Genomic DNA, 57,671 nt, shown 5'->3' on the forward strand with positions numbered 1-57,671 from the left:
GGTTTAGCCCCATTTCTTCTTCAATTTGCATATCTAATACGCCTTCTTGAAATTTCTTTTTATTTGCCCGAATTTCTTCCACGTTTTCCCCATTCTCCCTTTGTGAATCTATGTAATGCCTAGCGTGCTCTATGGTGGTTTTATAACCTTGTGTTGCCAACATATTTACCATTGTGGTTTTACCAGTACACGGCCCACCTGTTAGCACATACCAATTTGTTTGAATTTTGCACTTACTTCGTTCCATTTTTACGTAAATTATTTTGCTTCACCTAAAGTGTTTTCATTTCATTTCTTAATTTGCCCATTATACAATGCTGCGATACAAGCACCTATCAACCAACTCAAGATAAACGTTTGAACAATTCCAATACCAGCTTCCCAAAATGGGATTTCCATTCTTATTATGGTTGAAACATCCAGTCCGTGTAATAAACTGTTGAAAAATTTTACCGAGCCTTCTTGACCGACCGTAAACATTACCACCATACAGCCTAAATAAAGCAATGCTTCGGTAAGGCGTGCATACCGCCAAAATGTCCATCATAAAAATGCATACTATCTTATTTTTTGCAGGAACGTGCTGTCACATTCCTGCTTGTTTATACTATTTTTCTTTTTTAACATACCACAAAATCGCCAATAGGACAATTACCAGTGGAATAATCCATAAATACATCATGATTTCTTGGTTTTAATGTTTAAGTTAATTACTATTATTATGCATATCGCCCATACCCATTCCATTGTCACTCATCATCTTCATACTGGACCTCATACAATCTTCGCTCATCATTCCTTCCTTATGCATCATTTGCATCATTATACCCATCATTTTTCCATCTTTCATCATAGAATGCATCATATTCTTTGTCATCACACTGTCTTTCATCATCTGCATATCTTCATCCTCCATCATCATATTCATCATTTTTTGATTGCCTTGCATATGCTCCATAAATTCATTCATAAAATTATGATTATTGACAATCGATTGAATAATTTCACTTCTTGTTTCTGCATTTTCAAGCAATGCTTGAACGTCTGGTTTTTGCTTACAACTATTTAACGTCATAAAACCTACTACCGAAAAAATAATTACTAATGTTCTCATAATATTTAATTTTTAGATTACTATTTATTTATTCTGTTTTCGTTGTTTTGATCCCGTTTATGATGTTTGTGATGTGGCATCAATAGATGGCATCCGAACATCAGAATTATAAAAATGAATAAGGAGACGTTTTCACCCAATCCTAAACTTGGAGCCAGGAATATTAACAATAGTGGAAGAACACAACCAAATATCATCCAAAATATATGTGATTTCATCATATTATGTATTAAAAGTTAGCAGTGTTACCGCCATAAATATCATTATGGCATTTTCGATAAATGTGACTTCAATCATTGGTCACTTTAAAGCTGTTTATTATTCCTTAATTTAAGAATTATTTATCATATTATGAAAATTAGTTTCTACAACCCATCTACATTTGTACAGTTTTGGATAATTCTTATACAATTTGGTCCAACGTTTTTCTATCCCAGTTTTGCAATGATCTGTATGAACTCATAGACATCCCTGTTACGGTTTTAAATTGACTGGATAAATGACTGCTGTTATTATAATTGAGAGCATAAGCTATTTCTGAAAAGTTTAATTGCCCTAATTGAATAAGCTCCTTAACACGTTCTATTTTAAGATTGATCAAGTATTTCTCAATGGTTATTCCTTCTTTTTTACTGAATAGCTTACTTAAGGCAGAATACGATTTGTTAAAATGTTTGCTCAGAAAAGTTGATAAATTATTGATTTCGTTTGATTCTATTTTTTTGATGAGTGACATTTTTAGATGCTCTATCAACACATCGGTTTCATCTTTTATAATTTCAAAGCCATGGTGTTTCAAAATGGATTCCACAATCGAATCATCATGAGATGAATTGGTATTTAATATAACCTGGCCCAATTCAATGGAGTCAATATCAAAACCTGCTTTTTTCAGTTCGGTATAGATGGTGGATGTACAACGGTTACAAACCATGTTTTTTATGAGAATCTTTTTTTTCATTTTTATATACTATTCATTAACTTTTGAAACCAATCCACAATCAATTTTTTGTCACTTACAGAAAAAATTGCATCACGATGAATTAAAGTATAGGAAGACAGCGGCATTTCGTCATTCTTAATTTGACTGATTATGGATTTAAGCTTGCTTTTCTTCCTTCGGTCTGAGACATTTTCCCAGTCACTAAAGTTTAATTCTTTTTTGCCTTCCTTTATATGGTCTTCCATAAACCAAGCAATAGGTTGTATTTTATTGTACCAAGGGTAATTTGTGTGGTTGCTATGGCAATCATAACAGGACTCCTTAATTTTTGATTCTATTGGCTTCGGTACCGTATTCACCATCATAAAATCGCTAGTTGATAAAAGATGACTTTCGTTGCGTTTTGTGGGTATAAATTGAATACCCACAAACACAACACATAAAATCATGATAACGATTTTAACAATTTTCATTTAATTAATTTGCGATTTCACACTACCGCATTTCAACATTTTAGATCCAAAATATGGGTTTTTAATGTCTTTGACTTCACTTAACCAATAGGCTCCTTTATTGTTGTTTGCCATCGGGCAAAAATCTTTGTAAAGTGTTTTTTCTGTCCCAAGCAAAGCTATCATATCACTAATGTCTGTACTTAAAGCTTCAAAATGTTCTCTTTGGTGGTCAATAGAACTTTTTACTATATGTTCAGCATGCTCTTTGGCACTTTCCAATATTTCCATATATGCTTTGTGTTTATCTTCGGTCAATTTTGTCATATCAAATGCCGAAAAAGCTTTTAACAATACCTCTGCTCCGTTTGCGGCTTTCTCTTTACTATCTGCAACCAGACCATTTTTAATTTGAATATAAGCTTCTATAATTGGCGTTGTTGCTGGATTTTTTTGATAGTCCGATTCATGGTTCATAGATTCATCATCATTATGATTTGTTTCCATAATATGCATATTTTCTTCTGTGTCTGTCTTTTTTGTTTCGTTTTTACACGATAGTGTTGTAAAAGCTATAAAAGCCATTGCTAAAATTCCCATGGTCGTTTTTAAATTTTTCATTTTTTATTGTTTTAAAATTATTAATTATTGTTCTATTTATTGATTGTAAAGTTGCAAAGGCTCTTGATTCTTGGCTCTTGGTATTGGTTCTATTCTCTATTTTTTATTTTCTATTACTCTATTCCATACCCCCTAATAATCATTTCCTTGGGTGTACAAAGTCATGGTCGTTTCATGTCGTCGTCACCCATATTCATGCCTTCATGTCCTGTTACTGCTTTTCCACCCTCTGGGTTCATCATGCTTGGTTTACCTGCCAATTGTGAAGCCGCATCAACAGTAAATGTGCCATTAACTACAATTTCTTCTCCTATTGAAAGTCCTTCTTTTATAACATAAGCATCTCCAAGGGAAGCTCCCAATATGACTTCTCTCAGTTTGAAGTTTACCTTATTGGAAACGATACTTTTGATGTAAACAACCGAACGTTCACCAGTCCACATCACTGCCGATTTTGGAATCACAATGTCTTTAGACGTTGAAGTACTGACATTATTATTTACAACACCTGATGCAAACATTTCAGGTTTTAGTTTATTTTCAGGATTTTTTACCTCAACTCGTGCCGATGCGACCCGCGTTTGTGGGTTTATCAAAGGATCTATAAAGGTAACGACTCCTTCAAAGGATTCTCCCGGCAACGATTGGATGGTATAATTTATTTTGTTGCCAACTTTTACCCAAGGCATATCGCTTTCATACACATCAAAAAGCACCCAAAGAGATGATAAATCTGCTATTTCATAGATGGGCATGCCTTGACTTACATAATCGCCTAAATCGACTTTTTTAGCAGTGATAATACCTGAAACATCTGCAGTAATCGGAAATTGTTGGATGGGCTTATTGCTACTTATTATTTTATTTATTGTGCTCTCTCCTATTTTCCAATTATTTAGTTTTTGCTTAGCAGCTTCAAATAATTCTGGTTGCGTCTCTTTGATACGATAAGCTTGTAGCAATTCTTCTTGGGCGGTCACCAATTCAGGAGAATAGACCATCGCCAATGTTTGCCCACGATTTACCTTTTCCCCTGTAAAATTGATATATAACTTTTCAATTCTACCCGGAATATGAGATGATTGCGTGTATAGTTTACGCTCATCAATCTGCACTTTACCATTCAGAGCCAACTTTTTGTTGGTTTCCTTACTTCCTCCTACGACCATCGTTTGAACATTGGCCAATTTCATAGCATCCTCGGTCATCTGAAGCGCATTGGGGTCTATTGCAGAATCATTCGACTCCAATGGAATTAAATCCATACCGCATAATGGACATTGACCAGGTTCTTTCATCTGTATTTGTGGATGCATGGAACAGGTCCAAATGGTTTCCATGCCTTCTACATGACTATGTTCATCCTCAGATTTTGGAGCATCACTTCCTCCAAAAACCAACCATCCAAGTAGAACCCCAACAAATAGGATACCTACCATTTTTAATATATTTTTATTTTTTGTGTTCATCTTATTCCTGTTTAGAAATTAAATAATCTCGTGTCGATTGTGCAATAAATTGATTTTTATTTGCTGAAACCGTTGCAGTTTGAAGCATTAATAAATCTTGGTTCATCCTTAAAATTTCCTCAAAATCAGTTCCTGAATTACTATAAGCCGCTATTAATAACGACATGGCTTGTTTTGTACTTTCAGTTTGCTTTTTATACAATTCTTTTAAAGTTTTAGCTTTCGAAATATTATAATTGGCCATACTATACGACGTTTGCAAATTGTTTTTTACAGCTTGTTTTTCATAATGAATGGCTTGTAACATAAAGTCGATTTCTTTTTGCTTAGCATGGTATTTTTTTCTAAAAATGGGCAGTGTCACCGAAAGCATAGGCATAATGGCATCTTGTCCGTTCATTTCCAAATCGGGAACATCTCGTTTTGAAATGATGGAATAATCCAAACCAATTCCTACCATGGGATACCCTTCTTTTTTGACCACCTTTTTTTGTGCTTCAAAAGATTCAATCTTTTTGTCTAATCCCATTAGTTTTGGGTTGAAAACAAATAAACTATCTCTTTCTAAGGGTACATCATTTTCAACCAGTGGCAAGGAATTCGGAATAGTAACCATTTCGTCTAAATCCCTATTCAACAAACTATTAAACTCGATTTGTAGCGGTAGGTTTTGATCTTTCAATAATTGGATTTTGGTTTCACTGTCGTTTCTTTTTATATCGATTCTCACAACGTCTACCATGGCACCTTTACCACTTTTAAACTTACTCAAAGCTAGTTCTCTATAGTTATCCAATATTTGAAGATTTTCCTCTTCTAGCTGGATTATTGTATTGATTTCATAAAGTTCTGCATAGGTTTTTTTAATCTTTAAAAAAACGTCATTTTTTGAATCCAAATACTTTTGAAAAGTAGCCTCAGCCATTAAATTGGCGGCATGTTCTTTAGCTTCAAGCGTGCCAAACCAAGGAAACATTTGCATCAGACTAAATCGGGCTTCTTGGGCTCCTACCCTAGTTTCTATCATACGGCCAAAAGCACTCATGGTCAAACTTGGATCTGGTAATGAACTTACTTGTGGTGCTTTTTGCAAAGCAGCTTCAAATTCATTATAAGCAGATTGTATCTCAGGATTATTTTGAGACGCTGTGCTTAAATAATCCTGTAATGTTTGACCAATACTGCTTATTGAACAAAGAACCACAATAAAAGTTAAACATCTTAACTTCAATATTTTATATTCACCTATTGTCTTCATTATTAATTGCGTTTAATTACGGATTCTCTCCAAAAAGCTTGTAAAACGGGTACCACAAACATGGTCATAAGCTGAATAATCATCCCCCCAAATACAGGAATCGCCATTGGTATCATAATATCGGCGCCTTTACCTGTTGAGGTTAGCACAGGAAGCAAAGCGATGATGGCAACAGCGGCGGTCATCATTGCGGGTCTTACCCGTTTTTTACCAGCAACTAAAACAGCTTCTCTCACGCCTACTATTGTTTCAGGTTGTTTCTCTTCAAAAACTTGGTGGATGTAGGTGCCCATAATAACACCATCATCCGTTGCTATTCCGAATAGGGCGATAAACCCAACCCAAACGGCAACGCTTAAATTGATTGGATGAATCTGAAATAAATGCCGCATGTTGACGTCGGCTATGGAGAAATTCAAAAACCAATCCTGTCCGTAGAGCCATAACATAATAAAGCCACCCGCAAAAGCAACAAATACGCCAGAAAAATGGATGGATGATGCAATGACCGTTTTAAATTGAAAGTACAAGAGCAGAAATATTATAACCAAACTTATTGGGATAACAATAGACAGTTTTTTGACTGCTCGAATTTGGTTTTCATAACTACCGGAAAACTTATAACTCACACCTTTTGGAACTAACAATTCTCCTGCATCAATCTTGTCTTCTATCAACTTTTGGGCATCATTAACCACATCAACTTCGGCGAATGTTTCTTTTTTGTCGAATAATACATACCCTACCAAAAAGGTTTCTTCGCTTTTTATAATTTGGGGACCACGAACAAATTCCAAACTAACCAGTTCACCTAACGGCACTTGTACACCCGTTGGTGTTGGAACCAATATTTTTTTGATTTTCTCAGGGTCATCACGCAATTCCCTTGGATATCTCACCCTAACAGGATAACGTTCCCTGCCTTCAACCGTTGATGTGATTTTCATACCTCCAACAGCTGTTTCTATGACTTGCTGAACCTTTTCCACACTTAAACCATAACGGGCAATGGCAGAACGGTTAATATTCATTTGTAAATAAGGTTTCCCTACAATTCTATCGGCAAAAACGGCTTCCGTTTTAACAGAAGGTACTTGTTTTAATATACCTTCCAACTCAAAACCAAAATCTTGAATAGTCTTTAAATCGGGTCCATATACCTTAATTCCCATTGGAGCACGCATACCGGTCTGTAACATGACCAAACGCGTTTCTATAGGCTGTAATTTTGGTGCTGATGTTACTCCTGGCAGATTTGAAACCTTGACTATTTCTTTCCAAATATCATCTGAGCTTTTAATTTGTGACCTCCAGTTTCTAAAAAACTCACCAGTATCATCAGGAACTAAATCTTTTTCAGTGATACTCTGATGTAAGGCTTCATCGTTTGTTAGTTCCTTTCCATTTTTAAGAATAAACTTATCATCTTTACTAACTTTAAATCGAATAGGTTTTCCATTATAGGTTTCTATAAATTCCGGTTTATAATTGATAATGTTTTCAAACATGGAAATAGGCGCAGGATCAATGGCACTTTCCACTCTTCCCAACTTACCAACAGCAATGTCAACCTCTGGAATATTGGCCAACAGCATATCCAATTTCTGGACGGTGTTTTTGCTTTCTTCCAATCCGGTATGTGGCATGGCTGAAGGCATTAACAGAAATGATCCCTCGTTCAGGGTTGGCATAAACTCGGATCCAATACCTGGAAATGTTTTGGAAATTGAAGACCAGGCTTTTGTTTCCTTGATGTTCCATCCCATTTTTTCAAATCCTTTGGAAGCAAATCCGAAAACACTATCAAATCCCAACCAAATGAAAACACCAAACAACAGGGTGAAAAGCGGAATCAACATAAACTTACCTTTATTGTTCAAACACCATTTTAAAACAGGTTCGTAAAAATGGACAATGGTTAACAGCATTCCTAAAATGGCTCCAATTAGTACCAGTACAAATACATAATTTACAATAAGGTGATTTTGTGGTCCTAGTGGCATCCATTCTTCAGCCAAGAAAAATGTGGCAATAAATAAGGTCAACCCTATATTGATATAGTTGGAATATTTGTTGAATTTAATTGGCAGTTTATGTTCAAACAGTGAATTGAAACCTAAAACACACAATACTAATGGGAGCCAAATGTGCATATAAATTGTCAATAGCAATCCGCCAACAATTAATATAATACCCCAGGTTCTTTTAACCTTCTTTTTATCGTAATTGATACCAAAAACGAAATGTGCTAAAGCTGGCAACACAACAATGCCTAAGACGAAAGCTCCCAATAGGGCAAATGTTTTTGTAAACGCAAGTGGTCTGAATAATTTTCCCTCGGCTCCTACCATGGCGAAAACAGGAATAAAACTTACTACTGTTGTTGCCAAAGCCGTTGTGATGGCCGATGCTACTTCCTTGGTCGCAACATAAATAACATGCATCAATTCTTTACCCTTTACGCCGTGGTTTTCGGGCATTTCTAAATGTCGAATGATATTTTCAACAAATACAATCCCTATATCGACCATAACACCAATGGCTATGGCAATACCAGACAATGCCACCACATTGGCATCTACGCCCGTATAACGCATAATAATGAATGTCATGAGTACGCCAACAGGCAATAAACTGGAAATAATAAAAGAAGCCCTTAAATTCATCATAAGAACAAGAACAACGATAATACTAATGAGAATCTCGTGCGACAATGCCGTTTCCAAAGTGCTAATGGTTTCCTCAATGAGTTTGGTACGGTCATAAAAAGGAACAATGGTGAGTTGACTTGTTGTTCCATCAGCCAACGTTTTTTTAGGTAACCCTGTTGAAAACTCTTTTATTTTAGCTTTTACGCTATTGATGACTTCTAAAGGATTTGAACCATACCGAGCCACAACAACCCCTCCAACAACTTCGGCGCCACCTTTATCCAAAACCCCTCTTCGGGTTGCTGGTCCCAAACCCACATGGGCTACATCCTTAATAAGAATGGGTTTGTTGTTGGTAACACTAACGACTGTATTCTCTAAATCTTGAGTAGATTTTATATACCCAAGTCCGCGAATAAAATATTCCGCTTTATTGATTTCAATGGTTTTAGCCCCTATATCGCGATTGGAATTTTTAACAGCCTTCATGACCATATCAATGCCAATATTATAAGCTTTTAAGGCGTCTGGATTGACATCAATTTGATATTCTTTTATATAACCACCAACAGAGGCCACTTCTGAAACCCCAGAAACACCATTTAAGGCGTATTTTACGTAGTAGTCTTGAACAGAGCGCAATTCATCCAAATCCCAACCACCAGTAACATTTCCTTTATCATCTCGACCTTCTATGGTGTACCAATATACTTGCCCCAATGCCGTAGCATCTGGTCCTAGAGCTGGCTTCACATCTTCGGGTAATAAATTGTTTGGCAATGAATTTAACTTTTCCAAAACTCTAGATCGAGACCAATAGAAATCGACCTTTTCTTCGAAAATGATATATATGCTAGAAAAACCAAACATGGAAGAGCTTCTAATGGATTTTACATTTGGTATTCCTAGAAGGGAGGTTGTGAGTGGATAGGTAATCTGATCTTCAATATCCTGTGGTGATCTCCCTATCCATTCAGTAAAAACTATTTGTTGGTTTTCACCTAAATCTGGAATGGCATCAACAGGAACCGAATCTTTTGGCAAAAACCCAGTATTCCAATTGAATGGCGATGTGGATACACCCCATACAATAAAAGTGATTAAGATAAGAACGGTAATTAATTTGTTCTCTAGAAAATATTTTATGATTTTATTTAACATGTAATTTGATTATTAAACCGTTAGACATGGGTGTAATGAGAACACCAAAAACAACAAATTATCCAAGAAGCAATCGCAACTGGAAACATGGTCTAATGTTTAAAAATCAAATTAAATAAGTCTCGTCGAGCTTATAGATGTTCTTGACTATGAGCGGAGGGGGATATTCTGAAATTGTATATGCCTTTTCCTCAATGTATTCAAAAAGGTTTACATAAGAATAAACAAATGAAGCTACAAAAATTTGTTGGTCAAATGACAGTTTTTCAAACGCTATTTTTAACTCGTCTTGACCTTTTACAACAATTTGTTCTTCTTTACAGCAACCTTTTTTTACTATAGAACATGAACTGGCCGCCGTTTTTTGAATTTCCATGCCACAGGTTTTGGCTTTATGGAAAATTGCTGTATCCATCAACGTATCACCACAATAGTGCATGTCAATAGTAAATGACATCGTAGAAAACAATACTACGAATGACATAAAAATGGACATTATTTTATGGAATACCTGTTGCATATTACTGTAAAAGTACAAAATTTTAACAATTACTGCATTTGTTTAACAGAAGTTTAAAAAATCTGAATGAAAAAATTTATTGAAATGAGTAATCCTCAGCAGAGCCATGAGGCTATTTTGTTCATTTCATTTTGTCCTAAAAAGACACAAAAACTGACATTTATTCATGACCGGCACACAAAACTACCTAACAGTTTTGGCCTCTCCTCGAGGAGAGGTCAATGTGGGAACCCTGGGGCTAGCCCTGAGGAATTCTTTAGACTAATCATCTTTTTAAAATTGTTTTAGTCTTCACGGATATTAATCTCCCTTATTGTTTTGCCGCCAAATTATCTTTACTTTTTCTTTAAACCTTTATTTTTTTTTAATCTATATATTCTAAAACCGGTAATAAGTAAAACCAGAGGTACCATCCCAGAAATAAAAACCAAAATTCTACCACAAATACCTGCGATTTCCCCGATATGAATGGGATAGAATTGTGCTACTATACGATTGCTGTTGGAATCAAACCTAAAATCTGATAAAGTTGTTATGTCTCCTTTTTCATTAATTTCTACCTCTTTTGTTTTTCGATAACCCGCTTTTATAAAACGGTCCTTTATGTATCTGATTCGATACATGCCTGATTTGTCTTTAGGGAAATAAATAGCTCGTAAAGCATATTTTTCATTGGAGTTTAATAAGGTTTCATTTAGGGTTGAAAAGTTTTTGTTTTTTTGTTGGTTAATTAAGTGTGTATTTGGGTTATCAAAGACTTTTAAAGCTGATTTATAAACGGCATTATAGGTAAAATAAGAACCCGTAAAAGCAATGATAATAAGTGGAATGAAAAAATAGATTCCTAATGCTTTGTGTAAATCGAAGTTAAACTTCTTTTTCTTTGCCTTCCATTTTACTTTAAATCCTTTTTTCAAGTTGTTGGCATAGGCTTTCCACCAAATATAAACGCCAGAAGTTATTAGGATTATAAAAAATATGATGGCACTGGTGCCTATAATGTACTTGCCTATTTGGGGAATTCCCAAAGTACGGTGCAGATTTAGTAAGTTTTCAAAAAATGATATAGATGCCGATTTTTCACCTAAAAATTCACTGGTTACTGGATGGTAGTAATTTGTTTTGCCATTTTTAAACTGAATGGCTATGGTTTGCTGCTCCCGATAGGGAAGAAAAATTTTATTTAAACTATCCTTGTGGGTTTCAATTAAAGATACAACAGATTTTAAAATGGTTACCTCTTTAATATTTTCTACGTTTTCAACTTTTAATAATTCGGGATTAAGGGCTGCTGTTATTTCTGGCTGCCAAACATATAGAGAACCTGTAAGCCCTGAGAAGGATGCAATAAGTCCGCAAGTAAGCCCTAGCCAAAGATGGATTTTCCGTATTGTTGTATTAAAGGATAGCATTGTTATAGGATGGAATCTATAAAAAACCAATGCTAGCATATTTTACTAGCATTGGTTTGGTTAATATTAAAAATTATAATGTATACTTAGTTTGGCATTGGTGCCTTCTCCTGCACCTGTAAATGATCTTAAAGGCGCTGCCCATTGCGATCTAGCTGGAAGGTAATATGCATTCAATAAGTTATTGACTCCTAAAGCAACAGACATATTGGACTGTAATTGATAAGCTATAGAAAAATTAAGCAAGGTATAGCCTGTAACAGGAAATTGCGTGTGTCTGTATGTATAATCGTCGTTGGCATTCAAATACGGATCAAATCGTTTTCTATCCCCCAAATTGGTCATTCGCAAAGACGTATTGATTTTTTCAGTAGGTTTCCAAGTAACATAAGCAGTCCATTTTGGTGCGGCAATAACATCACCTCCCAAATAGGTCAACGTATTTTTATTTGCAGCACTATGTGTTACACCTTCCACGTATGAATAAGATGTACCTATCTGTAATGCATTGCTGTTTGAAATATAATCAATGGCTACTTCGCCACCATAAATGTTCTGTGGTTGTTTGGAAGGCACAAAAGCGTTGGTGTTTTCATCAAAAACAACACCTGTTCCTAAGTTGGAGGTACTGTAATAGCCTACTGCCTCTAATTTAAAATTATTGAATTTCGATAAAAATCCAAATTCATAGTTTTTGGTTACTGCAGGCTCTAACTGAATGTCATTTATATTATCGGCAGTCGCAGAACGTAAAACAGAACCTAAATCGGCAATAGAAAATCCTTGTGAGTAGCTTACATAAGGAATAAATTCTTGGTGTTCTACAAAACGCAATCCTACATTAAATGCTAGGTTGTCAAATCCAATTTTACCGCCTTCAACGGCAACCGAAGGATTGTAATTTCCATCCCCTAGAGGAGAATAAGGCAGCGTGTTGTAATCTGCAATATCTATATTCATATCATCATATCTTAGACCTGCTTTAACCACCCATTTATTGTCAAATTTCAAAGTAGATTGTAGATAAGGCGCCCAACTCAACATTTCGGTATTTGGTACCCATAATCTACCATCTAAAAGGCCTTGATTGGTTCTATCTTTAAGTAAATCGACACCATAGGTTAAAGAAACATCCACGGAACTATTGGTATTAATGCTTGTATTGAAATTAGGTCTAAGCCCATACTTTTCAGCATTGATAACAGATTGCCCGCCATTTTCGAATTTATCGGAATAAAAGAAAATGTTTTCTGTATTTTGATAATAGAGATCCGTCGTAAAATCTGTAGTACCGGAAAAAATTTGGTTTAGGTTATATTTCAATTGACCATTTATAAGTGTTGTCCCTGTTGGTTCTTGTCCTTCAACAGAACCTTCAACACCATAACCGGCTGTTAGCGAATAATCACCTTCCTCGTTAAAAACCTCAAATTCCGCAGGAACAGGAATAAAAGGGGTGTCTTGAGCAGATTTGTATAAATTTCCGGCTAAGGTGATTTTTTGATTATCAGCAATTTGATATTCTAATTTTGCTAGCGTACTGTAAATATGTGTGTTGTCAAGTCCGTAAGTCGGAAGAATGACGACACCATCAGCATCATATTTATTACCTGTTTTTTCATAACTCCCACTTATATAGTAATTAAACCTATCCAAATTACCATTTAAGGATTGATACACTCCAAAACCTAAGGCATCGTTTGTTTTTGCTAAGTTTGATGTGCCCCAAACATTCGTTGTGCCCTCTATTTTTTTAGTAGCATTGGGCTTTTTGGTTATGTAATTAATAAAACCGCCATTACCTCCATTACCAAATATGGATGTGGCGCCTTTAATAACCTCGACCCTACTGATATCATTTGGGCTTATTGATTTTATTCCCAATTGCCCATTTCTTAACGGTGTAGATTGTGGAATACCATCGACCATTACCAAAAGCGAACGTCCACGTAACGTTTGTCCCCAGTTGGAAAACGTACCCGTAGAAACAGCCAATCCAGGCACTGTAAACTCCAATATGTCACTAATGTTTGTTGTGGAATTTGATAATTCCTGGAGTTTAACTTCATTAACAACTGTTACCGAGGCTGGGATTTCCGAAAGGTATTCTGAACGTCTACTTGCCGAGACAACAACTTCGTCCAAATTATTTAAATCTTCCTTTAATATCGCTGTATGTGAAATTGTGCCATTCCGTATGAACGAGAAACTTTCTGTTTGGGTTTGGTATCCCAACATTCTAAAGGTTACTTTCCAAGTGCCTTCTTTAACATGGGATAGTTCATAATTTCCATCATAATCTGTTGTTGTGCCTTGCTGCAGTTCTGCAATATAAACGGTAGCTCCAAAGAGAGGTTGGTTATGTTCGTCGGTAACCTTCCCTTTTATCCCTTGGGAACCGGCATAGAATGATAATAATAAAGCGGTAGTTAGTGTAATAATTTTCATTTATATTTATTTAGACTGATTTAAAATAAGGTGCAAATATATTTTCTATTTCTAATAAACCAAAGATTATTCTGAATTATTTTTGAATTATATTTTAACAGCTTCAACTAACAAGAAAGCCATTCCAGATAGTTTTATCTTGATATAAAATGTGGGGTCAGGTTTATGATAGATTCATTCAAACAACGAAGAGGTTGTCTGAAAAGTCCAGTTCTATGTTCATATTGAGATAGTTAAAATATTTTGACTTGCTGGTAATCAATATCGGTTTCGACAAGCAAAACCTGATAAATTAAATTTAAAGGACTTTTTAGAAGACTGGCCTCCTACACTATTACATTAAAGACGCAAAAAAACATAGAAAAAGTGCTTTTTAATGCACTAATGTTTTTGTAAATAATCATGGGAGGTACTGTAACCCTTTGAATGTGGAAAGGAGGAGTACTGGAGAAATTGTACTCATTTACTAAAAAAGTAGACTCATTATAACGAGCGGCAACCATTCCAAATATCACTTCTCTTGGACCAATTAAAATGACAGCCTTGGCAGAGTTTATCTTTTCATTTAAAGTTTTATGTATAGCTCTATTAAGCATAACTTTTGGCGATTATAATCACCTAAAGTTATGCTTTTTGGACAAAAAACTAACCGAAAATCATTTTAAATAAATTCAATGTATTGGCTTCGATTGGATTTTCTTATTTTCTATTAATTTGAGTTAAAATAGTTGTATCCGTAATTTTATCGTCATCGGCTAGTAAAAACGCCTTACTTAAAACTAACGAAAGACCTCTATCGCCTTCAAAAGGCAAAAATATATTATCGGTATTAGTATCCTTACCTCTAGCCGGAACAATACATAGATACTGATCATTAGGTTCCATTAGTATATTTGTACTCCCAATATGAATTTTATACACTCTTTTCTTTCCTTTGATTTTCAAGAACTTCCCTTCAAAAGACGCCACTTTTGCTATTTTCAATCTAGGTACTAATTTTTCAAGGATTTCTTTTCTTGTTTTTGCTACTTCTGTTAATTCTCCAAACGAGTAACTTGTCCAATAATCTCGGTATTGTGGCAAACCACCATTATCCCGCCATTCTGGGTCATTACCCACACTAGCCACACCAACAAACAAATCAACATCCCGCATTACTTCTGAAAGCACAATCTTTGGTATATCAATTAAATCTACAACTTCATTTTCATTATTTACAAAACGTACTTGATCGGTTGCGACATAATTCCAAATCCCAGCATCATTAAAAGCATCATCTGCATTCACCTCATTAATCCAAAACTGGGCTTCCAAATCATGTTCTTTAAGCGAAATAGAAGCTATATCTGCATCCCTACCATCATCATAAGCTCCCATCAATGAATATCTCCACCCCCTAATGCCTGTGAGAGCATTAAATTGATGTTGCTTTAATAAATGTGCTGCCATTCTATTACTATAGGATTTTGTATTGAGCTCTGCATCTGTCAAAATATACACTTCTCGATATGCTTGCTTCAATCCCTGTTGTATTTGCAATACTTCTAGTCTATTTCTCCATGCCAAAACATCATCTATGCTCGCATAAATGGGATGCCATAATCTTACTTCTGTATGGCTATCAATACTTGTTAATTCGTTACCATGAACATCATTCCATTTATCTTCAATCCATAATCCTGTTTCTTCTATTCCATCCTTTTTAAAACTCCAAATCAAGTTTTTTGCAATAAAACTAACCAGTCCATGATTCAAATAAAACTTCTCGAATTTCTCATATGCCCATACTCTTTCATACAAATACAACCTATCTATTCTATCTCTTTGGGCTGTTAAATATTTTTTTATTTGTACGATTGTTTCTTTTGCTTGTTTTAAGGTTTGTTTATGTTTTGCCGAGGATTTTATAAATGTTGGCTCTGTTTTCTGTGTAGTTCCATCTGGCTTTTTCCATGTAAGCAAAACTTTTCCCAAAGCCTTTATTTCTATTCCTAATGTATAGTCATCAAACAAATAGGTTTTGCAACCATCTACCAAACCAAAATCTGGTATGGATAATTCTTCTATTTCCGAGGTTGAAACTCCTAGTTTAACAGAAGAAGACTCTATGTACTTCTCAATGATTCCTTTTGTATTATTCTGTTTAATCCTAAGCTTTAATCTTGATAAATGACTGATTCCTTCTAATCCTTTCGTATTGCCTAAGGTATAAATACAGGCATTTCCAACGCCTGCCGCTGTTGGTCCCACACCAGGGATTTTTTCAAAACAACGTTCAGCTAATTTAGCAATGACATTAAGGGTATGCGAATCGTGAAATTTGGACATACTCCAAACCAACCCTTTTAAAAAAATTAGATTCTTCTCATTTAAAAATTCATGACTTATGTAATTATAAACTTGTCCTCCAGAATATACATGTTGTTTGGGTGTTTCAATGGTTTTTAAGGATGCTGACAATTCTATCCATTCTTGGGCAACACTTTTATATTTGGGAAGCCCAATGTCATTAATTAGATCACTGGTTTCTTTTAAAAATTTTTGGTTGGGCTTTGCACCCGTCGCTTTCATAAACAAATGAAACAAAGAAAACCATGAATCCTGTGACTCCTTTTTTAATGCGGCTATTTGCGGATTTACAATTTGTGATAATCTATCATCAGGAAGTGTATATGGAGCCACGCTTCCTGATTCATTAGTGTTTTCAAAAAGTATTTTTTCAATTTTAACACGCACTTTTTCTAAATCAGTGCCATAATAGTATTTAGTTTGCTTTAATTGTTTCCAGCTAAGCAAATCATTTAAAAAAATCTTTAGACCATCAGCAAGACCTTCTTTTTTAACAATTCTCTCTATTTGCTGAATAGAAAAACCTATAGGCCAATCAACAAATTTTTTATTCTGGGCTTCATCAGAAATCTTAAACTCTTTAATTAGTTGAATTATTTCATCATTAGAAAAATCTAGATTACTACGCATCAACAGATTAAACAGCTCGTTATAAATATGTTTTTTCTTAAAAATATGCTCGCGTCCTTGATATCCTCCTGATTTTCTCGTAATCAGTTCAAAACTTTTTATTGGCTCTATAAGATAAAACAGTATGTCTTTCTTGGTTGTAGCATCCAACGATTTAATTTGGGCATAAGCTTTTAACTTTCCCATTGGGGCATTATAAAAATAACTATTGAATTGGGCATCTTTATAGGATTCTTCAACTAATTCATCAAGTATTTTATCAAATTCTTTATTAGATTTATAATTTTGGTTTTCACGCTTACCAAATAAATTACTTAGACTTTCTTTAATTCCCATAATTTAGCCTCCTACTAATTGTGTTAATTTAACGAAGTTAATTTCAGTACTTTTATTTACTAGAACCTCTTGTTCTAAATCATCTGCTTGCTGGTCGTCTATAAGTATGAAATAACCATTTTTTTGAAAAGCGTCATAAGCAATTAAAACTTGCTTTTCTATATCTATTTTTTGCTTTCTATCTCGAAGCTTAAAACCATTTAACGTTTTTTCAGCATTCGTGGGTTGTATCAAACCATTAAAATACTCAGGCAGTTTATTATTGTAAGCTTCAACTTCTGCTTCCACCCTAGCCGCGATTAAATCTTTTACAGTTGTTCTTTCATTGGCAACGGCGATTTTAATTTGATTAAGAATATCACCCGTAAATGTGATGTCTTTTAATATTAGTTCCATAACACACTATTTTATTTTCATTTTTACACTTTAGTCAAAAATATTTTTATACGCTTCGTCCTAATTCCGTTGATTTAGTTCTTCTTCATCCATTCCCGGTAACTCCAAGGCTTTTACTGATTGAATGGCATTTCCTGCGATTCCTTTAATAGAAGCGTGCATATCAATAGTGTTTGCAGTTACCTTTTCGATTTGTTTTTCACGTTCTTTCCAAATACGCTGCATTGCTCTTTTCTCACTATCCAAAGCCGTTTTCATTGAAGTAAATCCCTCAACAATGGCCTCAATTTGCATTCTGAACTGATTACTGGTTAAGTAATCATAAAGCATATGCATTTTATCACCTTTATTTTCTTGTGAGCTTATTGCTAAGTTTACTTGGACTATTGATTCACGCAGCACATTACAAAGCCCTTTAAACTCATCATAGTTGCAAATCCAAATACCATCCTTCAAACCCATTCTGTCCATATCGGAAGGCATTACTTCAGTTACTAAAACACCAATATTTGCTCCTTTATCACGAATGTCATTTTTGAATTTTTCTAGCCAACTAGGTTGGAAATCTTTAGTACGCTTACTTTCATAATAAATTTTACCACAATTTTGTTCCGTTCTGGTGTTCACAATCTGAATACAATCACCCCCACGTGCTCCTTTTTTAACTTCTTCAATCGTGTCTAATGGAAACTGAATCGCCAACCATTCTTCAATTGCCAGTTCTTGAACCTCACCCTGTAATTGCATGGATCCCTGTTCTTGCTTACGCTTCATTTCTTCAGTAAGCTTTTTTTGGTCTTCCAATTGTTTTTGCATTTCCTTAAAACGCAACTCATTTTTATCTTCTTCAGCTTTCCGTATTTTCTCTTTTTCTAGAAGAATAATTTCGTTTAAACGTTTTTGTGATTCTGCTTCCACCGATTCTTTTAACTCAGCTTTCTCTCGTTTTAGTTTTTCAATTTCAGCTTTAGTTCTATTGAGTTCCTTAATTTTCTCAGATTTTTCATTAAGTTCTTTTTGTAACTCACTAAATTGCTCCGATTGTTCTTCCAGAAGTTTTGCTTTTAACTTGCCTTCAATAATACTTCTTTCCTCTTTTATCTTTTTATCAAAACGCTCTTGAAACAATTCATTTTCCTGCTTTTTCTTTTGTTCAAAATCAAGCTTTTCTTGTTTCAATTTTTCTTGTTCAGCTTCATACTTCTTCTTTTCCTCCGCTAATTGGGACTGATACTTTTGCTTGATTTCTTCTTCTAATTGATGTGCAAGAATATCTTGGACATCAATGGAAGTACCACAGTTGGGGCATTTTATTTGGGTTTCATTGTTCATATTAATCATTTTTAGGAAAATGCATGCAGATTAAAAATTAAAATCTATTTATATTGCTCACATTGATAACCCTCAGTTTTAACTAACACATGCAAAGTAGAACCATATGATGGTCTCCCTTTACTTTTACTTATACATTCTTTATTTAAAATCCGTTGAAGAATTTCAAATGGCACATTATAATATTTATAACCACTTCCGTTTGGTTTAAATTCAACAAACAAATCTTGCCCTGAATGAGCAATTCTAATTATGTTATCGGAATCATGTCCAATTTCAATCCAATCTAAATTTTCCATATTTTTATTTTTTTATCCATCTTTCGATAGTGTTAGTATAACTAGGTTTTTCTATTCTTGCTTTTTGCCAGATACTTATTTTCTTATCAAATTCAATATATTTAACAGAATCAAGCAATGGAATTTTTACTTTCATTGGAATTTTCATTGATTCTCCTATTACAAAAGCATCCCCATTTCCGAGTGAGGGTAATGATTTTAGAAATGTTGAGAAATTATTAGGAGCAAACTTAGTAACTTGTGATTGATCATCACTATTAGTTAATCTAAGTGCAATAAATGTACTAACTTGAGAAATAACAGTATTAGGAATTTCAACTGGTCTTTGTGAAATTATCATAGCTCCAATGCCAAATTTCCTACCTTCTTTCATTATTCTTTCAACTGATTTTTGAGTAAAACTGTTTTGTGTATTTGAGTTAAGATATTTATGTGCTTCTTCAAAACAAATTAAAAGGGGTCTGCCTTCAAAAGGCTTCTTTATCTTCAATGAATAATAAATAACATCGAATAGAAGATTTGAAATAATTCCAATTACAACATCAAGAATGTTATAAGGTATTCCACTTAAATTCAAAATCGAAATTTGCCTATCATTTTCAATCCAACTTAAAATCAATTCCTCAATTGTCTTTTTACCATTTATAAATTCATTATCACCGAACATAAAACTAAAATCGTCATTACTCATAATATTTAATATAGAATCTGCAATCCCACAAAAATTAGTTTCGTTTGATTTGAAAGGCCCACCAGGCTTATATATTTTAAACAAAGGTTTTTCAAGTTTTTCGGCATTTCCTATTAAATTTTTACCTTCATCATCAGTCTCATAGGCGTAGTTTTTAGGCTCTCTTTCCCCAGAAATAGTAAAAGTACCGTAGCCACGACTATAAAATTCCAACCAAATTTCTTTTATAGAAAAAGGGATAGGTGAATTTATATTAATATCATTAACCCTAATTTTATCAGTTAAGTAATTTTCAGAGACATAATCTTTTTTCATTTGTAAAATTCGGTCTCGAAATAAATCTGTAGCATTAGATATTGAGTTAACTGGAAACCCAAATAATTTACATAAAGTATCAAAATCAAGCATCCAGTACGGAATAATAAATTTATTGGTCGTACTGTATACTGAAAATTCTGTCGCATTTTTGTTAAGATAATTCATGTATTCACCATGAATATCAATAATTACTGCCCTTGAACTGGGATATTCTGTTACAATATTATTGAGAAGATAGGCAACAGTATTTGATTTACCACTACCTGTACTTCCCACAACAAGTGAATGTTTAAGTATAAATTCATTTAAATTTATATAAACAGGTAAACTGCTGGAAAAATAATTGTCACCTATTTTAATTGGAAATTTAACATCTGATTTAAAAATGATATTAACATCATCTTCATCAATAATGTATGCCGAGTCATCAATGCTTGGCGTAATTTTAGCTCCACTTTCAAATTCTCCTACAACAGTTTTAAAACCTAAGAGAGTAACATTAATTACCTTTTTATTTATAATATTATCTCCCGACTGCATAAATGTTGAAAAGGATTCTACAACACAATAAAGACAGGATAATCCATTAATTATTTTAACAAAACTTCCAACTTGCCCTATTCTATATAAATTACCTTTATGAATAACATTGTAATTATTTAATTCATTACTGACTTCAATAATCACTCTCTCCGAATTTACTTCGATTACCTTACCTATTTTACCGTTAATAAATTCCTTTTCCATTATTTAGTTATCTCATTAATTATTTCTGGTTTCTTTTGATTGACCAATGAATTTATAACAGTAATGAAATTATTAAAATCGCCAATGTTGTCTTTGTTTTTAAATTCACTTTTTGTCTTGTTGACAAATTTCAATTTATCTGAATAAGCTGAAATATTGGGATATTTACCTAACACTTCAATACATTTATTTAGTGTTTTTTCATCATAACAAAATGCAAAAACAGAAAGTCTTGAATTATTGTTTAACCCATTTATAATAATATCATTCACATGGTCATCGCAAAATGAATACCCCAAAATAAGCAGCACCTTTTCATTTATTAATAGATACTTTCTAAATCTATCCATATAAGCAATAAATGGAGCTTTTCTTGATGAAAGATATTTATCCATTGAAGGATAAATTAATAAATTTTCATATTCAGATTCTATATTGTTTTCAATAAATATTTGTCCAGTTGAAGATTTTTTAAAATTAAGAGAACCATGTAATTTCCATAATTTTGTCCAAGTTTGCTTAACATGAAGTCCAGTAAAATCGTCTACTGAATCTGAAACAAAAAAAGGCTTCACATTTCCTATAAATCCAGAGAAGTATGGTAAACTGTTGCCTTCAAGGGCTTTTTCTAAAAGTAAATCATAATTTAACGAGAATATTTCTTTTTGAACTTCACCATTTATGAAATTTAACCAAACGACTAAATCAGATAATTTATCAATTGGTTGATCTACGGACAACTTTTCAAAAATTGTTTTTTTTATCTCCTTTTCAATATCTTGAACTGTTGCTAATGTTAAATCATTTAGTTTTTTTTCTCCAGTAATTAATGACTTTAATTGTTGAACCTTGTTTAGTATTGTTTCTACATTATCCGTTTCCTCTAATAATTCATTGAATTTTTTATTGGTAATTTTTTTTCTAACATCTTTAGTTAAGTCTTCAACATTCGGTAATCCACAAGCCTTTGAAACACCTGCTCCAATCAATAGCCCTACTTGTTTAGGAGTGGCTAATATTTCTAATAAATTTTCCATATAATTCTTTTGGGCTAGCCCTTATTGTATTTTAATGTAACTTTTTAAATTAATTACAACAAATAAAGCGGCTATTATGAGACGCTATTATTAATCATTTTTAGGGAGACTCTAAAGTTAAAAAAGAAATTGAGGATTTTAATATTTTACTGAAATTTCTTTCGGTAAATGTTTTTTATTTCACAAATGTATAAGAGACTAACACTACAGTAACTATCATACTAACAAAAAATACCACCACCCAAAGGTTTGAAAACGCTTAAAAAATAAACTATTATTTGAGCCAGTAAAATATAAGATTTACTATCTTGGTGCATCGTATGGATGTACAATAATTGTCTATATCCAATTGTAGTAAGTAATTTAGACCCCAAGTTTGTGAATAGAATTTTATACAATAATCTGACAACTAAAAAGGTCGATTCTTTTGAATCAAATAACTTTTCAATTAAATTTAGACCGAACTGGAGACAAATAAGAAAGATTGGAAATAAAACCATTTCGGATTTTATTAACTTGAAAAATTATATCGGAATTTTACAGATAAGCTCATTTCAGCATTCTGACAAAAATTATGTCTTTGACTTAAACGAATCGATATCGGAAATAGAACAAAGCGGACACAAAGCCGAAATTAAAAACATTTCTGAATATCAATCTGTAGTCTATGCTCTGAATTATAAGGATGAAAACTTATATCAATTTCGTTTCGAATTTGGCTATAAAAACAAACGGTTATTTATCACTCTGACATTCGACAGTATCAATGAAAATGTAATTGAAAACAATTATAATGAGATCGTTAAAATACTAAACTCAATAAAGTTTAAAGAATAAAAAACTACGTAATAATAAAGAAAACAAGATTTTAAAAGTTATCGACAATCATTTGATTTAACATCTAATGCAAAAAAAAATGACTGTCTATTTCCCTGCTCCTTCAAGTTTATAACTTCGACTATATCACTTTTTGGGTAATTTATAGTCTTTGCACACTTCCTTAAATAATTCACCTGGGTCTTCGTCAATAGCAAGAGATATCAAGTATAACTCTTTCACTTTCAATTGGGTGGTTGTATTATTTGCAAGTTCACTTAATCGTGTTTTGCTAATGCCGGTTTTGCGAGACACGTCCGATCTGTTTATTGATTTTTTAGCGAAGTAGAGTCCTAATTTTGTCATGTATTTGTCCTGTTTTCAGTATATAAAGTTAACATTTAAGATAAAGTTTTCCGATTTTCTAAACTTACATTTGTTATTTTGTCTTATTATATGTATATTAGTTCTGATTATAAGAAATAAATATCCGAATATATAAACTTAATTTTTCAGGTTATGGGTCAAGAAACGAATTCAAATAGAGAACAGGTCATAAATAAACTTACCACTTTTCTTGAGGTAAAATATATTTACAAGTTAGACATTGTGTTTGAAGATTACGGCAAATCGCTGTTAATTATCGTTTTAAAAGAAACCAGTCCTTCCTTAACCCAAGGATTATCTTCTATGGTTGCTAAAATATTTCAAGAAGAAACAGATGTCTTATACCGCATATTTTCGTTTGAACATGCCCAACAGCAACTTAGGGAGGAAAATCTATTTTTTATCCATGGGTGTCATCCCTCCAAACTAATCTACAAAAGCGACAACACTGATATAGGACTGAAAGTACCTGTAATACATAAAGACACCAAAGAAGCCATGGCATTGGGTTTTGAAAACGAACTTAGCCGCGTAGGCGCTTTTATGGAAGGCGCCACATTTTACATGGAAAACAAGAATTTTCCCCAGGCTGCCTTTATGCTGCACCAATATATGGAAATATGGTTCCGTAATGCAGAGCTTCTTGTCATGGGCAAAGAAATAAAAAGTCACAGTATCAAGGAGCATCAAACCCATATCAAGGCTTTTGCCCCGGAACTTGGACGTATCTTTAATATGGACAGGGAAGAAGACCGGGATCTGTTAAAACTATTGGATGAAGCCTACATCACTGCCCGTTACTTTAAAAACTATGACATTACCAAGTTTCAGTTAGAAATCCTGTCTGAAAAAGCATGGCATTTAAACTTTGTGGTTGCCCTTTTGTACGGGGAAAAACTGGAAGGCCTGAATGTAGAAAACGAGTGAAACAGAATATGGTCTAGGTTTTCAAAAATCAAAAAAATGACCGTCTATTTCCCAATACAATAATAACTTTCCTTATTTTACAATGGTTTCAAAGATTTGAGATACAAATGGGAGACAAAAACCAATCCTTACAACGACTTAAATTTGCAAATAAAATTCAAATAGAATGAAAGGGTTTAATCCTATCTTTTTAAAATTTTCCTTCAATTCCTCCAATCCCATATCATTCAATATGTCAGGTTTAAAAAAACACCTTAAATTTTAAAACTTATATTTCACGATCATTAATAAGTCTTCCAATAAGAGGTTGTTTGCGTTCGCTATGGTAATCGTAAATGATGTATTCAAATCAATGGCCGAACTGATTCCTTTGCATAATCCTAACTCATCTACCCAAGCAAGATTTAAAGTATTTCCATCAATTTTAAAAGAAAATGGGGTCGGATTGTTCTTGACTTTTGCTATAAACGTAACATGTTCTATTTCAACATTAAATGACTGAGCCATGTAGGGCAGTCTTGATTTATCAATTGTTAAACCTATTGTATTATTTTTTTTCAGCAACTGCCACTCATTGGGTAAATCATGTTTTAGATTAAGAGCGACATGCAAACCCGACTGATTTAAATCCTGACCAATGGCCTGAAGTTGTTCCTTAAGTACTGTATTGGATAAGTTTTTTAAACCTGACCCTCCTTCTCTAGCCATGTATTTTACATGGATGATTACATCCGAAATGGTATTGTAATCAAACTGGTGGACTTCCGTTGGAAGTTCTAGTCTCCAACTACTTATGGCACCGGTGTTTTCAAACGGCAGATAGCGTTCATCCCTGAAATTGAGTTCAAAAATACCGCTGTCGTTCTGGGAATTACTTGTTGCAATAGATTGTATAGCCCCCACATTGTAAACAAAACGTTCATCATTACCCGGATCTTCAGTATAGCCTGTTCCCGCTACATTATCAGGATTTATATTTTTCCTGTACCTATTATTTACCAATGACAGTTTTGCACTGACCGAGGTATAGGATCCAGCTATACATGGGAGACTAACACTAACTGATTTTATTCTTCTAAAATATTGTCCCGGATGATCCATATCATAAAGCACTTCTGGAATTTCAAAATCACAAATTCCTGTCGCACGAAGCCTTATCAATGCCAAGGGATCCAGTTGCGCTAATGAAACATGCTTGGTGATTTCATATTCACGTTTGTTTTTATCCAGATAGCCGGTTTCCATGCGTTTGATATCATGAATTAAAGCATCAGCACTTTGCAAACCTTTTTTCAAACTGTCCCAATAACCATAGGAAATAAAACTGTCGTCATTGCCCAGTTCAAATTGATAGCAACGTTCCGATTTTTTTGCAAAATCATGTGCCAATTGATAGGACTTAAAATAGACAGAACTTATCTGCCCAATCATCCAATCATACAATTCCTTATTGGTAAACTTAGAATGCAAGAAATCATCAGTTTTCTTTGCATTCTCAATTTGGAGTTCATGGTTATTTAAATCGGTTTCTGCAATTTCTTTACGGATTTCTGCAGCGGCAATCTGTTTTTCTATAGAAGCCAGTTCTTTATTAGCCAAACGCTCTTGAAGTTTCCAGTCGTCATATCTTCGTTGATAATTTGCAACTGTAGAAATGCCGCCAGCAATTCTATCAAGTACTTGCGAACCAAGTAAAATTGCTTTTGCAAATGAGCTTACAGAATTTGAAATTTTGTCTCCATCAACAATTGTTGAAGTTGCTACTGGTGAACCTCCGAAACCAGAACCACCAGCGGTAACTGTTGGGATTAAGGCTGTTGCTCCTGCTGTCATTTCCATGATTGAACCAATTGTAAAAGCTACCGCTGAAATACCATTCATAGTCAGTGATGTAATTTCAAGGGCATTCATGAATTCTATCTCTCTGTAATATTTTTGACGCTCCTCCGTAACTTTTTTGGTTCTCTTCAAAACTTCAATCTGTTCTTTTGACTCATCGATTTGAAGTTCTTTAATATCTTTAACGGCATTGAGTACTTTCAATTCCAATTCACTTCTGAGAAGTGACATCGCTTCGGCATCCTTTTTCTCTAATGCTTGTAATAACGAGTTTCCTAAGCCCCTTACTTCCTGGGCAAGTTCGGTTGCTTTTTGCGATAAAACATTGAAACGGTAATAAGGTGTGGGTGCATTTAATCCTGCAATGACTGAGGATAAATCCAAACCGGAAGCAGTAGCACGAACCAACATGCCGGGATCAATAGGAGGCGCAAACAATGCTAAACTTCTTTCCACACCATCAATATTCTGGCAATGTCTGATTTTGAATAAGCGATCAGCAACCCGATCCCAATATTCAAACATTTTGTTATTTGATGGAATGCAGAAATAAAGCGTAGAGAGTGTTACAGGAGTTGGAGGTAATTCATCTCCTCCTTCTGGTAATACAGAAAGATCGGGCAGAATATTTTCCAATTCGATTAGGGCATTACCAAAACTATCTAATTTGGCTTCTATTTGGTTATAGGTTTCATAGGGTTGCTTGACAGCAGCAGGAACAATTCTTGGTTTAGGTCCTAGTAATTTATCTGCGAGGATATACATCTGTGTGGCCTGTGCAATGGATTCCATGGTGTCTTGTCTGAACAAATAATCTCCCCATTCAGTAAGGTTATCAATATATTTCATCAATAAAGCTTTCTGATAAGCAACAGGCCGGAACCGCATTATCACATCCGGGCGGAACGGTTTATTTCTCCATTCTGATATGGCAAATTCCAAATCCCTTATGGCCGGATCTGAAGATGCCCCGGTTGGAACATTTGGATGCGAAGGATCGGAAACGGCATACATTAGTGTATCAATTCTTTGGATGATGTAATCTGTTTCCTGGTTTAAATAAAACGGCTTGGTAACCCAATATTTTTGAACACCGTTTCCAGATAGAGCACCTGTTGGATTGAACATATAATGAAACCAAGTCAAGGCCTCTTCAAAACGCTGATTTTTGGTAAGGTTTCCAGCGATATGGAGCGGAACACGGAAGAACAAATCCCAGTTGTAGGTACTATAACTTCCATCACTTTCAAAGTCAATATCTTCTACTGGATAACTTAATGTTTTTGTTCCATCTGGATTTTTTATAAAGGTTTGAGGGACAATTTGCGAATTTGGATTGAAATGGGATTTAAAATTAAAATTTGTTTTCTGCAACTGTGTTTCCCGCTTCATCAATGCCGGAATACCATCTTTATACAATATACTCCTCAATGCACATACCAATGGATGGTACATGTTTTTGAATTGCTCTCCATATTTCAATGGCTCCTCTTCAATCAGTGCTTTTAAAAACTCATCAACTTTTGGGTCCCCACTTAACCCAACTAAAAGATTAAGAAAGACATCCAAGTCTGCATACTTACTAAGTTCTTTCAATATGTTTTGAAAACCCGTATCAATCAAGATAACCCTAATGGCAGTTTGAACATCTACAGGAGGATTTGCTTTAAATTCAAAAGAAATTTTCTTAAACCAATTGGTAATATCATCCAAAAACTGAAAAGCATTGGATGCAGTCCTTTTCTCGGAGTCGTTTAACGTAAATGTTTCTACAAATTCACCACTATCCATAACTTTTTTATAGAAGCCGGGAATAATTACATAGGCATGGTAACTGTCTTCTTTAAAATATGGTAGCAATGTCCCAAAAGGAATTTTGAACCGATTGCGTCTATCTTTAGTTTTACCGGCATTAATAATCAATTGAAAGAATTGAAAAATCAATGCAATCAAATCAATGCCAGTAAATTGATGAGGATATGAAATCCTGAACTTCCCAGGGGTTTTATCTAATATCTCATAGTAATAAAATGGAGATATTCCATTTCGAACTGATAAATCATCAGGTTGTAAATAATTAATTTCATTATACCGCTGTGATTTAAGTTCTGCTTGCTTGAAATCTGGTAAAAAGTCAGTGAAAGGTTCAAATCCTTCAAACACCAATTCCGGATAACCCTTACATCCAGTGATATCAAACACACCTCTTTTATAATGATAATCATTATCCTTAAAGCCACTACTAAATAGCCAAATCTGATCCGTGTATTTTAAATAGCGAAGGTTAAATTGCTCTCTTCTTAACGAATAGTAGGGATATTGCTCATAATAGTCCTTTGGTGTTGAAACACTTTCACTTGATACTTTTTTAGGTTGCCATTTCTTATTGGTATACTCACTGATAGCCAACTGAATTTTAAGTTTCTTTTCTGGTTGTTCTGTATTTGCGTGACCGTCTTCTTGTTCTTGTTTTGATGGTATTTTGGATTGTTGATCAGGCTTAGCTTCTTCTGAGAAAATTGGCCATGCTAGGTGTAATCTGTTGTTTCGCACAAATGCCAACAGATGGTTTCCGGTGATATCCAATTCCACTTTTTCCCATGGGCTCCAATAGCGTTCACTTTCAAAACGTCTGTAATAATATATGGCAGGATCCCCACCTTTGGTACGGGCAAATACATGCATTTTCCTTGCAGGCACATCATACCATGTCGCCATGACTTCCAAAAATGCTATATTATCGAGCTTCTCTAAATATTTTTTTAGTGCCTCCTCAGCGGTATCGTTGGTTAATTCGTTTTGTTGAATTTCATTGATGAATTCCGTGAGCAAAAAAGTTTTATCATCCGTCAGGGTCACATCATACCAATTCTCCGGATACAGGAATACTTTACGGTTGGCTTCCCAAACCCTGTAGTTTTTCATCCATTTCCATTGGTTCCAATTGGGGTCTTTTTCAACATCTGCTATGGCATTTGGTTCCAATCCCATCAAACAACGTTGCACAAAAAGCTGGATGCTATTATGGGCCAAAACGATCCTGGATGAAGGCATACAGGATTCCATTTCGACGTCAACTAAAAAATATTCATACAAATCATTTTCGTCTTTTATATCAGGATTTGTTGCCAACAAATAGGCCACCAAAGCATTCCTTTTTTGGGGACGAATGGCATCCATAATTTCCTTTTGGGTACTTAACCAGGTATCTTCATCATATCGGGATTTTAAGGTTGCCCGTAAATCATCCACCTCTGTTTTAGTAAGTATAGGATTGATATATTTTGTAATTTGTGATAGTGTTGCACCCAGTTTTCTTGCAAATTCGGCACAGTCAAATAGCCGCTTCCAATTTTTGGGCATCTTATAGTTGGCAATATCAAAGGCAGCAAATAAATAGGCATCAATAGCATCCAGACCCTCTTTTTCATAACCTGTCAACAGAGCCAGTTTAAGCAGGAATTCTGCTCTGTTTGCACCGGCACCCTGCAAGATAAGTTCAGCAATGGTGAAGAAACCAATGGGTTGCTCTGCATCTAAAGGGTTTGAAACAGCTGTTAATTGTTTTGAATAAGCAACCATCGAACAAAACGCCACATACTTAGCAAAGTCTATTGCCGTTTGTCCCGTTTCGTATGGAATACTATCAAATTCAAACCAGCTCAAGGCAGGATCTGCATTATTTTTAAAGTACCATTCTGCATCTGTATTGCTTAATTTGAATGTATTTTGCAGTACAAATATTTTATGCAGCAACTTAATGGCAGCATATTGTTTTGCATAATTTCCCGGGGTAATTAGGTTATCAAAATTGTCTGAAAGCAAATCGCAAATTAAATCTGTACCAGGAGCTGGTTGTTTAAGTTTGGCATACTTTACCACAATTCCAGCTAAAGCTAAATCTACCTTGAATGAAGTTGAAAGTGTTTGATTTAAAAGGGTTTGTTTACTCGTTGTTATTTGGTTATCGGCAATAGCGTCTAAAAAAGCCTTGATTAAAGCCTTTTGTTCATTGCTAGAATCTGCATTTGAAGCTACTGCCTCCAAAGCATCAATAGCAGCATTTATATTGGTTCTGCTTATTCCTTTATCAAACTTATCATCAATAAAGGTTTTGGCTCCAGCTACATCGATTACATCCGTCCAGTCTTTTGCCAGGAATTTTATGATAGTCTTTACATCTCCTTCAGTAATCAGATTTATACTTCCATCATCTTTTATCTTGCCCTGTAATCCTGATATCACACCAATTAAAGTTTCCTTTTGTTCGTCTGTTGAAAGCTTATCATTAAATTTCGAACGCTGCTCTTCATTTATTTTTTTGTATCCTTCTTTGAGTTGTTTTAGAATGTCCTCAATTTTCTCAACTTTTACTTCCCTGTCTGATAGGTTGCTTGCTTCATGATTTAGGATGAATTTCACATCGGTAGCCTTTAACGGAGAGTTCTTAAATTCTTCAACAACTTCAATAAATTCCAATGTTTTATCAGGGCTTGCCGAAATATCAATGCCACTAAACTTTTGAATGATGGCAAAGTCCTCTGCCTTTAATTTCAGGTTTTTGATAAGCCTTGAAGAGGCTAAAAGAAAACTCAAGTTTGAAAAAGTCAGATTACCATCTGGAAGTAATGGGGTTATAAATTCCAGATCCTTTTGTTTTAATTGCAGGCAGGTGGCGATGTAACCGGTAAAGGCATTCAACAATTGAGAACCATCAACTTTTTCCGGGAGTAACCCTTCATTAATGACTCCATTTTTTGCCTTATTCAAGAATATCTGATGATACAAGGGTTTAGGTTCGTCATGCTCATCTTCGTATATAATTGCATGAGGAATTTCTCCAAAAAAACCTATCAATTCATCAACCTTAATCTTGAGTTTTTCTGATATTTCCTTAATTTGTCCAGCCCTTACAATACAAGAGTCGTCCAGAGTACCATTTCCGAGATTTCCTTGGGAGATTATGGCATCCAAAACCTGATACCTCCACCCAGTTTTCATTTGCAAACGAAGAAATCGATTGATCCTATCCAAGTCCCCAAGATCCAACCCTGCTATTTCCTTTTCAGCCGTATCACAGGTTAGATTATGATGCTTAATGAATAGGTTATCATTTTTATCAATGAATTTCAACTTTAATAATAAATCCAATTCTTTATATTTAAGACTTGTTCTATCAAGGAAATGATCCACTGTTTTCAAATAATCCACAACATCACCGGGCATGGGAACATTCCAAAAGGATTGCTGCGCCGCATTATCGTTGGGAACCGGAGTGGCTACTACAATATCTTTTTCTGCTTCTGTTAGCCCCAGTCTTTCTTTAGCTATGCTTACACTTAACGGAGTCCCCGGACTTTTTTGAAAGGTTTTCATCAAATCGGCACGCGTTACATCAAAACGATTGAGATAGGCTTTTGCCTCTGTATGATGCAAATCGAACGGAAGTTTAAAAGCATACTTTTTAATTTTCAATTCCTGATAAGCCTTCTCATTGACGTATTCGGGGGCTGCATCTAATTCTGCAGCAGTGCCAAATGTTTGCCTCAGGTGATAAATTTTATAGTTGCTACCTCCCGTATTTTCAATTTTACAAACCAAGTTTTTGTCCCGTAAATAGCGTGGTTTTGTTATTGATGATTCCGTTTCATAGATTGTAGCCTTGGGTGTAGGTTTAAGATTGGCAGCAGTTAAGGCTGTATGAAGCGCATTTGAGATTTTACCTTTCAAGGGATCTGCTCCATCGGAAAGCACGCCCGAATAGTCTATACCGAAATTGGGAGCTATCGCTTCTTCCAAAATTTCGCAAACCAGATCAATATATTTAACTGGCGTATTGGCATTAGCACATCCAAGGTCAATTTCGCCCAGTTCAGGTCTTCTTGAAAACAATACACCTTTAGGAGTGCCAATTGCATTTGCAATACTACGCTTATCCAAAAACTGCAGTAACTCCACCAAATAAGCAGCCGGACTATAAACCGAACGGCAATGTTCACACTCGCAGGTGTCGACCAGTTTAAAGAGTGATTTTAGATTAGGAAAATCTTTACTGACAGCCTCTAATTTTTTCGTCAATGAAGTCGTTTCAAAAGACGCAATGTCCTTTACACTCATGCTATCCTGTAAATCACCCACCACAAGCATAGCAGCCGTGTGTTTGGTTTCTGCCTTGCGGTAAATTTTTTTGGCTTCTTTCTCCTCTATGCCAGCTTTAGGCGCTACCTCTTTTACAAATCGATATTCACCCATAGCAACTATACTTTGTGAAGAGTGGATTTTTTCCTCACGTAATGCCATGGTTTTACTATATTTAGGTACCAGTTTAAATACACGCTGAATTGATTTCAATTCCTCGGTGATCGCTTCTTTATCCTTTTTAGATACTCTCTTTTCTTTTAAAAATAGATTTACGTTGTGTTTTAAGAAATCAAAATCTTCATGTTTGTTAAAGAATGCTACCATTTTATCCTTATTCTTAATCACATTATCTTCGCTCCGCTCTAGTTGGGCAGCAAACGCAAGGGTCGGAAATTCCTTTTCCATTTTTCTTACTATGGCAGATGCATAGGTACCAATCAATTGCTTGTCTTTAATATCTGGTCTTGCCTTAGTAATTTCCTTTATCCATTCTGCCTTGTTTAACTTCGCTAGCTTTCTTACATCTTCTGGTTTTTTGATGCCTTTCGCCTTCATAATATTAGGTATGACTTCGCTACCAAAACCAAAGAGTTTTCCCAATACAATAGTTGTTTTTGCCTCTTTTTCTTTTCCCTTGGAATCATAAAAGTCAGGATCACTTACTTTATCAAAAAAGCTATTTAGGTTATTTTTATTTTCTACAAATAATTTTTGGATTTCCTTGAGCTTGCCTTCTTTGAAGAAATTGGTAAGCAGGTTAAAAGCTTTTTCCCGATGTTCATTTTTATAGTATTCCTCAGCCTTTTTTCGGTATTTAGACAGAATTTCCAGATTGCGTTTCGCGTTTTTTATTGTTGCTGTAGAAACAATCTTTTCTTCAACTGCCGTTTTTATATCTACCAGTATTTTTTTGTGGTCAGCAAGGGCAGCATCATACAACAGTGTTTCATCTTCCACCCCAATACCTATAGAAAGTCGGGCATTCAGGTTTTTGGCAAAATTATTATGCAATAACGTATTCTTACGGAGTATGGCATAAAAGAAAGTCGTATCAACCTTTGAAAGATCATGCAAACGGTAAGCAACAATCAAATGTTCAATCTTTTCGGCAGGTACTTCTAATTCTTTGGAGAGAAAGGTAATATCATGGTGTTCATCATTCTCCTGTAAATCGACAATGGCAACTTTGCCGGCTAAGAAAGAAACTTCTTTTGACAGGTAATCAAATTCTACAATCTCTTTTGGCAAAGCCTGACGGATGGTAATATTGATTTCTTCCCTGTCGGAGGCATTGAAACGTATCCCATCCATGGAAGATTTATAAAGTTCCGTTCCTTTGACCTTTGTAAAGACTTTTACTCCAATATCGGCTGTTTTCCTTTCTTTGCCTTTGGATTGATCGTGTGTCCAGCGGAGTTCATACTTCCCTTCTTTGTTTGTTAATGTATCAGCCAGAGGCTGCCATTCCCGCATATCCACATCGTATATTACGACTTTGAGGTTAGACAAAGGACGACCGTTAGCATCGGTTACTTTTCCGAGAACGGTTTTGGGGTTTTGTAGTTTGATTGCTGTTGCCATGATGTTTTATTTTAATGCTTAAATAATTGTTTCTTTAGTAAAAATGGAAGGTCATCATCCAACAATTTTCATTTCGATGTTGCGAATCACTTCATTACACTGCGCACAAGCAAGACCTTTTCGTTGGGCGAACCATCTGCATTTAGCCCTAATTCCGCAATGTTGTAATTCTGACGATTCATCATTACCAATAATTTCTATAACAGAATTGATAAGTCCACATTCATGTCCTGTTGTATCCCATTGTTTACATCCGGATTTGGCACATGTCCCTGAAAATCGAAACCGTTTTTCTGGTTCTCTCCCCTTAAGCGCTGTAGCCATGAAAGTTTCATCAATTTCTATCGGTTCTTTTAGATAGTCAATAAGGCCATTGGCATTAACTATCCCATATAGTTTTGCTCCCGGTTTGCATACATAACTGGGACAAGTTAAATTTTGCTTTTCGTTGGGTGTAGAATTATTTTTAGGTTCCATTTCTCTTTTTTTAAACTCTTATCAGAATATGACTTCTGATAAGAGTTATTATTAATTATTATAACCCATCTATCATCCTTTTTCGAAAAATATCGAATGGTTCTATCCAAATACCCCAAAGTATAGGAAATCTAAAACCCTTGAATCTTGGATTTAATTCTAATTTTTTATTGACAATTAGATCTCCCCCATGATCTATTTGTGCAATCTCGCTCATCACAACACGTTTAATACCTTTGTCGATGTTGCTGATTTGTTCTTTTGTAAGATTTATACCATCAAGTGAGACGGTAAATAAAGCATCATTTTTTAATTCATCTGTTTTCATGTCTAAATAATTTAAGTTAATTAATGTTGTTTATATAATTGGTTTTCAAATGTTTGATAAAATATTGATTACTATTGAGTCTTGATTTTAAGGCTTGCACACAGACGATCGTTCACATCTTTTGCTTAACCGAAAACGGTTTTGGGATCTTGGGGTTTAGTTGCTGTAGCTATGATGTTTTATTTAAATGTTTTTATATCCCATTTTCAGTCTAGGGACCCTTCAATTTCCAGTTCCTTTCTGTTGCATCGAATTTTTCCAAAAATGCTTTCTCTACATCATGTGGAAAATTGTAGGTGAATACATGTTTGACATTGGTCTTGTTCTGTATCTCCCTGTTAGCCCTATAAACTTGTAACCATTCATCATAATGGCTGATGAATTTTTCTGTATAAGGCATTAAATCTATAGGAATAAGATTACCTTTTTCTAAAAGTAGACTACGGATGGTTTCATTGCACTCCTTTAAGGTTTTTTCACGGTATTCATTATTGGCATCGTAACCCGTAAGGTTTATCTTACTACGTATCAATTGTAATTTTATAGGAGCCAATAATTCTTCCAATGCCCTTAACTTGAATTTAAAACGAACCTCAAAGAATTTATCCCTTTTACTAAATTCCTCTTCAATGGTTTTCTTCATGCGTTCTTCACGTTTACTAAAGAAGTATCCTATGATACCTGTGATTAGGATGGCTTCAACAAAGATTTTAATGGCTATTTCTGTTAGTGTTTCCATGATCGTTATTGTTATAATTAAATCTTCGTGGCATCAACCTATTTTTTACTTTTAAATCCAACCTCCATTACTTGAACCACCTTTGCTAAATCCCCAACAGCATATGCCCAGTTATGACATTTAAAGCTTCTAAGATTTTTGAAAGAAGTCCCACAATTGTAGCATCTCAAACCTTCAATTGCATGAGGTACTTCTGTGTTTACATATTTTTGTTCCCCAAGAATTACTTGAGCTATCATGCTAGCCGAGTGAATAGAACTGGCCGCTGAGGAGACGATGTCCAGCCAATTAACCTCACGCTTACATTTAACACAGGTCTTTCTATCTCCACTTACCCAAAGTGGGGCACCAATTGTTTTTGTTGGCATACCCAATAATTTTTCAATGGCTCTAACATCCTCTTCTTTGGTGAGCCATTTTAATTTTCCTGGTAGTGAAGCAGGGGAGTCATAGACTTGCTTAAATACCCTGTCACTTACAGGATAAGTGAATCGTTGGTTTTGTTCCTCTGATTTAGTCCGCGTTGTTGTCGCTTCTGAATATTTTTTTTTCATGACATTTTTTTTATAAAGTTTTTAAATAATTTTCCATATTATAATGTTGATATTCCAAGCTCTTGATGGATCATACCCCATCAAATCCAAATACGCACTCACCCCGTACCTGTTTTGCTTTTGATTTTAATATTATTGACATTGTAAATACACTATTTAAAATTTTATTCTTACGGTTTTAGACTCATTCCAACCCAACCAGCACCTTAACTTTGAATTCAACTCTTCCCCCTTGGCAAGTCGTTCAATTTGTAATTGATGAGACAACTCACAAATGAATTCATAGATGTGTTTGTCCAAAAGACATACACTAATCAAATAGTTGAAATGACCTGCAACATAACTGGTAAAAATGATTACCATCCATGTTTCGGTGAACTCAACCTGCCCTAACATGAATTGACATTTGGTAACGTAGACAAACAATCCATCTGGTAATAGGATTGAAAAGAAATCAATCAATCCGATGAAAAAACTTTGTGGTTCAAATTTCATAATGAAAAATTTTTATGTTTTTATCTGATTCAATAGGTTGTCATTTAAATTGGATATTTAGGGTTTCAGTTTGGTTCACTTCGAGTATTTTTTACTTCTTTTTTTATCTAACACTAGTATAGAAAAGAAAGAATTTCTTAGAAACACCTGCAATACCAAACTCCTTATACTTAGTAACATCAATTGCTATTTTTTTTGCCTCTTTGGGATTATCTGCCATCCATTTATTACTTCTTGCCCAAACTGGGAAAAACCTTTGGAGACCTTCAAATGTTCTTTTGTATCTTTTTATTCCATTCTTTTTTTTCTTTTCAGGAAGCCCAATAGGACTTACCCAATGTGTTGCACCTTTTGTTGGATCATTTTTAGAAGGATTAGTATCATCCAACCTAGCTTTGGCAGCATCAACTGTTGATGGAAAGGATTCTAAAAATGTATATCTTGAGTTAGAGGAAAGATTATCAAAACGATCTTTTAATTCTACATAACCGCTAATATCATCTTTTGAGGGTTTGTCTACTGTTCCACCAGTTCTATTCAAATAGGCATAGGCTATTGCCTTCTGGGCTTTTTCTTTCTCCTCCCCCTTCAGTCCTTTTACAGATCCTGCTTCGTTATAAACGATATTGGCTAACCTTAATAGATCATCTCCATGTTTTGCTTCAGCTTCTTTTTTAATTTTATCCACAGAAGTTCTCATGGAATCTATTTTTACAATTCTATCCTTATATAGCTTGAATTCCCCTTTATTCTCATCAATTGCCCAATTCTTTTTTTTATACTCCTCTTTTAATTTTTCTATTTTTTCTTGATACGTTTTCTTTTCACTACTTAAAAAAGAATAAACATCTTTAAAAAATTCAGCATTATCTTTGGATAATTTTACGGTTCCAGATGGATCTACAAATTTCAATGTATTATTGCTGGTATAAGCAAATAGATTTATACCATCTTCTATCCCAATAGGATCCCCACTCAACCACCTGCCCAGCCACGGCAAATAATACCTCGCACTATGGTATTCCAGCCCCGTTTCCTCATCCCGCTCCATACCAGTATAGCGGTAGCGTTTGGCAGCAGATTTTATGGCAGCATTTTTAGCCTGATAGGCAGTAGTGCCATAGGGATGATATTCTTCATAGGAAATTACTTTCGAATCTAGTGTTCCGTCTAACTCAAGGGCGGCAGAACCTAAATGGTTGTGTAATTGGTAACGCACCAACCTCACCCCAACCCGCTCCTCTTGCGGGGGAGCAGGATCGGCATTTTGTTTGACCGTTTCTATCATCACAAAACGATGTCCTTCGTCAAGCAGGCTAAGCGTCTCTCTTTCAAACTTGACACTATTCCCTTGATACGTTTTGAATGTTTCATAACCCGATATGTAGATGCGTTCTTCTTTTTTAGTAGGTGCTACCCCTGCACTGGTTTGGTTTTCGGTTATCTTACGTATGCGTTGTCCACTGCCATCATATTGGTAATATGTAATGACCGGAATATTATCATCGGTACAATGTTGCCGACTGGTCAGTACCACTTCCTCTTTAAAGTTCCAGCCTATCTTTTCAAGGTGCGGTAGCTCTTCCATATAGCCATGTTTGGGCTGATGGCTATATTTGGTATAGTTTGCAGGGTTCCCGTTGTTTCCAATGAAAGTTCGTTTTAAACGGTTGTTGTTGGTTTCGTATTCATACCCCCTAGTCCAATTACCACCTGCAGCAACATGCTTCATCTCCATGATGTTTCCTACCGCATCATATTGATAGCTTTGGGAATAAATTCGTACCGCCATCGGGTCGCCCATATTCATGGCCCGCATAAAGGACCTGTCATTCCAGTTATCGCAATCGCTAAAATTTATGGCAGCATTATTCTCCCTGCCGGTTGCTTCCACAAGGCGGTATAAGGCATCATAGGTATATGAGCAAAGCGCTGGTACAGCACTATTCCTGAAAAACACCACGGGGGCAATTTTATCTTCTATAAGGGTGATGTTTCCTATAGGATCATAGGTATAAAACCAATCCTGTAAACGATCACCATTCAAGCGTTTGCTTTCTAATCGTTTTAGATGAAAGGTTTCCTTATCATAATAAAATTTGGTGATTACATCATTACCATAGATGATTTTATTGCGTTGCCCTTTTTCGTTGTAATCAATGTCTTTGACATAAACAGAGGAGTTGGTTTCCCCAGAATGTAACACACTTTCTCCATCCAATAAACCGGCTTCGTTGTAAGTGGGTGTAATAACACTACCATCAGGTTCAGTTTGTTTGATAATCCTTCCCAATGCATCCGTCTCAATCGTAAAAGTAAATCCAACACCCGGTTCCAAATCATTTGACAAGTTGGCATCGATCCAGTTAGCGACTTCTTTGTATTTTCTGAATAGTTTTCTGGTGGTTTTCAACGGTTGCCCCTTAAAATCGTAATCAGGGGTATCCACTAAGCCTCCTGTATCATACTGCTGGATTACCTGACCCAAAATGTTGTGGGTTTGAATAGCCACTTCGTTACTGCGATTACTGGTTAGTAAACTTTCTCCATAAATAATCCTGTCAAAAATATGGTTGAGAGGATCATCCGTTCCATCAGCTTTCTTCCTATCACCTCCAAGCACTATGCTATGGGTTGGACGATGGGCATTATCATAGAAGTATTGAAACTCGTGATTGCGTTCATCCCAGGTACGGAGCGGATTATTCAATATATTGGTGAGCATCCATCGCTGCCCGGCATCCATACTGTTTTGATACACTTTATTACCCAGCATATCATACTTGTATTGCATCACCATATTACCACGGGCATCCGTTACCGAACGAAGATTGCCTTCAATGTCTAAATTCAAGTGAGTTGTGTAAAATTCATCTGCATTTGTTTGTATATTTTTATTGTGTTCAATAGACTGTACTGTTCTTCCCAAGGTATCAACATGCTCTACAGTAGGCGTGTTGGCATGCTTAGCAGCTTTGTCGGCGACAATTTTTTCTCTGCCAGGGTCTTTCCCTTCTGCTAAAAGCTCTGCATCAATAAGTCGGTAAGCTCTGTTAATATACCAGGTGCATTCTGAATCTAAAATGGTATCATTGACATCATGCACCGTTTCCTTCCAGGAATCAAATTCCACTTTGGAGAACGTACCATCGGGCATTTTGGTTTTAATTAACCGCCCCGCAGCATCGTAAAACATTTTGGGCGTCACACCCGTTTCAACCAATTCCTTATAATCCTCATAATGCCAGATGAGTGAAAAATAGGGTTCGTATTGCTTTACGGCATTGCCTTTGTTGTTTTTAATGGTTCTACCATTTCCAATCCAGCGGAGTTGTTTTGGATTAAGAGAAGCCGTATCTATTTCAGTTACCACGATTGAATCATCAGAATTGACCATTACTTGTTTGGCTTTGCCGGGTTCCGCCTGAACTTTTTTCATCACCACCTCGCCTATGCCATTGGAATATTCAAATGCAATTTGAACCTTACTTCCTTGAGGGTTCAGATTTCCATCAAGCATCCTATAATGGGTTTCTCTTGTAATGGAAGCAATAACTGCTGGAGGCAAAGGCTTTACTTTTTGGGGTTCCCCATTTTTAATATGTTGTTTATTTTCATCATCAACCTTCTTATATTCATCAAAATCATAGACAAATCGTGAAGAGGCATGATTTAGTAAATCTTTTCCTATTAAAACAAGTTGAACAGAATCAGGGGCATTGAAAAAGTTGAGGATGGCCGTAGTTTCTGCCGAATTAGTGACTTGTGATAATCCTGTCAATTCGTCTGCTTCATTGCCTTTACCCATTACGGCTACTGCCTTTAACAATCCCAGTTCATCACTGATGGCCTCTGAAAAATTGCCATTGAGATCTTTTATCCATTGTGGAGAAAGTGTGCGAAAGTTAAATCCTTTCTTAGTATTGTCATTTTGAAAATCAAGATGTTCAACCCTGATCTTATTTCTCAAGGTATCCTCCGTTTCTTCAATAAAAAGAAAATAGGATCCATCATATTTCACCTTGGTAACAGCATCGTATGGGTCGGTATAAGAAATAGGGGTATAAAAGCGATTTTGGGCATCTATTTGACTCTCAGTGATAGATTTAAATTGAATGGTGCCTGAGCGAATCCACCAGTTATTATCGCCTTCGCTGTGGGTAAACTTCCCCTCTGTTAGGATGGATGCATTGACTTTTGTTCCAAAAATATCTGCAACCAATTCAGGTGTATAAGCCAATTGATAGCTTTCAAATAGAAGTGCGAGCGATTCCAACTGATGCAATGGCAAAGCACCAGTTAAATTGTTGCGGTAATAAATGGTACGGATATGCTCAATCAATCGCTTCTGGGCTTTTCCCAAGGCTAAGGCTTTATTCAATTCATGGTAATGGGCAGTATCTGAATTTAAATCATCCAAAATGTTTGTAAAATCACCAACAGCATAATATGTATCCGATTTTGCCACTCCTTTCAGCTCAAAGGTTTTTACTTCTGAAGGCAATCTTAATCGAAGCATATTTTCACCGAGAACATCATTTGTAAACTGGTATTGGGTATAAATAATAACCGTTTTGCCCTGTTCTTGCTGAGTTTCTGTGGGCAGAGAAACATCAGGTTTGATTCTTGGATAAACTACCGAAGCAGATTCCAAGACATTGCCATACTCATCCAATTTTATATTTAGGTTATGAGCAATTCTCGGATCCTCGGCATTGCGTTCATAACTATAGGTAATAGCCTCACTTTCCTTCACCACAAAAACAGCATGTTTATTGTTGCCTTTGGGCTGTAATAGTTCAATAACGCAATTGTGGGTAGCCACAGAGAAAGGCGTAAACTCTTTTCTTCTTGCTTCCTCTGAGTTTCCATACTTGATGGCATCTTTGGCGAAGGTTTCAGAACGCAATGCCATCCCTTTACAAGCCCGATAAGCTTCCCGCCATTCATCGGCGGTGAGTTGGTTAAGAATGCTTGAATCCATTCTCTCTGGAACTGTGAGTCGGGCATCAGGCAATGCGACTTCAGGGTGGGCTACTGCCCCAAATTCTCTTTCATAGTCATGATACCAGTAATCCTTTTCAAATTGATTAAGGATTTTTTCATTTTGCACAAAGGCTCCGGTGTGATACCATGATTTAGATACCACGGGTTCTTGATGCAAGTCTTCTTCTGTAATGTTAGTAGCATCTTGTTTGCCCCAATGCTCAAAAGTTTCTGCATCAATCTGTTCCACCATTCCAAATCCACGGAATTCTCTTTCAGCATGATCATAATAACCGTGATGGTATTTGTATTTACTAATAAACTTGTATCCAGAAATTTTGTCCTCGGTAGTAGTTTTTGAAACACAATGAACCGGAAAATGCAATTTCGTTATCCAGGGTTTGCCGGTTAGTTTATCCTCTATGTAAAATTTGGTTGAAGGCTCATATTCTAAAGAAACCTCTTTGCCAAGATTGTTTTTATAGGAAACCATGATATGAGGTTTCTTACTATGCATCAGGTCAATATATTTTAAAGGAGCATTTGAATCCTTGGACAAGGAGCTTGACCAAACAATACAGGCTACGCCATTCCCCAATAGATCAGTAATTGTAATTCTAGACTGATCGTGTATTTCGGGGAATGTACCTATTTCAAAAGGAGTCGTACCAAATCTGTTTCCACTAAGATTTTTCCAGCAAGTAAACTTGTTTTTACCCAAATAAATGATGTCGGAAGTTCCGGACCCATCTATATCGGCCAACCTTAAGTAGGCGGGATTAAAAGTATCGGGATGATCAAAAACCGGGGCATTGTCCAATGTTACTTTGGCTCCAAATTTACCATAGCCCAAATTGGGCCAATAACAAACTTCACCATTCCTGATTCTCAAAATATCTGTCATGCCATCACCTGACATATCCGCCAAATAGATGGTTTGCTTGGCATCGGCAAAAACGATGTGTGGACCTTCCTCTTCATCGAAAGGTTTACTCGTTTTCTGGGCAGGCATAAAGCCATTCCTTCCTTCTGATGCATACCATGTAAACACATAATCTTCCGAAATGACCACTTCAGGTTTCCCATCCCCATTTAGATCAAACATCCGGGTGTTGGGGTCTCCAAAATCAATATTGGGCAAGGTTTTGAATGGATGTAGACCTTGCCATTCATGGTCATCATCCAGTTCAAAATAACCTCTTGGTTCCCCATTAAAACTAACTAACTGTTTACCTCCATCAGCATCCAAATCACTCAATTGAAGTTGGCCACCCAATCCTGCAAAGGAAGGTTTAGGAGAAACCAGCTTAGCTTGTTCAAACATCAGTTTGGGATCACTATCATCATTCCACACACCCAAGTTGTGCTTATAATACCAACCATTTGCCTGTTCTGATAATATTCCCGAAAGCCCCTCATTAAATAAGTCTATAAATTGATAAGGGGTTTGTTCTATTCCTGTTGGAGCATGAATAAGCGCTTCAGGTGAAACCGTTTTTATATCACTATTCCAGTCATGGCTTTGGTATTCAAACTCCATAGCAGGTAGTTTTTTATAAGAATAGGTCCCATTTGGCTTCTTAATATACCCATAGGATGTAATAGCTTTTAGAAAAGTAAAATCTTGTTCTGCGGAAGTGTCATAATCAAAATTTACTGAACGTACAAGACCATCATATTCATTAGCGCCTTTGAAATGGTGATACAATAGAACCCTTTTACATAGTCTGGTAGTTCGTATTTCAAAACCTGATTTATAGTCTGAAAAGGCATCTGGTCTGAAATCCCAAGGGTTTAATTGATCTATCGGTTGCGTGTTATAATCTGTTGTGCCGTAATCAAATACTGTTTTAAATAAATAATCCGTTCCATCGGGAAAAGCATCCCCGAATTGCCTGTATGGTATTTTATTGCCATATAAAACCTTATCAAGATAAAGATTGGTATAGGTGATGTTTCCGGCTTTTAATCGGTTCCTGTTGTGAATTAATGATTCATCAAAACCAATTGCATCTTCTTGCTTGTAAAGATATTGCGTACAGTTTCCTTGGTCATCAAAAACAAACTCAGGCAACCATTCAAATACTTTTCTTGAATCTGTTGGATCTTTCAAGCGTGAATTTGCTGACCAACCAAATAAGGTTGTTACATTCTCTTTGGTGATGACCCGCCATTTTATTTCACTGGCATCCTTCTTTGTCCATCGTTCAATGCGGGCGAACAATCCTTCTATTCTCGGTTTATAAAATCGAATGGTAAATAAATTATTCGGAGAATCATTTTCGTTGATAACATAGTCACCATTCCCATCTTTGATAAAAGAACCATCAACTGCTTTCTTAAACTCCGGTACCAAATCTTCTGCTTCAGAAAACAGAAATACATCCGAATCAATGGGATCTAAGTACTGAGGAAGTCCTTTATCTGTTTTTCTTTTGATGGATCCCAAACTCAAATTCCACCCTAACCCAAATATCCCGTTACCGGCACCGGAATTATAAGATAGAGCTAACTCGGGCGAAACACCCCTAGCTGGAGAAAATGGAAGTGGAATGGAGAAAGAAGATGTGCCATTGATGGCATTTACTGAAAATTTTTCATCAATTCCTTTGATAGCACCTCCTCCTTTAGGAAGAGAGATTTCCGGAATTTGAATAGCATTGGATTTAGTTGCATGTTCTTCCTTTTGAGCCGAAAGAAGATTTGCCCCTTTAAAGCTTGTAATATTATTGACGTGTTTTCCCATTTAAGACATTATAAATCCATCAACAAAAATTGAATGATCCAGTCTAATAAATGTGAGAGAGCATAAAAGTATTAGCTAGAACAGCTATTGGTATAATGCTTAAGGAGAAATTAAATGTAGTAAACTTTAATGAGAAAAACAAAACAAATTATATTTTTAACACAAGCATAAATATAACTAATTATAAACAGAATATTAAATCAATTTTAACCTATACAAAAATGGTTTCAATGATTAAAACCTGATGTACATGGTCATTTTTTTAACTATTATAAGTTTGTGAATAGAATTTTATATAATAATCTGACGACTAAAAAGATCGATTCTTTTGAATCAAATAACTTTTCAATTAAATTTACACCGAACTGGAGACAAATAAGAAAGATTAGAAATAAAACCATTTCGGATTTTATTAACTTGAAAAATTATGTCGGAATTTTACAGATAAGTTCATTCCAGCATTCTGACAAAAATTATGTCTTTGATTTAAACGAATCGATATCGGAAATAGAACAAAGCGGACACAAAGCCGAAATTAAAAACATTTCTGAATATCAATCTGTAGTCTATGCTCTAAATTATAAGGATGAAAATTTATATCAATTTCGTTTTGAATTTGGCTATAAAAACAAACGGTTATTTATCACTCTGACATTCGACAATATCAATGAAAATGTAATTGAAAACAATTATAATGAGATCGTTAAAATACTAAACTCAATGAAGTTTAAAGAATAAAAAACTACGTAATAATAAAGAAAACAAGATTTTAAAAGTTATCGACAATCATTTGATTTAATATCAAATGAAATCAAAAAAAATGGCTGTCTATTTCCCGATGCAGAAAATAACTTAAACTGAATATCAACAAGTTATAATTATAAGGTACAAATAAGATACAATTAAACCTATTGAAGTTTATTTCTTCTAATAACTAATTTTATAATAAAACATCATAAAAATCAAATCATATAAGACAATTATCATATTTTAGTATGATTATTAATTAATAATTCTAAATATGAATAAAAGAAATAAACTTACTTTTTATTATTTAATTGTACTAATGGGCTTAGCCTTTATAGTTATTGGAATCATTACAACCGTTAGTTTTTTTGATACTGTTTCAGAATTAGATAAAAAAATCCAAATGCGAATTTACTTGTATATAGGATTGACGTTGCTCTTTGTTTATAATGGTTATAGAATACTTTCTAAATTTTATAATGATAAAATAAAAGGCAAGTAGTTATTTATATGTTAAAAAATAGATACAATAATAATGCTGCTTCTATAAAGGAAGCAATTATCAATGATAGGCTAGTGATATTTGCAGGAGCTGGTGTTTCAAAAGATTCTGGTATTCCTTTATGGCATGAATTAGAAAAAGGGATAAAAAATCGCTTAAATGAATACACAAGTGAAACAGACGCTTTAAAAATAGCTCAAATGCTATATAATGAAAAGGGAGAAAAAGAATATAATGATATTTTAAAAGAGCTTCTTTTCAAAAATACCACCCGTCATAATTTACTGCATGAAATATTATTAGATATAAACCCTCAACATATTATAACCACTAATTATGACCATTATTTTGAGAATGTAATAAAAGATGAGGGATTACCTTTTTCAATTGTATCAAAAGATGAAGATTTACCTTATGCTAAACATAAAAAATTACTAATAAAATATCATGGGGATTTTGAAAATCATAATATAGTCTTAAAAGAAAATGATTACTTAGAGTTTTCACAAAATAACACCTTAAAAGAAGTATTTGTAAAGTCATTATTTAGTAATAAAACAATTCTCTTCGTTGGTTATAGCGTTTCAGACCCAAATTTAAAATTATTGATTAGAGATATTCAGCATATACTAAAAAAACATTATCAAAGAGCATATTTAATAACAGCAAAAAATGAAGTGTCAGATTCAGAAGTTAAGTATTTTGAAAATTTAGGCATTAATATTGTTTTTCAAGATTCAGAATCAATAATAAAAGATGAAACTATAGAAAAAAGATTATCTGATATTGGATTCAATATTTATAATCAATTAAAATACATTAAAGATTTCAAACTGTACGAATACAGAAGTTTTTTAGATAACGATTCATCTAAAATTAAAACAATTAATGAGTTATATAATTCTTTATCAAGATTTCATTACATAAGAGTTCTACCCCAAAATACTTTGGCTAGGTTGTTTCCAATTTGTAAGAATTCAAAACAAGAGGCTGTTCATTTAATTAATGGGGCTACACTAAAATGTTTTAATGATGAACTTTATAATCTAATAGCAGATTTCAAGGGTAAAGATGATGAGAATTATTCTAAAGATGAAAAGGAAAAATTAAATTATTCCCTGTCTAGGATAGTCTTCTCTGGTGTTTACAGTATAGGCAAACCAGGCAAAATCGACTCTTTTGGAAATTACTCAGTAAAAGATGAAATAGATATAACTACTAAAATTACTGTTGACCCAAATTGTGAATGTATCGATTGTTTAATTGACAAATATGATTATTCAAATGCTATAAAAAAGATTTTCAAATATGACATCAATGATAACTCCGAATTGTGGGAAGATTTAGTCTATGCATATAATTTATTTAGAGTTTGTGATTTTTATACTTGCTATTTTGCTTTAAATAAAATAATTACAAAATCTAATAGATTAAATAGATTAGAAGTGAGTTTTTTGGCAAAATATAATCTTAAAAGATTAAAATGGGCAATCCGTAATGATTTTTACAATGATAAAATTAATTGGGATGACATTCAGAAAGTTAATGAAGAAATTGACAAAATAGACCTTGATGATGAGTTAGATAAAGTTAAATATTTTGTTGATGAAGACGTATATTTATTATTAAAAGAAATAAGAGACGGTATATATATACAAAGACTGTGCAACGAAATAGATGAGATATTTGTAAAAGTACCTAAGACCGTCGAAAACATAAAAAATGGAGGCTCCGAAAGCAGTAATGTGTTTAACAACTTATATCGAACAGTTAAAAAATTAAAAAGCTTTTTACAAGACAACTTCATTATAGGTAACGGCTTCTCCCCTGTCGAAGTAACCCTTAACAAATCCATTAATACTTTCATTTTAGGATACTATTTAAAAAGTTTTGCTGATAAGCAATATAATAAGTTATTTGGTTTATCTCATATAGGTGAATTCGATACATTTCTTTTCAAATTAATTATAGAAGATTCTAAACCAAAAGAACTATTAAAATTTTTAAAGAAAAATGAAATAAATAATATAAAAATTGCTAAAGGTAGTATTGGAAGAATAATTCTATGGATTAATAATTTTCTAAAGTCAAGCTACAAGATACCTATGCATTTTAGTAATGAAGCTAAAAAAAATACTTCTTTTATAAATGTTGTTGAAGGGAATGAATTATTTGAAAATGATTTAATAAGAATTTTCAATAGTATATGCCTCGTTGTTGCTTACTTTGATTTTTCAAAAGAACAGTTTAAAACAATCTATAAAAATATCAATCATTATATTGATTTCATGCCATTTAATATTCAAGATTATTATGGTTTAGAAAAAATAATCATTAATAGGCATGATGATTTGGATAGTGAAGAATTAGAAGAAAGCTTAAGAATATTTAATAAAAAAAACTATATAAATAATTCTTATAATTTAATATTAGAAGCCCTAATAAAAAAGAATAGAGCTTTTAAAAATACTGGTATAAACTTAAATAAATATGAAATTGAAAGCCATAGTTATAGATTTACTATTATATATAAAACTCTTCCAATTGAAATGAAATCTAAATTCAAAAGTTTATTAACAGCAAAACTTGATGAAGAAAAAGACACCCAAATCTTTTATCTTTCAATCAGAGAAAAAATACTAAACACAAAAAAAATAAAGGAACAGTATAAAAAAATCATTTTAAGGAAACTAAAATTAGAATTCGATGATTCAACTCCAAATGTAAAATGGATTCTGTTTCCTATTTTACAATTTTATGATTTAGCATATAAAGGCATTATTCAAACTAATGATATTAATGTAAGTGAAATAACAGAACCTAAATTCAAATTTTTACATAATCCCGAAAAATTCAAAAAAGATGAATTTGATGTAAATTGGCTTTTTGAATTTAATTGGGAATCATTCTGTAAAAGATTTTCCAAAATTAACTATATAATAAACTCACTTGAAAACGAGTTATTAAAAAAACACGATGAAAAACTAAGTGAAATATATTTCAATATTAGAAGTTTTGGCTCAAAAAATTAACTTTATACTTTAATAATGCTTTTTTTATTCTTAAAAATTCAACTTAAAACTTTCTATTTGTCCAGATTTTTTAGAATAATATGCTTGAAAAAAATCAAACCTTTTTCTGTTGTTCTCTTTACATTTATTTTCTATAATTTTTATTATTTCAAATTTTGATGAATTTGAAGTTTTAATTCCAAATGTTATAGATTCCAAATCATTAAAGTCATATCTCAGCTTTCTATTTGAAGCATTGGTATAATCAATAAAATCTCCATGAATTATCAATCTATATTCATTTTCATATTCCCATTCTTTAAGTTTAATTTTTAGGCTATTATTATAGTTTTTCCAATAGGTTTCCCTCCATTTCTCTTCTTCTTCGAGTGAATTTAAATGAGAACCACATTCACTTAAAATTCTATTAGAATTATGATACCACAATCTATTTAATTCAAATTTTCTTAACCTTCCCAAAGACCTAAAAAAATCTATTTCGACATGCTTATTATGATATTCTATTTTTCTAAACCTGTGAGGTCTCATACCTATTATTGGACTTGAGCTATATCCATATTCCGTTTGCAAATTTAAATTTAAATCATCCCCTTCCCTCATTGTCTTATATTTTAAACAGACTCCCTTATGATTGTCTCCATAGTGACCCCAAATTGCAGAGTTTTTGTTATCTCCAAGAAATGATGCAGAATACCAAGGAGGATAAATTTCGTTTTCCAGTTTTGTGATGAATTTATTTGGAAATTCTGATATTAAAAAGAAAATATTAGGTTTAATTCCTTTATTAGAAAATTCGTATTGTGAGTGTAAATTGTTTGATTGAAAATTTTGATTGATAAAACTAAAAAGGTATTCCGAAATATTTTCTTTGCTCTCATTTTCCAACTTATTTATTATTTCAGGCAAAACATTATTTTTATGAATATCATCTATATTTTGATGAAATAACAGTTTGTTTGTCAATCCATTATTGTAATATACTTCTGCAATACAATTTAAAATAAGTGGATGGGAAATTTGAAGGTAAGATAAAAGCTCAGAACGCCTTATATGTGCTTGTCTTTTAGAAAAACCAATAGGTAATTCATTTATAAATTGAATTTTAAATACTTTATCTATTATTTCATCTGTAATCAACTTTTTTTGATTTGATGGAAAGTTTAATAATTCATAAGAAACTTGGATATCAATCTCCGTAATTATTTTATCTTCACTCAAAAGTATGGTTAGCCCATAAACTCGTTCTAAGCTCTTAGTATAATTTTTTATAAAATTTTCCCATACAATCTCATCGCCTGTCCAATACACGTCCCTTAAACCTTCCATTGGGTCATTTAATTCGTCGGATGAAGCAAAATAAATCTCTTGATTTTCTAGTTCTTGGTATTTACCCAACAATTTATCTATTGTTCTAAATCGATACATAAAATTTTTAATCTAAATATCTCCTCTCAAAGTAACATGCTCATTCCACTTGTTTACAGATAATGAAGCATCCTTTTTTCTCAATTCTTCAAACTTATGAACATAGTCAATGACGCCTGCAGTATTATCTCTTAAATTAATGATAAATTGAGATATTTTATCTCTATTAAAACATATAGTTTCAACTTGACTTGATAATGCTAATGAACGATAAATAATTTCTTTATGGTCTACAGTAAACCCTTTATCTTCTTTTTCTAAGCTTTCATTACAATATTGCACAACTGTCAAAACAATAACAAACAATCTAATTACTGGATGTGGATGTGTGTTTTCCTCAAAATAAATTTCATAATCAAAGCTATTAAAGGATGTTAAATAAAGCATAATTGGAATGCACATTAGCACAAGCATACCTTCCATTATTGGCTTATTTAATCTATTATCAAATATTTTTTCAACATATTGCAATAGGTGTGTTCCTAAACATAAAGCACTAAACTCATCTGCATCTAATTCAAGTACATGTTTTCTTTCTAAATACCCATCTGGTCTAGGGATTTCCTCCAAATTCAATTCTAAAAAAGTTGAATTTTGAATTAAATGAGCCATTTCATGATAAAAAGTATAATGTAAAGCCGTTTGATACATGAGATTATTTATGGATGTATCGATATTAGGTTCTATGATTTGAAACAATCTAATATTTGTATTATTAACAATGCAATGATTAAGTTTAAATGTCTGAATTAACCAAATTATAGTACCTATATTAATGCTTACGGAATATTTCTGTTTATCTCTGTAATAAGTTGCAAATGCATTAACATTTGTATAATTATTTATATAAATATATGCAGGTACAATCCCATAATAGGAATGATTCAATAAAGCCTCATTATAAAATTTAAACACCTCTAATATTTCCTCCCTTTGTGGAGAAAACTCACAATCAAAAAAATCACACATATTTAGTTCAAGAGCCTTTTGAATCTCTAATATTTTGATTTTATATTCTTCTAGTGTCATGGAAGCTTCTTAATTAAAAATTTTCATATATCGTTTTGGCTATTAATATAATTTATTTTAACAAAAAAGGTCTCCATTTGGAAACCTAATATATTTTAAAATTATAATTTTAAATATCATTATTCGTTCACCCTATGACTTCCAGTAATATTATAATTTTTATCCATAGAAACAATATCATCATAAACGGTCATTGCACCAAACGAATTCTTAGCCCTATATTTATGATTAACAGTATAGTAAAGAAATTTATCTTTAGGCTCATTGTCAAATTGGGTATGGCTCATACCTCTATCCTCATAAATTTTTATTTTTTTAGCAACCGTTATAGTATCTAATATTTTAATAGATATTTTTTCATAAGAGCTTGGGTCTTTGAAGTTAGTTTGCACGTAATTTGCAATGCTTTTTTCAACTGGATTTTCTTTAATGCAACTAACTAATTCTACTAAAACCAATAGAGATATTAATACTTTTTTCATTCTATGCATTTTAAATTTTGTTTGAATTTTTTCCAAAACTTATTTGGAACAGGTAGATTTAAATATCCCTCTTTAAGATAAACTCTTGTTTCTTTCACTTCTTTTAATTTTAATTCTTCATAGTCGTTGTCAGTAAGATGTAATACTGCATTTGCTGTCCAAGTTTCAAGACCAGAATTATTATCATACTCTCCTACAGCGTACTTAATAAAAGAAAGTTCCATAACGCTATTATCATCAAATAGCACTAAAAATTTCCCGTCTGTTTCAATTACAAAATTATCCCAAGTAGTCAGTTTTATATTTAAAAATCTATTTTTATTTATCTTTGATAAAGAAGCATATAGAGTGCCGTCTAACTTTGTGCTACCTCCAGCTACAAATAATTCTTTAGTAGTTTTGATAGAAGCGTTAGTAAACTTATCAACTTCATTTTTTTCGTATTTGCAATTTTGAGCAATACTAAAGTTTGTAATGGTTATAAAGAACAAACCAAATAACATTTTTTTCATTTCTTTTTATTGTAAGTTTTTTCAAATATAATAAAATTGGACACATATATGCATCCAAACAGATTATAAATCTTTTGACTTTTGAAATATGGATATTTCGGAAGAAGCATTTATTATCAATCTTGGGGTTCGCATAAGACAATTACGTGAAAAGAAAAACTTGTCTCAACAAGATTTAGCAAATGATTGCAATATCCCAAAAACACAAATTGGCAGAATTGAAAGAGCAAAAGTAAATACTACGGTACGAACACTAATTAAAATTGCAAATGCTTTAGAAATTGAACCAAAGGAATTGTTAGATTTTCATTCAAAATAATGTCTATTTAAACTACTTAGTTTTCTCTACTGATTTGTTTATAAAGACAAATTTAGGTCTTTCTTTTTTGCTAATATCTGTTTGAACCTCAACAGCTTTTAGAGTGGGCAAAATAAATTTCCCTAAATCGATAATTGTTTTTAATCGTTCTATTGGCTTTAAGCTATCTAAATCGGATTGTAATACATCAATATTGTTTTCTATTAGCGTTTGAAATTTTTGCCTAATCTCAGATGTATTTTTATTGGCTGTTCCTTTTTTGCGTCCTCCGAATTTTTGTCCTGTATTGTTTGCCATGATTTTTGAAATTTTATTAATCTATTTTAAACTACTTTGGTATAATTTTTTCATTGTTTTAACTAATTGTTCGTCGGTTTACGGTTTAAACCAGTTTATTAAACCTTATATCAAAGGTTTAACAGTTTAATAGCGTATATATACGCTTAAACTAAACCGATAGAGTTAAAATTGTTTGGCTTGAATATATTCTCCAAGCGTGTAAGGTGCTTTTGGTTTTTCTTGAAGCAACCAATTATTATTCTTGCAATCAGTAATTAATAGCTTCGCCCTATTATTGCCTATGGTGGCTTTGAGTTGGTTTTTATATGCCAAACCTATCTGTATAACCAATTCAGAATAACTAAAGCTTGAACCGTTTGAAAACACCTCAGTTAATAACTGATACTTTTTGAAGTTCTCTAAATCTGAAATATCAAATTTGTTGTTTTTGGTTTCTGTTCTAACTTCAAAGTTTTCGGCAATAATTGGAATACCGTGTTCATTTATTTCAAAAGCAAAAACCTCTGGCTCTATATCCCTGCATTGTAAAGGCGTTACTACTGAAATATCGTTATCGCTTTCAGCTTTTGCAACCTCTAAGACAGTTTCAGCTTTATTTATTAACTCAGTACCAATGTGACCACGTGCGTTAGTGTCACTCTTGTTTTGATGCAGTACCGTAACAATATGAATATTGCATTGCTCAGTCCATTTTAATAGCTTACTGGCTATGTTCGTGGCTTGCTCTTCATCATTTATTGAGGTTACTAAATCTTTGATACCGTCAATTACCACGAACCCGATCTTATCATTACTGTAAATTTCGTTTTCGATAAACTCCAGTCGTTCGGACGGCGTTAAGCTTCTTAAATAATAAACGTGTAAGTTCTTTGGTTCTGGCTGTTTGATTTGGGTACATATCCTTTTAACAGCTTTCTGGACATGATATTTCCCTTGTTCCGTATCAAAGTATAATACCTCGTTTTTATCATCCTTTAAACAACCTCTAAATCGCTCTAAAATATAATCTTTACTCAATGCTGCCGATACAGCTATATTAATATAAAACGATTTGCGGCTTTTTGCTTTGCCTATGACAAGGCTAAAGTTTCCAAGCGTTCCTAATATTGCGTAACCGTCCGTTTTTGTATATGCTAAGCTGTAAGCTATCTGGGGCGGTGGTATTACTTCCAGTACATCAATTTTATATTTAATGCGTTTCTGGTCGTGTTTAGTTTGTGGAGACAAATTCTCGTTTTGAAGTAGGATGTAATTAGAATTAAAAGGCTCTTTTTTTAAGAAGTCCTTATCGTTCGTCAAAATTTCCGTATTTTGCTTTTGTCTTTTATTCTGGCTGTTATCGTGGTTTTCCATTATTTCAACCTTTTTTTGTTTTAGACAAATATGCCTCTGCTTCCTGCTCAATTTCAGCGTTTGACTTTTTACGCCCCTCTTTTAGGTACTCCATAAGTTCGGTGCTAGAAAAGTACAGGCGTTTACTTCTTTTCATTACGGGCAATTCACCTTTGCTTACCTTACTGTAAATGGTAGGTGTTGTAAGATTAAGAAATTGTGCAGCTTCCTGAACAGTTAAGAGCTTTTCAGGCTGTTCGGTGGTGGGTTTACTTTCCTGCTTTTCAGTTAACAAGCGTTTGAGTTCACTAACTTCTTTTGTTAGCATTGTTACCGCTTTGGGTAACTGGTCGAATGTTAAATTTTGTTCCATTACAAAAGATTTTTAATATTTCTTTTGCAATGTTCGGTGTGGTATTTACGGGTAAAAAGGTGGTATTTACGGGGGTCTCTGTTTCTTTATTGTTGGTTGTTTTTATCTTTGCATTGCTTTAACTAAATCAAAATTTGAAACCTCTTTAAAGTGGTTCAGGGCTTTAACAATTTTGAAATATTCAGTATCGTTATTTAAAGGATTTTCACTTAATTCAGCGTGCATTTCTCCCAACGCTTTAGCCACTTTTGTTTTACAAGTTCTTTTTAGCTGTATTACTGTTTCGGGTATAAAATAGTCTTTGTATTCAAAAAAGTTAGTTAGTAAATCGGCAAACAAGTTATAATCCTGTTCAGTTGCAAAGGCATACTGCCATCCTTTTTTATCCATATTTTCAAAGGTTTCTGTAATTACCCCTTTGGTTCTGTTTCGGTTTACGTCTATTGATTGCGATTTTTGTTGAAGTTTTTTAACCTTTTTATCATACCACTTTATAAAATTAACCGTATCCGATTTATTTATAAAACCTGATAAGCCATTTATCGGCACAATAAAATTATAAGTATTATCTAACCAATCAATTTTGGAACTATTATCAATATTGCAACGAGTACAAAATAGTATAAATTCATTTTTAATACAGTTCAAAAACTCTTTACCTTTAAGCGTAACTGCATATCTAAAAAATATACGTGTGTTTTCTTTAAATAACACTTTCTTAAATTCCTCTTCGTCATTATAACCTCTATTAAAATGTAATTTAAGACCCGTTCTATTAAATTTCGCCGAAGTATAGAAATAACACAAATTATTAAAAATATCTTCTTTCTCTTTGTTGGTAATCATTCTAAATCTAACTTAATTTTATTAGCTGCTGTTCGTTTAGCCTCATCAACTATTTTGGCATAAACCTGAGTTGTTTTCAAGTCTTTATGTCCTAACATTTTTGATACGGTGTAAATATCTGTACCGTTAAACAGTTGTAAAGTAGCATACGTGTGCCTGAAACAATGAAAGGTAATATCCTTTGTTATTCCTGCTGCTCCAATCCATTGAAAAAGATGTTTATTATGGTAAGCTGAATATTTCAACCCCTCAAATACTGGTTTGTCTTGTGGCATATCATTTGGATTTTCGGCTCCCTGTGTAAAACTGTAAGCTTGTTCGGAAATTGGCAATACCTCTACACCTTTAGTTTTCTTTTGGTCGAAATTTAAAAAATACCCTTGTTCGTTAATATATTCTAGTTCACTCCAAGTCATTTTTTGAATATCTGAGAACCTCAACCCTGTAAGTGCTGAAAACAAGGCTGCCCGTTTCAATAAAACATCATTACACGAGGTTTTTACAAGTTTATTGAGTTCATCTAAGGTCAAGTATTCCCGTCTTGTTTCTTCTGCTTTTATCGGGGTTATTTTAGCGTTTAAGTCTTGCTGTAAAAAACCGTCTCTATAAGCTTGTCTTAGGGCTGCTTTTACCTTATTGAAATAAGAAACAGCTGAATTTTGTGAAAGGGTTGTTTTATTACTTCTTTTGCTTTTAGTATTTAGTAGAAATTCTTTGAAATCCTCAAAAAACCTTTCGTTGAGGTTGGCAAATTTCAAATTACCATTTGTAAATGCTTCAAGATAATTTAAAGCTGCGTTCCAGTTATCGTGATTACTGGCTTTGCGTTTGTTGGCTAATTTTTTGAAGTATTCAACAAAACATTGTTCTCCCAACTCTTTTAACCTTAGTTGTTCCTTTTCGTATTGGCTGTAAATTTCAGGCTTATTTAAGAAGTTTTCACGCTTTTGGCGTATGCTTTCCCCTATTTTTAAAGTTTCAGTATTATGTTGCTTATCGAAAGGGCTTTTAGGCTTTTCAAAAATATAAAGCCCTAAAAACTCCCTGCGTGTAGGTTCGCCTGTATCTGGATGTGGTATTGCAGGGTAAAAGTCAAGGTATAGGCTTTTGCGTCCCTTGCTTATTTTCTTTTGTCTTAGACTTACTTTTATTGCCATTGTCTTTTATGCTTTGTGAAAATAGTTAAAAACTTTTCAGTTATCCTTAAATAATTTATCAATCTCTGAACGTTTTACCCTTGTCATTCTTTCTCCTAAGTTCACAGCTGAAATAGTACCGCTTTTAATGTAGTAATAAGCCGAACGAATTGAGCAGTTCAACAATTGAGCAACTTCACGAACGGTTAAAAATTCTTTTGCCTTAACAATCTCGATAGGTTGCTTTATTATTTGTGTAGTTTCAGCATTTGACTTTTGTATTTTCTTTTTTCGAGTACGGTCTTTATAAGCTCTACTGGCACACTTATGCGAACAGTATTTAGTTACCGTTGTACGGGCTGTAAATTCCTGCTCACAATATTGGCAAATGCGTTGTACCTCAATTTTACTACTCATTAGATAGCTTTAAATATTATTAAGTATATTTAAGTGTAATTAAGCGCAAAACAAAAAGATAAACTCTTAATTTTTGTACCTCAAATTATTCAAGGTACAACAAAGGTACAAATTTATACCTAATAACGCAAAACATCACAAAACAAACAGCTAGCTTCAAACCAACAAAAAAAGCCTTAAAATAAGGCTTTATAAGAGTTTTTAATATGTTTTATAATTTGTTATTTTGTATCAGTTACTTTCCGATGCAAAAATTAGCAAAAATATTACCCAGCAAATCATCGTTTGTTATTTCTCCGGTTATCTCACCAAAGTGATACAATGCTTGACGAATATCAATAGCTAATAAATCACCAGATAAACCAGACTGCAGTCCGTGTTTCACTTTTTCAATCTCATCTAAAGCTTTCAATAACGAATCATAATGCCTTGAGTTCGTTACAATGGTGTCATTATTTCTTAAAGCACCTGTATTAACAAAACTTAAGAGTTTATCTTTTAATTCGTCAACCCCAATCCCTTTTTTTGCAGATAATAATTCTAGATTTGAGATTTGAGACTTTAGACTTGAGATGTCTTCGTTGCTAAGTTTATCAACCTTGTTAGCAATAATGATTAAAGGTTTTTGAGGATATTTATTTTTAATCTTTTCTAATTCCACTTTAAATTGCGATCCCAATGTTTTAAATTGAGTGCTATCAAACAAATAAATAACCACTTGTGCTTGGTCAATTTTTTCAAAAGTTTTTTTGATGCCAATGCTTTCTACCACATCTTTAGTTTCACGAATGCCTGCTGTATCAATAAAACGAAACCCAATCCCTCCTATCGATATTTCATCTTCAATGGTATCGCGGGTGGTGCCTGCTATTTCTGAGACAATGGCACGTTCTTCATTTAAAAGCGCATTTAAAAGTGTCGATTTCCCCACATTAGGTTCACCTACAATGGCTACAGGAATGCCATTTTTAATAACGTTACCAACGGCAAACGAGTCTATTAAACGCTTTAAAACAAAA

At 33.8% G+C, this 57,671-nt stretch carries 43 protein-coding genes (2 of these 43 only partly in view); 6 read left to right on the forward strand and 37 right to left on the reverse strand.

Going from position 1 to position 57,671, the window contains the following annotated elements; genetic code table 11:
• From ACGLWY_RS06805 to ACGLWY_RS06890, 18 genes are all read right to left on the reverse strand, one after another.
• Positions 1–247, reverse strand: partial view of an AAA family ATPase gene (locus ACGLWY_RS06805; protein ID WP_396618923.1) — the 5' end (the start) only. The gene continues 314 nt to the left of window position 1, outside the view; 247 of the gene's 561 nt are visible here — the first part of the coding sequence; its start codon is at positions 245–247; its stop codon lies off the left edge, out of view.
• A 41-nt stretch (positions 248–288) separates the two neighbouring features.
• The gene (locus tag ACGLWY_RS06810; protein ID WP_396618924.1) at positions 289–507 is read right to left on the reverse strand and encodes a DUF5676 family membrane protein; all 219 of its coding nucleotides are present in this window, start codon (positions 505–507) and stop codon (positions 289–291) included.
• A gap of 199 nt (positions 508–706) precedes the next feature.
• The gene (locus ACGLWY_RS06815; RefSeq protein WP_396618925.1) at positions 707–1,114 is read right to left on the reverse strand and encodes a hypothetical protein; all 408 of its coding nucleotides are present in this window, start codon (positions 1,112–1,114) and stop codon (positions 707–709) included.
• A gap of 403 nt (positions 1,115–1,517) precedes the next feature.
• The gene (locus ACGLWY_RS06820) at positions 1,518–2,075 is read right to left on the reverse strand and encodes a helix-turn-helix domain-containing protein (protein WP_396618926.1); all 558 of its coding nucleotides are present in this window, start codon (positions 2,073–2,075) and stop codon (positions 1,518–1,520) included.
• A 2-nt stretch (positions 2,076–2,077) separates the two neighbouring features.
• Positions 2,078–2,530: a heme-binding domain-containing protein gene (locus ACGLWY_RS06825; RefSeq protein WP_396618927.1), complete on the reverse strand. Its 453-nt coding sequence runs from the start codon at positions 2,528–2,530 to the stop codon at positions 2,078–2,080.
• Positions 2,531–3,130, reverse strand: coding sequence for a DUF3347 domain-containing protein (locus ACGLWY_RS06830; protein ID WP_396618928.1), 600 nt, complete (start codon positions 3,128–3,130; stop codon positions 2,531–2,533).
• Positions 3,131–3,291: 161 nt separating this feature from the next.
• Entirely contained in the window at positions 3,292–4,599 is a 1,308-nt protein-coding gene (locus tag ACGLWY_RS06835; protein WP_396618929.1) for an efflux RND transporter periplasmic adaptor subunit, read from the reverse strand.
• A 1-nt stretch (position 4,600) separates the two neighbouring features.
• The gene (locus ACGLWY_RS06840; RefSeq protein WP_396618930.1) at positions 4,601–5,857 is read right to left on the reverse strand and encodes a TolC family protein; all 1,257 of its coding nucleotides are present in this window, start codon (positions 5,855–5,857) and stop codon (positions 4,601–4,603) included.
• Between the two features lie 2 nt (positions 5,858–5,859).
• Positions 5,860–9,669 carry an efflux RND transporter permease subunit gene (locus ACGLWY_RS06845; protein WP_396618931.1) on the reverse strand — a complete coding sequence of 1,270 codons (3,810 nt, stop codon included), beginning with the start codon at positions 9,667–9,669 and terminating at the stop codon, positions 5,860–5,862.
• Between the two features lie 106 nt (positions 9,670–9,775).
• Positions 9,776–10,189 (reverse strand): HYC_CC_PP family protein, encoded by a 414-nt coding sequence (locus ACGLWY_RS06850; RefSeq protein WP_396618932.1) that lies wholly within the window; start codon positions 10,187–10,189, stop codon positions 9,776–9,778.
• Between the two features lie 335 nt (positions 10,190–10,524).
• A complete protein-coding gene (locus ACGLWY_RS06855; protein ID WP_396618933.1) occupies positions 10,525–11,601 on the reverse strand; it encodes a PepSY-associated TM helix domain-containing protein in 1,077 nt (358 codons plus the stop codon).
• A gap of 66 nt (positions 11,602–11,667) precedes the next feature.
• The gene (locus ACGLWY_RS06860) at positions 11,668–14,049 is read right to left on the reverse strand and encodes a TonB-dependent receptor (protein ID WP_396618934.1); all 2,382 of its coding nucleotides are present in this window, start codon (positions 14,047–14,049) and stop codon (positions 11,668–11,670) included.
• Positions 14,050–14,748: 699 nt separating this feature from the next.
• Entirely contained in the window at positions 14,749–17,364 is a 2,616-nt protein-coding gene (locus tag ACGLWY_RS06865; RefSeq protein WP_396618935.1) for a DUF4132 domain-containing protein, read from the reverse strand.
• A 3-nt stretch (positions 17,365–17,367) separates the two neighbouring features.
• The gene (locus tag ACGLWY_RS06870) at positions 17,368–17,760 is read right to left on the reverse strand and encodes a hypothetical protein (protein ID WP_396618936.1); all 393 of its coding nucleotides are present in this window, start codon (positions 17,758–17,760) and stop codon (positions 17,368–17,370) included.
• A 60-nt stretch (positions 17,761–17,820) separates the two neighbouring features.
• Positions 17,821–19,092 carry a DUF2130 domain-containing protein gene (locus tag ACGLWY_RS06875; protein ID WP_396618937.1) on the reverse strand — a complete coding sequence of 424 codons (1,272 nt, stop codon included), beginning with the start codon at positions 19,090–19,092 and terminating at the stop codon, positions 17,821–17,823.
• Positions 19,093–19,136: 44 nt separating this feature from the next.
• Positions 19,137–19,391, reverse strand: coding sequence for a KTSC domain-containing protein (locus ACGLWY_RS06880; protein ID WP_396618938.1), 255 nt, complete (start codon positions 19,389–19,391; stop codon positions 19,137–19,139).
• A gap of 4 nt (positions 19,392–19,395) precedes the next feature.
• Positions 19,396–21,147 (reverse strand): ATP-binding protein, encoded by a 1,752-nt coding sequence (locus tag ACGLWY_RS06885; protein WP_396618939.1) that lies wholly within the window; start codon positions 21,145–21,147, stop codon positions 19,396–19,398.
• Positions 21,147–22,184, reverse strand: a complete 1,038-nt coding sequence (locus ACGLWY_RS06890; RefSeq protein ID WP_396618940.1) for an SIR2 family protein — start codon at positions 22,182–22,184, stop codon at positions 21,147–21,149. Before ACGLWY_RS06890 ends, ACGLWY_RS06885 begins: the two co-directional genes overlap by 1 nt.
• 378 nt (positions 22,185–22,562) lie before the next feature.
• Between ACGLWY_RS06890 and ACGLWY_RS06895 the strand changes: the two genes are divergently transcribed.
• Positions 22,563–23,021: a hypothetical protein gene (locus ACGLWY_RS06895; RefSeq protein ID WP_396618941.1), complete on the forward strand. Its 459-nt coding sequence runs from the start codon at positions 22,563–22,565 to the stop codon at positions 23,019–23,021.
• Positions 23,022–23,147: 126 nt separating this feature from the next.
• On the opposite strand, the gene ACGLWY_RS06900 is transcribed toward ACGLWY_RS06895, so the two are convergent.
• A complete protein-coding gene (locus ACGLWY_RS06900; protein WP_396618942.1) occupies positions 23,148–23,366 on the reverse strand; it encodes a helix-turn-helix domain-containing protein in 219 nt (72 codons plus the stop codon).
• A gap of 153 nt (positions 23,367–23,519) precedes the next feature.
• Between ACGLWY_RS06900 and ACGLWY_RS06905 the strand changes: the two genes are divergently transcribed.
• The gene (locus ACGLWY_RS06905; RefSeq protein ID WP_396618943.1) at positions 23,520–24,314 is read left to right on the forward strand and encodes a HEPN domain-containing protein; all 795 of its coding nucleotides are present in this window, start codon (positions 23,520–23,522) and stop codon (positions 24,312–24,314) included.
• A 261-nt stretch (positions 24,315–24,575) separates the two neighbouring features.
• Here ACGLWY_RS06905 and ACGLWY_RS06910 read toward each other — a convergent pair whose 3' ends face one another.
• From ACGLWY_RS06910 to ACGLWY_RS06940, 7 genes are all read right to left on the reverse strand, one after another.
• Entirely contained in the window at positions 24,576–33,875 is a 9,300-nt protein-coding gene (locus ACGLWY_RS06910; protein ID WP_396618944.1) for a neuraminidase-like domain-containing protein, read from the reverse strand.
• Between the two features lie 54 nt (positions 33,876–33,929).
• Positions 33,930–34,352 (reverse strand): hypothetical protein, encoded by a 423-nt coding sequence (locus ACGLWY_RS06915; RefSeq protein WP_396618945.1) that lies wholly within the window; start codon positions 34,350–34,352, stop codon positions 33,930–33,932.
• A gap of 58 nt (positions 34,353–34,410) precedes the next feature.
• Positions 34,411–34,680 carry a hypothetical protein gene (locus ACGLWY_RS06920; protein ID WP_396618946.1) on the reverse strand — a complete coding sequence of 90 codons (270 nt, stop codon included), beginning with the start codon at positions 34,678–34,680 and terminating at the stop codon, positions 34,411–34,413.
• Between the two features lie 211 nt (positions 34,681–34,891).
• The gene (locus ACGLWY_RS06925; RefSeq protein ID WP_396618947.1) at positions 34,892–35,419 is read right to left on the reverse strand and encodes a hypothetical protein; all 528 of its coding nucleotides are present in this window, start codon (positions 35,417–35,419) and stop codon (positions 34,892–34,894) included.
• Between the two features lie 38 nt (positions 35,420–35,457).
• The gene (locus ACGLWY_RS06930) at positions 35,458–35,973 is read right to left on the reverse strand and encodes a hypothetical protein (RefSeq protein ID WP_396618948.1); all 516 of its coding nucleotides are present in this window, start codon (positions 35,971–35,973) and stop codon (positions 35,458–35,460) included.
• A gap of 156 nt (positions 35,974–36,129) precedes the next feature.
• Entirely contained in the window at positions 36,130–36,468 is a 339-nt protein-coding gene (locus tag ACGLWY_RS06935; RefSeq protein WP_396618949.1) for a hypothetical protein, read from the reverse strand.
• A gap of 103 nt (positions 36,469–36,571) precedes the next feature.
• Entirely contained in the window at positions 36,572–44,200 is a 7,629-nt protein-coding gene (locus tag ACGLWY_RS06940) for a SpvB/TcaC N-terminal domain-containing protein (RefSeq protein WP_396618950.1), read from the reverse strand.
• Between the two features lie 279 nt (positions 44,201–44,479).
• Between ACGLWY_RS06940 and ACGLWY_RS06945 the strand changes: the two genes are divergently transcribed.
• The 3 genes from ACGLWY_RS06945 (at position 44,480) to ACGLWY_RS06955 (ending at position 48,481) form a co-directional block, all read left to right on the forward strand.
• The gene (locus tag ACGLWY_RS06945) at positions 44,480–44,938 is read left to right on the forward strand and encodes a hypothetical protein (RefSeq protein ID WP_396618951.1); all 459 of its coding nucleotides are present in this window, start codon (positions 44,480–44,482) and stop codon (positions 44,936–44,938) included.
• 283 nt (positions 44,939–45,221) lie between these two features.
• Complete coding sequence (locus ACGLWY_RS06950; RefSeq protein WP_396618952.1) at positions 45,222–45,449, forward strand: hypothetical protein; 228 nt, start codon at positions 45,222–45,224, stop codon at positions 45,447–45,449.
• 8 nt (positions 45,450–45,457) lie between these two features.
• Entirely contained in the window at positions 45,458–48,481 is a 3,024-nt protein-coding gene (locus tag ACGLWY_RS06955; protein WP_396618953.1) for an SIR2 family protein, read from the forward strand.
• Positions 48,482–48,511: 30 nt separating this feature from the next.
• Here ACGLWY_RS06955 and ACGLWY_RS06960 read toward each other — a convergent pair whose 3' ends face one another.
• The 4 genes from ACGLWY_RS06960 to ACGLWY_RS06975 all read right to left on the reverse strand — a co-directional run bounded on the left by ACGLWY_RS06960 (position 48,512) and on the right by ACGLWY_RS06975 (position 51,929).
• On the reverse strand, positions 48,512–49,906 hold the full coding sequence (locus tag ACGLWY_RS06960; RefSeq protein WP_396618954.1) for a DUF2971 domain-containing protein: 1,395 nt from the start codon (positions 49,904–49,906) through the stop codon (positions 48,512–48,514).
• A 12-nt stretch (positions 49,907–49,918) separates the two neighbouring features.
• Entirely contained in the window at positions 49,919–50,935 is a 1,017-nt protein-coding gene (locus ACGLWY_RS06965; protein ID WP_396618955.1) for a hypothetical protein, read from the reverse strand.
• Positions 50,936–51,054: 119 nt separating this feature from the next.
• Positions 51,055–51,417 (reverse strand): hypothetical protein, encoded by a 363-nt coding sequence (locus ACGLWY_RS06970; RefSeq protein ID WP_396618956.1) that lies wholly within the window; start codon positions 51,415–51,417, stop codon positions 51,055–51,057.
• Positions 51,414–51,929 (reverse strand): hypothetical protein, encoded by a 516-nt coding sequence (locus tag ACGLWY_RS06975; RefSeq protein ID WP_396618957.1) that lies wholly within the window; start codon positions 51,927–51,929, stop codon positions 51,414–51,416. The genes ACGLWY_RS06970 and ACGLWY_RS06975 overlap by 4 nt, the downstream gene beginning before the upstream one ends.
• A gap of 88 nt (positions 51,930–52,017) precedes the next feature.
• Here ACGLWY_RS06975 and ACGLWY_RS06980 point away from each other — a divergent pair, with 88 nt between their 5' ends.
• On the forward strand, positions 52,018–52,248 hold the full coding sequence (locus ACGLWY_RS06980) for a helix-turn-helix domain-containing protein (RefSeq protein WP_396618958.1): 231 nt from the start codon (positions 52,018–52,020) through the stop codon (positions 52,246–52,248).
• Positions 52,249–52,260: 12 nt separating this feature from the next.
• Here the strand turns inward: ACGLWY_RS06980 and ACGLWY_RS06985 are convergent, their stop codons facing one another.
• The 7 genes from ACGLWY_RS06985 to mnmE all read right to left on the reverse strand — a co-directional run.
• On the reverse strand, positions 52,261–52,545 hold the full coding sequence (locus tag ACGLWY_RS06985; protein WP_396618959.1) for a hypothetical protein: 285 nt from the start codon (positions 52,543–52,545) through the stop codon (positions 52,261–52,263).
• A 165-nt stretch (positions 52,546–52,710) separates the two neighbouring features.
• On the reverse strand, positions 52,711–53,901 hold the full coding sequence (locus ACGLWY_RS06990) for an AAA family ATPase (RefSeq protein ID WP_396618960.1): 1,191 nt from the start codon (positions 53,899–53,901) through the stop codon (positions 52,711–52,713).
• Positions 53,902–53,905: 4 nt separating this feature from the next.
• A complete protein-coding gene (locus ACGLWY_RS06995) occupies positions 53,906–54,253 on the reverse strand; it encodes a helix-turn-helix domain-containing protein (RefSeq protein WP_396618961.1) in 348 nt (115 codons plus the stop codon).
• A 102-nt stretch (positions 54,254–54,355) separates the two neighbouring features.
• Entirely contained in the window at positions 54,356–55,099 is a 744-nt protein-coding gene (locus ACGLWY_RS07000; protein WP_396618962.1) for a hypothetical protein, read from the reverse strand.
• Positions 55,096–56,256 (reverse strand): tyrosine-type recombinase/integrase, encoded by a 1,161-nt coding sequence (locus ACGLWY_RS07005; RefSeq protein WP_396618963.1) that lies wholly within the window; start codon positions 56,254–56,256, stop codon positions 55,096–55,098. The genes ACGLWY_RS07000 and ACGLWY_RS07005 overlap by 4 nt, the downstream gene beginning before the upstream one ends.
• A 36-nt stretch (positions 56,257–56,292) precedes the next feature.
• Positions 56,293–56,652 (reverse strand): helix-turn-helix domain-containing protein, encoded by a 360-nt coding sequence (locus ACGLWY_RS07010; protein WP_396618964.1) that lies wholly within the window; start codon positions 56,650–56,652, stop codon positions 56,293–56,295.
• Positions 56,653–56,887: 235 nt separating this feature from the next.
• Positions 56,888–57,671, reverse strand: the 3' portion of a protein-coding gene (gene mnmE, locus ACGLWY_RS07015; protein WP_396618965.1) for a tRNA uridine-5-carboxymethylaminomethyl(34) synthesis GTPase MnmE. The gene runs 608 nt beyond the window's last position; only the last 784 of its 1,392 coding nucleotides appear in the window; the start codon falls outside the window, past its right edge; it ends in the stop codon at positions 56,888–56,890.

The sequence above is a fragment of the Mariniflexile sp. HMF6888 genome, assembly GCF_044335535.1.
Classification (GTDB): Bacteria; Bacteroidota; Bacteroidia; order Flavobacteriales; family Flavobacteriaceae; genus Mariniflexile.

Coding starts and splice junctions, on each gene's coding strand:
- ACGLWY_RS06980 (WP_396618958.1), top strand. CDS start 52,018: ATGGATATTTCGGAAGAAGCATTTATTATCAATCTTGGGGTTCGCATA.
- ACGLWY_RS07005 (WP_396618963.1), bottom strand. CDS start 56,256: ATGGCAATAAAAGTAAGTCTAAGACAAAAGAAAATAAGCAAGGGACGC.
- ACGLWY_RS06830 (WP_396618928.1), bottom strand. CDS start 3,130: ATGAAAAATTTAAAAACGACCATGGGAATTTTAGCAATGGCTTTTATA.
- ACGLWY_RS06905 (WP_396618943.1), top strand. CDS start 23,520: ATGGGTCAAGAAACGAATTCAAATAGAGAACAGGTCATAAATAAACTT.
- ACGLWY_RS06995 (WP_396618961.1), bottom strand. CDS start 54,253: ATGGAACAAAATTTAACATTCGACCAGTTACCCAAAGCGGTAACAATG.
- ACGLWY_RS06900 (WP_396618942.1), bottom strand. CDS start 23,366: ATGACAAAATTAGGACTCTACTTCGCTAAAAAATCAATAAACAGATCG.
- ACGLWY_RS06990 (WP_396618960.1), bottom strand. CDS start 53,901: ATGGAAAACCACGATAACAGCCAGAATAAAAGACAAAAGCAAAATACG.
- ACGLWY_RS06955 (WP_396618953.1), top strand. CDS start 45,458: ATGTTAAAAAATAGATACAATAATAATGCTGCTTCTATAAAGGAAGCA.
- ACGLWY_RS06915 (WP_396618945.1), bottom strand. CDS start 34,352: ATGGAACCTAAAAATAATTCTACACCCAACGAAAAGCAAAATTTAACT.
- ACGLWY_RS06835 (WP_396618929.1), bottom strand. CDS start 4,599: ATGAACACAAAAAATAAAAATATATTAAAAATGGTAGGTATCCTATTT.
- ACGLWY_RS06960 (WP_396618954.1), bottom strand. CDS start 49,906: ATGTATCGATTTAGAACAATAGATAAATTGTTGGGTAAATACCAAGAA.
- ACGLWY_RS06920 (WP_396618946.1), bottom strand. CDS start 34,680: ATGAAAACAGATGAATTAAAAAATGATGCTTTATTTACCGTCTCACTT.
- ACGLWY_RS06970 (WP_396618956.1), bottom strand. CDS start 51,417: ATGAAAAAAGTATTAATATCTCTATTGGTTTTAGTAGAATTAGTTAGT.
- ACGLWY_RS06870 (WP_396618936.1), bottom strand. CDS start 17,760: ATGGAACTAATATTAAAAGACATCACATTTACGGGTGATATTCTTAAT.
- ACGLWY_RS06875 (WP_396618937.1), bottom strand. CDS start 19,092: ATGAACAATGAAACCCAAATAAAATGCCCCAACTGTGGTACTTCCATT.
- ACGLWY_RS06880 (WP_396618938.1), bottom strand. CDS start 19,391: ATGGAAAATTTAGATTGGATTGAAATTGGACATGATTCCGATAACATA.
- ACGLWY_RS06825 (WP_396618927.1), bottom strand. CDS start 2,530: ATGAAAATTGTTAAAATCGTTATCATGATTTTATGTGTTGTGTTTGTG.
- ACGLWY_RS06815 (WP_396618925.1), bottom strand. CDS start 1,114: ATGAGAACATTAGTAATTATTTTTTCGGTAGTAGGTTTTATGACGTTA.
- ACGLWY_RS06860 (WP_396618934.1), bottom strand. CDS start 14,049: ATGAAAATTATTACACTAACTACCGCTTTATTATTATCATTCTATGCC.
- ACGLWY_RS06855 (WP_396618933.1), bottom strand. CDS start 11,601: ATGCTATCCTTTAATACAACAATACGGAAAATCCATCTTTGGCTAGGG.
- ACGLWY_RS06890 (WP_396618940.1), bottom strand. CDS start 22,184: ATGGAAAATTTATTAGAAATATTAGCCACTCCTAAACAAGTAGGGCTA.
- ACGLWY_RS06965 (WP_396618955.1), bottom strand. CDS start 50,935: ATGACACTAGAAGAATATAAAATCAAAATATTAGAGATTCAAAAGGCT.
- ACGLWY_RS06985 (WP_396618959.1), bottom strand. CDS start 52,545: ATGGCAAACAATACAGGACAAAAATTCGGAGGACGCAAAAAAGGAACA.
- ACGLWY_RS07000 (WP_396618962.1), bottom strand. CDS start 55,099: ATGATTACCAACAAAGAGAAAGAAGATATTTTTAATAATTTGTGTTAT.
- ACGLWY_RS06820 (WP_396618926.1), bottom strand. CDS start 2,075: ATGAAAAAAAAGATTCTCATAAAAAACATGGTTTGTAACCGTTGTACA.
- ACGLWY_RS07010 (WP_396618964.1), bottom strand. CDS start 56,652: ATGAGTAGTAAAATTGAGGTACAACGCATTTGCCAATATTGTGAGCAG.
- ACGLWY_RS06885 (WP_396618939.1), bottom strand. CDS start 21,147: ATGGAAAAGGAATTTATTAACGGTAAAATAGGTAAGGTAATCGAAGTA.
- ACGLWY_RS06950 (WP_396618952.1), top strand. CDS start 45,222: ATGAATAAAAGAAATAAACTTACTTTTTATTATTTAATTGTACTAATG.
- ACGLWY_RS06935 (WP_396618949.1), bottom strand. CDS start 36,468: ATGAAATTTGAACCACAAAGTTTTTTCATCGGATTGATTGATTTCTTT.
- ACGLWY_RS06865 (WP_396618935.1), bottom strand. CDS start 17,364: ATGGGAATTAAAGAAAGTCTAAGTAATTTATTTGGTAAGCGTGAAAAC.
- ACGLWY_RS06975 (WP_396618957.1), bottom strand. CDS start 51,929: ATGAAAAAAATGTTATTTGGTTTGTTCTTTATAACCATTACAAACTTT.
- ACGLWY_RS06850 (WP_396618932.1), bottom strand. CDS start 10,189: ATGCAACAGGTATTCCATAAAATAATGTCCATTTTTATGTCATTCGTA.
- ACGLWY_RS06940 (WP_396618950.1), bottom strand. CDS start 44,200: ATGGGAAAACACGTCAATAATATTACAAGCTTTAAAGGGGCAAATCTT.
- ACGLWY_RS06910 (WP_396618944.1), bottom strand. CDS start 33,875: ATGGCAACAGCAATCAAACTACAAAACCCCAAAACCGTTCTCGGAAAA.
- ACGLWY_RS06930 (WP_396618948.1), bottom strand. CDS start 35,973: ATGAAAAAAAAATATTCAGAAGCGACAACAACGCGGACTAAATCAGAG.
- ACGLWY_RS06840 (WP_396618930.1), bottom strand. CDS start 5,857: ATGAAGACAATAGGTGAATATAAAATATTGAAGTTAAGATGTTTAACT.
- ACGLWY_RS06845 (WP_396618931.1), bottom strand. CDS start 9,669: ATGTTAAATAAAATCATAAAATATTTTCTAGAGAACAAATTAATTACC.
- ACGLWY_RS06925 (WP_396618947.1), bottom strand. CDS start 35,419: ATGGAAACACTAACAGAAATAGCCATTAAAATCTTTGTTGAAGCCATC.